The organism is Streptomyces sp. NPDC102451 (assembly GCF_044765485.1).
Taxonomy (GTDB): Bacteria; Actinomycetota; Actinomycetes; order Streptomycetales; family Streptomycetaceae; genus Streptomyces.
This window is the reverse complement of the sequence record NZ_JBIWKD010000022.1, coordinates 1-55,873: the sequence shown is the minus strand read 5'-3', so window position 1 is coordinate 55,873 and position 55,873 is coordinate 1. Positions and strand designations below refer to the sequence as shown.

Genomic DNA, 55,873 nt, shown 5'->3' with positions numbered 1-55,873 from the left:
CACCTCACCGATGACGGTGGCGATGACGTCCCACTTCTCGCAGATCTCCATGAAGCGGTCCACGTGCTGCGGCTCGACGATCGCGCACATGCGCTCCTGCGACTCGCTCATGAGGATTTCCTCGGGCGAGAGGGAGGAGTCGCGCAGCGGCACGGTGTCCAGCTCGACGCGCATCCCGCCGGAGCCCGCGGAGGCCAGCTCGCTCGTGGCGCAGGAGAGCCCGGCGCCGCCGAGGTCCTGGATGCCCGCGACGAGCTTCTCCTTGAAGATCTCCAGGGTGCACTCGATGAGGAGCTTCTCCTGGAACGGATCGCCGACCTGGACGGCGGGCCGCTTGGTGGGCTTGGTGTCGTCGAAGGTCTCCGAGGCCAGCACGGAGACGCCGCCGATGCCGTCGCCGCCGGTGCGGGCGCCGTAGAGGATCACCTTGTTGCCGGGGCCGGAGGCCTGGGCGAGGTGGATGTCCTCGTGCTTCATCACGCCGATGCAGCCGGCGTTGACGAGCGGGTTGCCCTGGTAGCAGGCGTCGAAGACGACCTCGCCGCCGATGTTCGGCAGGCCGAGACAGTTCCCGTAGCCGCCGATGCCCGCGACGATGCCCGGCAGGACCCGGCGGGTGTCGGGGTGGTCGGCCGCACCGAAGCGCAGCGGGTCGACGACCGCGATCGGGCGGGCGCCCATGGCGAGGATGTCGCGGACGATGCCGCCGACGCCGGTGGCCGCGCCCTGGTAGGGCTCGATGTACGAGGGGTGGTTGTGCGACTCGACCTTGAAGGTGACCGCGTAACCCTGGCCGACGTCGACCACACCGGCGTTCTCGCCGATGCCGACGAGCATCGCGTCGTTCGAAGGGACCTTCTCGCCGAACTGCTTGAGGTGGACCTTGCTGCTCTTGTACGAGCAGTGCTCGGACCACATCACGGAGTACATGGCGAGCTCGGCGCCGGTGGGACGGCGGCCCAGGATCTCGCGGATCCGGGCGTACTCGTCCTCCTTGAGGCCGAGCTCCTTCCAGGGCTGTCCGGCGTCCGGGGTTTCGGCCGCGTGCTTGACCGTGTCGAGGCTCATGCGGTGACCAGCTTCTTGATGATCGAGGTGAAGAAACCCAGGCCGTCGGTGCGACCGGTGCCGATCAGCGGCTCGACGGCGTGCTCCGGGTGCGGCATCAGACCGACGACGTTGCCCGCGGCGTTGGTGATGCCGGCGATGTCGCGCAGCGAGCCGTTCGGGTTGACGTCGGCGTAACGGAACGCGACGCGGCCCTCGGCCTCCAGCTCGTCGAGCGTGCGCTCGTCGGCTGTGTACCGGCCGTCCACGTTCTTCAGCGGTACGGAGATCTCCTGGCCCGCCGTGTAGTCCGAGGTCCAGGCGGTCTCCGCGTTCTCCACCCGCAGCTTCTGGTCGCGGCAGATGAAGTGGAGGTGGTTGTTGCGCAGCATCGCACCGGGCAGCAGGTGTGCCTCGGTCAGGATCTGGAAGCCGTTGCAGATGCCGAGGACCGGCAGGCCGGCCTTCGCCTGCTCGATGACGGTCTCCATCACCGGCGAGAAACGCGAGATGGCGCCGGCGCGCAGATAGTCGCCGTAACTGAATCCGCCCGCCAGGATGACCGCGTCGACCTGGTGGAGGTCCTTGTCGCGGTGCCAGAGGGATACGGGCTCCGCGCCCGCGATCCGCACGGCCCGCAGGCTGTCCTGGTCGTCGAGCGTGCCGGGAAAAGTGACGACGCCGATACGGGTGGTCACTTCTCCTCCTCCACCTTGACGGTGAAGTCCTCGATGACGGTGTTGGCGAGGAAGGTCTCGGCGATCTCGTTAATGCGGGCGAGGGCGGCATCGTCGACCGGCCCCTCGACCTCGAGCTCGAAACGCTTTCCCTGACGAACGTCCGCGATTCCGTCGAAGCCGAGACGGGGCAGTGCGCGCTGCACAGCCTGTCCCTGCGGGTCGAGGATCTCCGGCTTGAGCATGACGTCGACTACGACGCGTGCCACTGGCACTCCCGGTGGTGTGGTGCGGCTGTGTATCCGAGGGGTTCCCCAGATCCCCGCGGGTCCACTCAGCGTACCTGGCCAGAAATTCTACGCGGGTAGATATCGAGCGGACCTGATCACGGCGAGATATCGGAGGCGACAACGCCCGAGGAAAATCCTGGGAAAAAATCTTCACCCGGATTGCACGCGGGTACACGGAGGCAACACGCGGATGCAATTGGCCGGGCTTCACAATGCGGCTCCCACCGCTGTACAAATGAATACCGGGGAAAGCACGATTGACCCGGAACAGTCGACAGCCGTCGATCCGTATCCGCCCAGCCGCCGGAAGGCCGGCATCAGCGCATGTCAGGCGCGACGATGCCGCAGGAAAGGACCGATATCCGTGGCTCAGCGCGTCGTGGTTACGCTCTCGGACGACATCGACGGGGGAGAAGCGGCGGAAACGGTCACCTTCGCCCTGGACGGGAAGTCGTACGAGATCGACCTCAATCCCGCCAATGCAGAGAAACTGCGTGAGTCGCTGGCCCCGTACGTGGCGGCCGGCCGAAAGCAGACAAATACCGGCAAGCGCGGCAAGACCCCCGTGGCGTACCACCACACGTCGCTCGCACCCGACCCCGCGGCCGTGCGCGCCTGGGCCCGCTCGCACCGGATGGAGGTGCCGGCCCGCGGCCGGATCCCCAAGAAGGTCTACGAGGCGTTCGACGCTGCCAGTTGAGGGCGCCGCCCGGAATGTTCCCTTCCGGTTCAACGTCCCCCAACCCCCGGAGCGACACCTCGGGGAGCCGACTTGCACAACACCCCTGCAGGTCGGCTAGAGTCTGGAGCACGCCGAAGGGCAAGGCCGAAAAGCCGGGTCCGACGCAGCGTGCGGGTGTAGTTCAGTAGTAGAACATCCCCCTTCCAGGGGGAAGGCGCAGTGTGCAATTCCTGTCACCCGCTCTGCATCGCCTTACCGGATCACTCAGTGGATCAGGTAGAGTGGTGAGCGCTCCACCGGTGAAAGCCGAGTGGCAGCAATGCGGACGTAGCTCAGTTGGTAGAGCGCAACCTTGCCAAGGTTGAGGTCGCCAGTTCGAACCTGGTCGTCCGCTCTTGTTTCAAAGGCCCTGGTCGATTTCGACCGGGGCCTTTGGCGTTTCCGGTTATCTCCGCATGACGTTTGTCATGAGGCAGTGATGACAAGGTGCACTGCCCGGGGCCGTGTTCCGGGGGAAGCCTTGAGTCATCAGGGGGGAGAGAACCGTGTGGGTGCGGACGCAGGTGCACAGGTGGCAGAGGCGCGAGGGATTCGACAAGATCGATCTCTACACGCGCGGGACCCTGCACTCCATGGCCTGGGGAATGGTCCTGTGCGTGACGCTCCTCTCGGTGACCCGCCCCGTGCGGCACTCGGACGCGCCCGCCGCCCTGATCGCCGGCACGGTCCTCGCCACGATCGCGCAGGGCGTCTGCTCGGCCCCACTGGTCGGCCGGGCACTCGACGGTTACCTCGGCCGCGGGGCCGTCGCACGGTGGCCGATGGCTCTCGCGGCCGCCCTGTTCCTCGCGAACGCGGCGGGCCTGCTGGCGCTCGGCGGGTACGCGGGCACCGAGACCTTCCCCGAGCTGCAACTGGCCCTGGGGGCCGTGGTGTGGCCGTTCCTGACGCCGGTCGTCCTCGCCGTACCGGTGTGGGCGTCCAGTGCGTGCGTCGCGGCGATCGCGGCCGGTATGAGCGGCGGCGTCCTGCTCGCCGGGGGCACCGGGCCGTTCGCCCTCACCACCCTGGTGGGGGTGGGCTTCGGCGGTGCGCTGCTCTCCTCCACCGTGCGTCTCTCCGCCTGGACGCTCGGGATCATGCAGAAGCTCCGCGACGCCCAGGACGTGGAGACCCGGCTGGCGGTCGCCGAGGAGCGGCTGCGGTTCGGGCGGGACATGCACGACGTGCTGGGCCGGAACCTCGCGGTGATCGCGCTGAAGAGCGAGCTCGCGGTCGAGCTGGCGCAGCGCGGGAAGCCCGCGGCGACGGACCAGATGGTCGAGGTGCAGCGCATCGCACGCGCCTCCCAGCAGGAGGTCCGGGACGTCGTACGCGGATACCGGGAGGCCGATCTCCGTACGGAACTGCTGGGCGCCCAGGGGGTCTTGCGGGCGGCGGGGATCGAGTGCGCCGTCCACGGCGACGGCGGGCAGCTTCCCCCTCCCGTGCAGTCGGCGCTCGGCTGGGCCGTGCGCGAGGCGGCCACCAACGTGCTGCGGCACGGCGATCCGCAGCGGTGCGACATCCGGCTGGAGGCCGCCCGGGACGGGGTCCGGCTGGTGGTGGAGAACGACGGGGTGACGCCGGACGCGGCCGTCGTCACCGGCGGTGGCTCGGGTCTCCACGGGCTCCGGGAACGGCTGGCCTCGGTCGGTGGTTCGCTGGAGGCGGGGCCGGCGGGCGGCGGACTGTTCCGGCTGACCGCGGCCGTCCCGCTGCCCTCGCCGCCGGACACGGCGCCCGGACCGGAGACGGCACCCGGCAACACGGCGCCCGGACCGGAGACGGCACCCAGGAGCACGGCACCCCGGAAGTCCGCACCCTCCCCGCTGGAGAAGAGATGACACCCGCACCGGACGCACCGGACGCACCGGCCCCGGTCCGCGTCCTGCTCGCCGACGACGAGCACCTGATCCGGGGCGCACTGGCCGCGCTCCTCGCACTGGAGGACGACATCGTCCTGGTCGCCGAGGCGGCGACCGGGCCGGAGGCGCTCGCCATGGCCATGGCCCACCGGCCCGATGTCGCCGTCCTGGACCTGGAGATGCCGGGCGCCGACGGTGTGAAGGTCGCCACATCGCTGCGGACCGGGCTGCCCGAATGCCGGACCATGATCGTGACGAGCCACGGCCGGCCGGGGAACCTGAAGCGGGCGCTGGAAGCGGGGGTCCGCGCCTTCGTCCCGAAGACGGTCAGCGCCCGGCGGCTGGCCGAGATCATCCGTACCGTCCACGCGGGAAACCGCTATGTGGACCCGGAGTTGGCGGCCGATGCGATCTCCGCCGGGGACTCCCCGCTGACCGCGCGGGAGGCGGAGGTGCTGGAGCTGGCGGCGGACGGGGCACCGGTCGCGGAGATCGCGGAGCGGGCCTCGCTGTCGCAGGGCACCGTGCGCAACTACCTGTCGGCGGCCGTCTCCAAACTCGGGGCGGAGAACCGTCATGCGGCAGTGCGTCTCGCACGGCGAAGAGGTTGGGTATAGTAAGCATCGCGCTTCGGCGCACGCGGACGTAGCTCAGTTGGTAGAGCGCAACCTTGCCAAGGTTGAGGTCGCCAGTTCGAACCTGGTCGTCCGCTCCGCACAAGAAGGCCCCGGTCCTGGTGACCGGGGCCTTCTGCTGTCACATCCCCTGAGGCGGCCAGCTCGTGCCGGTCAGGAGCTCGTACGCGTCGAGGTACTTGGCCCGGGTCGCGTCGACGATCTCCTGCGGCAGCGGCGGGGGCGGCTGCTCGCCGTGCCGGTCCCAGCCGGAGGCCGGCGAGGTCAGCCAGTCGCGCACGAACTGCTTGTCGTACGACGGCTGCGCCTTGCCGGGCTCCCAGCTCTCGGCCGGCCAGAAACGCGAGGAGTCGGGCGTCAGCACCTCGTCCGCGAGGATCAGCTCCTCGCCGCCGTCCTCGGTGGGCGCGAAACCGAACTCGAACTTCGTGTCGGCGAGGATGATCCCGCGCTCACGGGCGATGTCCCGGGCGCGGCCGTAGACGTCCAGGGTCGTCCGGCGCAGCAGGGCCGCCGTCTCGGCGCCGACCTCGTGGGCGACCTCCTCGTACGACACGTTCTCGTCGTGATCGCCGACCGCGGCCTTGGTCGCGGGGGTGAAGATCGGCCCCGGGAGCTCGGAGCCGTCGACGAGGCCCTCGGGCAGACCGAGACCGCAGACCGTCCGGGTCGCGTCGTACTCGGTCAGGCCGGAGCCCGTCAGATAACCGCGCGCCACGCACTCGACCTGGACCATCCGCAGCGAACGGCAGATCAGGGTCCGGCCGGCCCAGTCGGCGGGTGCCCCGGCGGGGAGCTCCGCCGACAGCACATGGTTGGGGACGAGATCGGCGAGCTGGTCGAACCACCACAGCGAGAGCTGGGTGAGCACACGGCCCTTGTCCGGGATCTCGGTGGGAAGGACCCAGTCGTACGCGGAGATACGGTCGCTGGCGACCATCACGAGGTCACCCGCCTCGTTCCGGTACAGGTCGCGCACCTTGCCGGTGTGCAGGTGGGTGAGCCCCGGCACCTGCACGGGCTCGGGCTTTTCTACGAAACCGGACACGCTGCCTCCGCGTAGGTTGATCCAGGAGTCGGTCCGATTGTCCCGCATGCGGAGGAGCCGCGCCGCCAGGGGTCGCCCCGTGAACGCGGCTGTGCTCACGGGTGAGGCCGGTTCCTCAGTCCCGCTTGCAGATCCGGTCGAGCAGATTGGCCGTGGCCCGCTGGACACGGGGGTCGATATGGCCCGGACGGTCCAGGGCCGGGGACCAGGCGAAGGTGCCCGAGGCGAAGACGAGCGCGCCCGACGGGGCGCGGTACAGCGAGGTCTCCTGGTGCCGGGTCGCCCCGTCGCCGTCCGTGTACGGGGAATGCGCGAGCAGCATGCGGCTCTCGTGCTCGGGCAGCGCCGTACGCGGGAAGTAGCGGTCGGCCTCGCCGGCCACCAGCCCGTCGATCTCGTCGCCCTCGGCCGCTCCGGTGGCCTCCCAGAGCCAGTGGCTCGCGTTGCGCACGACCAGCGGGTGCGGATCGGGGACCCGGCCGGCGTACTGGATGCCGAGCAGCTGCTGCTCGGGGCGGTCGATCTCCCGCCACAGCGCGGGCTTCCCCGGGCCTCGGCGCTTGCGGCAGGTGAGCAGGCGGTCGGGGACACCGGAGGGGGACGGACCGAGGCCGACCTGCCAGTACATGGTGTTGGCCGAGAGGAACACGAGCGACGTGCCGATGTCCCGCGCCTGCTCGGCCGTACGGCGCATCGGCACCGACCAGTACTCGTCGTGGCCCGGGAAGACCAGGCCCCGGTAGCGGCTGGGGTCGACGCGGCCGGCGTGCAGGTCGCGGGCGTCGGCGTACGCGAGGTCGTAGCCGTAGCGCTCGGCCCAGCGGATGAAGTCGTAGGCGTGGCCGACGTGCAGGGGCAGACCGGCGCCCGCGTAGGGGCGGTCGAAGGAGATGGTGACCGCGGCGTCCTCCTCGCCCAGCAGCCGGCCCTGCTCGTCCCAGGCGTGGTAGAGGCTCGCGCCGGTGCGGCCGTCCTCCGGATAGAGGTTGTAGGCCTGCCAGGTGACGTCGGGGAGCAGGAGCAGCAGGTCCGCCGGGTGGTCGTCGCGGACCGTGAAGGGGACGTGCGAGCGGTGGCCGTCGGCGGTGGTCAGCACGGCGACGTACGCGCCGACCGACCAGTAGCTGGGGATCTGCAGCCGCCAGGAGAGCCACCAGTGGTGGCAGGAGACCGTCCGCTCGGCGGCCATCGGGGCCGGCTGGACGATGCCGGAGAGGCGCGGGCTGGTGGTGATCTTGGCGGCGCCGTCGCCCGCGTAGTGCCCGATGCGGTAGATGTCGACGGAGAACTGCTGGGGCGGGTCCACGGTGATGTGGAAGTCGATCGCCTCGCCCGGTGCGGCGGCGCCGGGGGACACGAACCCCTTGATCTGCTGGTGCACGTCGTCGGCCGTACGCGTGCCGCCGCCCGTCCCGCCGCGGCCGAGGGCCGGGTCCGCGTACCAGGGGACGACCTGGCCGGTGTCGTCGAAGTAGTTCTCGCTGCCGCGCAGCCAGGGCAGCGGGCCCTGCCCGAAGGGGTCGCTCACGGCATGCGCGAGGGCACCCGATTCCCATCGCCGGATCTGCTCCGCCCCCATCCGCGCCCCTCCCTCGTCCCCCGACGTGTCTGCCGCGCCGGTGCCGACGCCACCCCAAGCACATCACATTACGCACGCACCCGGTTACCGTTCGTCGCGATTCGATACGGCGGCAATCCAGCCTTCCAGGTACGGGGAGGATATCCGGGGCATTTCGCCACCTAAGTGGACGGACGGCCGTTCAACTCGCGGCTCCGCCGACCCGGACGCACCTCTCAGCCCAGGCGTACGGGTTTGTCGGTGCGCACGCCCACCGCCGTGAGCCAGGAGCGCAGCGGCTCGGCGTCCCCGTCCTCGACGAGGCTGAGCACGGGCGCGCCGAGGTCCGACCTGCGGCCGCCGTCGACCAGCAGCGCGGGGCCGTCGAGCCAGTCGAGCCCGGGTGCGGCTCCCGCCGTGTCCACGGCCGCGCAGCAGACCATCGCGACGACATGGTCGGCGAGCAGCTCCGTGCCCGTGCGCGGCGGCTGGAGGGGGAAGAGCGGGAGCGGGACGGGGCCCCAGAGGTCGAGCGGGTCGGCGCCCGCGCCGGCCGGCGTGCCGCCGCCGGTACGGGGGTCCGGGGCCGCCTTCTCCTCGTCGCGGGCGACGGCGGCACCGATCCCCGCCGCGAGGGTCTCGCTGTCGGCGCCCGGTGCGGCGAGGTGGTCGATCACCCGGGCCAGCGTGGGCACCGGGGACCCGTCGGCCGGCGTCGAGCCCGGGGCTCCCACGGAGACGCTGCCGGCCACACCCATGGCGTCGAGCACCCGGTGCAGCCGGGCGGCCTCCGTACGCCATTTACGGTCCACGACCTCGTCCGGATACTGCTGCCAGTCGACCGGCGACCAGCCCGGCCCGGGCTCCGCCGGCCCGCCGTGGAAGAGCCGGGCGGCGAGCAGCGAGGCCGCCTCGTCGGCCACTCCGGGCTCCTCGATGAGGTCGCAGGCGGGGCGCTCCCCCAGCCGCGAGGTGAAGCCCTCGGCCAGCCGGTCGCGCCGGGAGAGCTCCGTGAGCGCGGAGACGACACCGGCGTCGAGCCGGGAGGGCCAGCGACCCATCCGCCAGGCGGGCAGCGCCACCCGGGTCAGCAGCCGGTCCCAGCCCGCGTACGCCAGGCCGACCTGCTCCTGGGCGACGATCCGCAGGCTGTAGTCCACCTCCTGGGCCCGCCCCGACGCGGCGGCGGCGACGCAGCGCTCCATCTCCGCCGCGTGACCGCGACAGCCGCGCAGCAGCACCTTGGCGATCCATCCCACGAAGGCCGCGGGGATCCTGCGTACGCGCCCCTGCCCCGGCACGGCGGCGTCCGCGACCGCCGCGTCCAGGCCGCGGACGAAACGGCGGGCGGCGGCTATGTCGGGGTGCGCGGACGGCCCGGTGCCCGCGACGACCGGGGCGAGCACCGCACGCAGCTCGGCGACCCTCATCCACCACAGGAAGGGCGACCCGATCACCAGGACGGGCGCCGCGGGGCTCCGGCGGCGCCCCCTGAGGTCCTTGGCACCCGGCTGGGCGGCGGGGTGCGTACGGTCCTCCAGCCAGCTGTCGCAGTCCGGGGTCAGCGCTATGGCCGACGGCTCCGGGACGTCGAGCCGGTCGGCGAGGTCCCTGACCAGCCGGTAGAGATCGGGGGCCGCGGCCTCGGTGAGAGGCACGGTCGGGCTGACCGCGGGCCTGGCACGCGCCACCGCGACGGCGACCGCCGCGGCGAGCAGCAGGATCACGACGGCGCAGGCCGCCACCGCCCAGCTGACCGTGGACCACACGCCCGGGCCGATGCGCCCCTGGGCGACCGCGACGAGCAGCACGACGGCCGCCGCGGCCGGCAGGATCGCCAGGGCTGTGGCTCTGCTCCGGATGCGCAGCAGGGCCATTGCCCTGGCCCGCGCTGCGTGCGCACCCAGCTCCTCAACCGAACCGGTACCGGACACGGCTGGACGTCACCCCCTCTGCCCCCGCGACGGTGTTGGTCACTCCCCCACTGTGGCACCCGTCACTGACATCGCAATGCCGGTGGGCCAAGTGCCGGAACGCTTGCGCCGCACCCTAGTTGGGGCCTCGGCGGGCGTCATCCGGATGGCCGAGCCGTCACCCGATGGAATGGCTTTGGGCAAAGCTGCTGACGGGCCGGTGCTCACCCGTTCGGTGATACCGGGCCCCTCCACGCCCCGCCTGGAAGGCCCCCGGACATGCCTGCGCCCGACGCCTCCACGGAGGGCCGGGCACAGGGCACGAGCAGGGTGTCAGGCGTGCCTCAGGCCTCTTCGGCGGCCTTGCGGGCGATGTCCGTACGGTGCTGGGAACCGTCGAGGCGGATCCGGCCCACCGCGGCGTAGGCACGCTCACGGGCCTGCGTGAGGTCCTTGCCGGTCGCCGTCACGGAGAGCACGCGCCCTCCGGCGCTGACGACCGTGCCGCCTTCCTGCCGGGTACCGGCGTGCAGGACGAACGCGTGCGGCGCATCCTTGGCCACCACATCGGCGAGGCCCTCGATCGGGTCTCCCGTGCGGGGCGTTCCCGGGTAGTTGTGCGAGGCGATGACCACGGTGACGGCGGCGTCGTCGTGCCACTTCAGCGCGGGTACGGCGTCCAGGGTGCCGTTGGCCGAACCGAGCAGGAGCCCGGCGAGCGGCGTCTTCAGCCGGGCCAGGACCACCTGGGTCTCGGGGTCGCCGAAGCGGGCGTTGAACTCGATGACCCGTACGCCGCGCGAGGTGATCGCGAGGCCCGCGTACAGCAGCCCGGAGAACGGGGTGCCGCGGCGGCGGAGCTCGTCGACGGTCGGCTGCAGGACGGTCTGCATGACCTCGTCGACCAGCTTCGGGTCGGCCCACGGGAGCGGGGAGTACGCGCCCATGCCGCCGGTGTTCGGGCCCTCGTCGCCGTCCAGGGCGCGCTTGAAGTCCTGGGCCGGCTGGAGGGGCAGCACCGTGGTGCCGTCGGTGATGGCGAAGAGGCTGACCTCGGGGCCGTCGAGGAACTCCTCGATGACCACGCGGTCACAGGCCAGGGCGTGGGCACGCGCGGCCTCGACGTCGTCGGTGACGACGACGCCCTTGCCGGCCGCGAGACCGTCGTCCTTCACGACGTACGGGGCGCCGAAGGCGTCCAGCGCCTCGTCGATCTCGGCGGGCGTGGTGCAGACGTAACTGCGGGCGGTCGGGACGTTGGCTCCGGCCATGACGTCCTTGGCGAACGCCTTGGAGCCTTCCAGCCGGGCGGCTTCGCCCGAGGGGCCGAAGCAGGGGATACCGGCCGCGCGCACGGCGTCGGCGACACCGGCGACAAGCGGTGCCTCCGGGCCGACGACCACCAGCTCGGCGCCCAGCTCGGTCGCGAGGCGCGCGACGGCGTCACCGTCGAGCGCGTCGACCGGGTGCAGTTCGGCCACCTCTGCGATTCCGGCGTTGCCGGGGGCGCAGTACAGAGCGGTGACATCGGGGTCGAGGGAGAGAGAGCGGCACAGGGCGTGTTCGCGGGCGCCGCCGCCGATGACGAGGACCTTCACGGGGTGCAGCCTAGCCGCCGGGGGCCGGACGCCTCGACGGGCGCCGCTCCGTGGACAGCCGTGGACAGCCGGGGACGGCCGGGCGCCGCTCCGTGGACAGCGCCGGGGGCGACGGAGGGGCGGCTGTGCGCGTGGTCCGCGGTGGGGCCCGCTCCCGCTCTACTCGTTGGTGAATTCCTCGACGACGGTGGCGCCCAGCTCGCGGACGATCAGGTCGTGCCCGGAGAGCGCGGAGTCGACCAGGTCGGGGTCGTCCGCCTCGGCGGTGTCGTCCTCGGGCGCGACCGACCGCGGCGGCTCGGGGGCCGCACGGTCGTACGAGGACTGGTCGTACGAGGACTGCTCGGGCCGCCCGGACTGCTGCGCCGGAGGCTGCTGAGCGGGCGGTGGGGGCTGCTGCGCGGGTGCGGGGGGCCGGGACTCGTACGACGGAGCCGGCGGCGCGGGCTGCGGCTGGTACGGGGCGGCCGGAGGCCTGCCGCCCCCGCCGCCACCGGTGGGCGCGGGCTGACCGCCGCCGCCCGACGGGTCGACGACCGCGTCGACCCGCCACTTGGCGTTGAACTGCTCGGCAAGCGCCTGCTTGAGCACCTCTTCGCTGCCGCTGCTGGAGAAGGTGTCGCGGGCGCCGGCGTTGAGGAAGCCGAGCTGCAGGGTGCTGCCGTCGAAGCCGGTGACCTGGGCGTTCTGGCTGAGCAGGATCCACGTGAAGCGACGGCGGTTCTTCACCGCCTCGAGGATGTCCGGCCACATGTTCCGCACCTGGGCGGCACCCTGCGCCATGTCCTGCCCCCCGGGGGCGGGCGCCTGCGGGGCCTGCGCGGGAGCGGCCGGGGCCGGTGCCGCCGGAGCGGGCGCCTGGGGTACGCCGCCACCGGGCGCGGAGGCGGTCGGCCAGCCGCCGGGCCGGCGCGCCGGTTCCGCACCGCCGCTGCCGGCTCCGGCCGCCGCGGGCCAGGCGCCGGGGCGCTGACCGGCGGGGGCGGCGGCGGGCTGCTGCGCGGGCGGCTGCTGGGCTGCGGGTGCTTCCTGCGGCGCCGCTGCCGGCTGGGGCTGCTGGACGGCCGGAGGGGCTGCGGCCTCCGCGGCCGCGGGCGCGGCGCGGGGGGCCTCGGCGGGGGCGACGCCCGGAGCGTCGCCCCGGACAGCCGCGCGAGCCGCGGCGGGGCCTCCGCCGCCTGCCGCGGGCATACCGACACCGGGCCCATGGGCCTCAGGCCCCGGTACGTAACCCATGGCGGGCCCGGGACCGGCGGTGGCGAAGGACCCGCCGCGCTCCAGCCGGTCCAGCCGTGCCTGGAACGAACGCTCGTCGTCGAAGGCGGCGGGCAGCAGCACCCGGGCGCAGATCAGCTCCACCTGGAGCCGGGGCGACGTCGCCCCGCGCATCTCGGTGAGCCCTTCGTTGACCAGGTCGGCGGCCCGGCTCAGCTCCGCGGCGCCGAAGACGGACGCCTGCGCCTGCATCCGCTCCACCACATCGGCGGGCGCGTCGATGAGCCCCTTGTCCCCGGCGTCCGGCACGGCGGCCAGGATCACCAGGTCGCGCAGCCGCTCCAGGAGGTCCGCGACGAAGCGCCGGGGGTCGTTCCCGCCCTCGATGACCTGGTCCACGACCTCGAAGGCCGCCGCCCCGTCGCCCGCCGCGAAGGCGTCCACGATGGAGTCCAGCAGGGACCCGTCCGTATAGCCGAGGAGCGAGGTCGCCATGGCGTATGTCACACCGTCGTCGGCAGCGGAGGCCAGCAGCTGGTCCATGACGGACATCGAGTCACGCACGGATCCCGCACCGGCCCGCACCACGAGCGGCAGCACGCCGTCCTCGACCGCGCTGTTCTCCTTGCCGCACACCTCCGCGAGGTAACTGCGCAGCGTCCCGGGCGGCACCAGCCGGAAGGGGTAGTGGTGCGTACGCGACCTGATCGTGCCGATGACCTTCTCGGGCTCGGTGGTCGCGAAGATGAACTTGAGATGCTCCGGCGGCTCCTCGACCACCTTCAGCAGGGCGTTGAACCCGGCCGGGGTGACCATGTGGGCCTCGTCGATGATGTAGATCTTGTACCGGCTCGACGCGGGCCCGAAGAACGCCTTCTCCCGCAGGTCACGGGCGTCGTCCACGCCACCGTGCGACGCGGCGTCGATCTCGATGACGTCGATCGAACCGGGCCCGTTGCGCGCGAGGTCCCGGCAGGACTGGCACTCCCCGCAGGGAGTCGGGGTGGGCCCCTGTTCGCAGTTCAGACAGCGGGCCAGGATGCGCGCACTGGTCGTCTTTCCACAGCCACGCGGCCCGCTGAACAGATACGCGTGATTGACCCGGTTGTTCCTCAGGGCCTGCTGCAACGGGTCAGTGACATGCTCCTGACCGATGACCTCGGCGAAGGACTCGGGGCGATAGCGGCGGTACAGCGCAAGGGACGACACACATACGAGGTTATCGGGGCGGACCGACAACCGGCCCCGCCCCGGACCGGGCGCCCGGCGGGACACCACACCCCGGACACGCAAGGGCCCCCCACGCACCCGCCAGAGCCAACCTACCCTTGCTGCCTTCCGGCCCTGGGGGAGTTCAGTCAGATAGCGCCACGTGAGGGGCTGACGCCCACCTTAACCGATCCCAGCCCCCTGCCGTCCACCCGCTCCCCGCCCACACCCCTCCCGGAGGACGGTCCGGAACGATCTCCGGGGAACGTGTTCGCGAGCACCCTCCAACGTCTTGTATTGTTTGCCGCGGAGGATTCGCCTAGTGGCCTAGGGCGCACGCTTGGAAAGCGTGTTGGGGGCAACCCCTCACGAGTTCGAATCTCGTATCCTCCGCCATTGCTCTCACCGGGCAATACGTCGAAGGCCCCCGCAGCTTGCTGCGGGGGCCTTCGACGTTGATGGTCTCAGTTCTGGTCTCATTCATTTCCGTCATAAGAGACATTTCATTCCGCCGCCTTGCCGTCGCCGGGTCGAGTCACAGGACATCGCCTTCACTCAGAAGCGGGTTTCTGCCGACTCAGGACGCAAGCGTCCCCCGCGATCCGCCATTCTGGGTCTCGCCCATGCCATCGACGCCGGCACAGCCATCACGGTCGAGTACGTCGCCGCCTCGGGCAACCGGACCGTACGTACCCTCAGCGAGCTCGTGCTCGACCCGCCCTACTTGTATGCGTGGTGCCACCTGCGCGACGACGAACGGGTCTTCACCCTCTCCCGCATCCACGGCGTCATGCCCGGGTAGCCGGGATCCGCGTCGTGGCTCGGTGTTCGGCCGGCCACTGCGGCGATGCCCCACGACCAAGCGCTGCGACGAGCCGCCACTACGATCACCGACCATGGACTGGGTCGAGCGCACCGCACAGTTGAGGCAGTGGACGAGGAGCGGGACGCGGGCTCCGCACAAGCCGTTGCTGTTCCTGTACGCGCTCAGCCGGTTCCAGCAGGACGCCGATGACGAGCTGCGGTACAGCGCCGTGGAGGAGGACCTGCGGGGGCTGCTCGCCGAATACGGTCCTGGTAACCGGACGACGCCCGCCTATCCCTTCCATCACTTGGTGAGTGACGGCCTGTGGGAGGTGCGCACCGAGCGCGGGCCGGGCAGCCCCGGGACCGGGGTCAGGGAACTGCGCGCAACCGGCGCCGCTGGGCGGCTGACGCCGGAGCTAAGGGCGGCGCTGCGGCGGGAGCCGTCTCTTCTCGGCCGGATGACACGGGTGCTGCTCGATCTGAACTTCCCGCCCTCCCTCCACGGCGAGCTGTGCGAAGCCGTCGGCCTGGAGCTGGAGGAGGCCGAGACCGCACTGCTCTCGGCCGCGCGCAGGCAGCGGGACCGGCGGATGCGGGAGATGGTCCTTACGGCGTACGAGTACCAGTGCGCCTTCTGCGGGTACGACGGCAGGATCGGCGCGGTGCCGGTCGGGCTTGAGGCCGCCCATGTGCGCTGGTGGGCGTTCGACGGACCGGACGACGTCGAGAACGGGGTGTGCCTGTGCTCGCTGCACCACAAGCTGTTCGACAAAGGCGTACTCGGTCTCGGCGAAGGCCATGGCAAGGGCCACCGCATCCTGGTCTCGCAGAGCTTCGTCGGCCACAGCACCGCCGCCCGCGAGCACGTCATCGCGCTCGCCGGCCGTTCGCTCATCGGCCCCCAGCCGGGCGTCCGCCCCATCGCCGCCGCCCACCGTTCCTGGCACACCAGCCAGGTCTTCTACGGCAGCCCACGTCCCGCCACGACCGCCTGACCGCCGACCTGGCGGTCACGAGAATTGCACTGGTAAGGAGCGCGATACCAAGAGTATGGTCGCTTATATGGCGACGAAGAAGGTAACGGTGACGATTCCCGAGGATCTCCTGGACGAGATCCGTGCGGAGGCGGCAGAACGGGGGATGTCGGCGTACGTCGCCGAGGCGCTGCGCTTCAAGCGCGACCGGGACCGGCTGCGGGAGCTGTCGAACTGGCTGCAGGAGGAACACGGTCCTCTCACCGAGGAAGAGCGCACCACAGCGTTCGAGGAGTTGGAGGGCCTCGACGCCGAGCATGAGCGCCGGCGCGCCACCGGAACGCACGGCGCCGGAGAAGCCGCGTGAGGAAGCGGTCCGGCGAACCCGGGCAGCGGCCGCTACGCGTCTTCGTACTCGACTGCGAAGCCCTGTCCCTGGCCGTACGCGGCGACCGGAAGATGATCGCGTGGCTCGACCTCGCAGCCCGGGGTGAAGCCGAGGTGGTCACGTCTCCGATGACGCTGGTCGAGGCGTACGACGGCAGAACCACCGAGCAGCGCTGGGACTGGGTACTCTCCCGGCTCGAAGTCGCTGACATCGGGAAGGACGAGGCCCGCCAGGCCCGCCGCCTGCTGGCGGATGCCAATCTGCACGGCCACAAGTACGCGATCGACGCGATACTCGCCGTCATCGCGCGCCAGCAGAAGGGGCAGGTCACCGTCTTCACCTCGGATGTGGACGACCTGGAGAGGTTGGTTCCGGAGTCGATCGTCGTCAAGAAGGTATGACCGACCTCCGGTCTCAGTTCTGTATTGCCATCAAGGCCCGCGAAGGCGCGGGTGCGCGCTGGGCACGAGAGGGCAGGCGACGCACGCGCGGACTGTCTCCTCCTGGCGGGCCGAGGCCCGGTGGTGCATGGTCCACAGCCGGGCCTGAGTGGTACAGCTGATCGCAGCAGGTGTCCGACGGCCCATCCGTGGTCTCAGTTCTGGTCTCGTTCGCCTACGTACGGGGCCGTCCAACAGCCCATCCGTGGACCGCTCCGCCACAGGTCAGGACGCACATGACCCCCGCCGGACCCTCAAGCGAACATTTGGAAAGCGTGTTGGGGGCAACCCCTCACGAGTTCGAATCTCGTATCCTCCGCCATTGCTCTCACCGGGCAATACGTCGAAGGCCCCCGCAGCTCGCTGCGGGGGCCTTCGGCGCTCCTGTGACCTCATCTGCACCTTCGGAGCCCTCCCGCCTGCCTGCCTCGGTGTCCCGCGCCGGATCCGGCGAGGCGGCTTCAACCTGGAGCTCTTCGAGAACAAGAGGAACTACCGGCTGCGAGCGCGGCACAGTTCCTGATCGACGCCAGTTCGCTCGCCCGGTTCCTCCACAGCGACGCCGAACGGCTGCCCCGCGCACGGAGCACGTCGCTGAGTCCGGCGAGCAGCAGCCGGTCCTGGGCATCGTCGACGATGGCGCACAGCGCCGTGAGCGGCGCCCGGGAATGCGCCGTTCTTGGTATCAGTGGAGATAGTATCGCCACCGATACCATTGCCTACGGGAGGTCCGTCATGCTCCGCTTCATCGGACGGGACCACGAGCTGAACGTGCTCGGCGGCGCCCTGAAGGCGGTTGAGGATGCGGTCGGGTCGGCGAAGCCCGGGCAGTGCATCCTCATGCGCGGGCGCAGGCGGGTCGGCAAGTCCAGCCTGGTCGAGGAATTTCTCCGGCGCACCGAGGCTCCGAACCTCTTCTTCACCGCTGCGGGCGGCACCGAGGAGAGCGAGCTGGACGAGTTGCTCGACGCCGTCGCCCGATCCACGCTTCCTGAGCGGAAGCTGTTCTCGGAGGAGACCCCGGAGCAGTGGAACGCGGCATTCAGGCTGCTCGCGGAGCTCCTTCCCGATGACAGGCCGAGCGTGGTCGTCATCGATGAGGTGCCGTATCTCATGGATCGCATCGACGCCTTCGAAGGCATGCTCCAGCGGGCGTGGGACCGCCTGCTCAGCCGTAAACCCGTGCTCCTCCTCCTGGTCGGGTCCGACCTGTCGATGATGGAGGCGCTGAACAGCTACGACCGCCCGTTCCACCAGCGTGGCCGGGAGATGGTCGTGGGGCCGCTGAACCCGGCCGACATCGGCGAGATGCTCGGCCTTCCGCCTGCGGCCGCCTTCGACGCCTCCTTGATCACGGGCGGTCTCCCGTTGATCTGTGCGGAGTGGCGCCCCGGAGCGGACATCTGGGAATTCCTCCGTGACTCGCTGGACAACCCGGTCTCGGCGCTGCTGGTCTCCGCCGAGCGCTCACTGGCCTCGGAGTTCCCACCGCGGGCGATGAGCAGGGAGGTCCTGCGGGCCATCGGAAGCGGGGAGCGGACCTTCACCAACATCGCGCGTGCAGCCGGCGGCATCGCCCACACCACTCTCACCCGGGCCACGGACGTTCTGACCGAGAAGCGGGTGGTGGCAGCCGAACTGCCCCTCTCGCTGCGGCCGTCGAAAGAACGCCGCTACCGGGTCGCCGATCCCTACCTGCGGTTCTGGCTCGCGTTCCTGGATCCGCACATGGCGGAGATCGAGCGGATGCGAGGAGATCTCACGCTGAGCCGGATCAAGGAGCGGTGGACGAGCTGGCGGGGCCGTGCGATCGAGCCCTTGGTACGGGAATCCCTCGCCCGCCTCCTGCCGGACGGGCTTCTGCCCGCCGCTCCGGCGATCGGCGGCCACTGGACCCGCAGCAACGACATCGAGATCGACCTGGTGGGCGCCGACCGGCAGCCGGTGGCGCGGCAGCTGCTCTTCCTGGGCTCGGTCAAGTGGCTGGAGAATTCCGCGTTCGACGACCACGACCTCGCCGCACTGCAGAAGCACCGTGCGGCGATCACCGATGAGCCGGTCCCGCTCGTGGCGGTCTCGCGCAACGGAACCAGCTGCAAGGGGCTTCATGCGGCGTACGGACCCGACGTACTGCTCGGAGCATGGCGCAGGGCGTAAGAGGCCACGACACACCGGTGGCCTCCGCGATGAGTTTTCGCTGCCCGTGCAGTCTCATTGCTGACATCCGGATCAGGAGGAGAACACGTGGAACAGCTGCTGAAAGTCCAGAACTTCACCGTGTCCAGCGACGGGTTCGGCACCGGTGAGCACCAGAGTCTGGAGAGGCCGTTCGGGGACGCCGATCCCGGGGCCCTGATGTCCTGGGCCGGTGCCACGGCGAGCTGGCCCAATCGCACCGATCCCGGGGGGAGCCGTGGTCTCGACGACTACTTCACACGGGACTTCACACACAACATCGGCGCGGAGATCATGGGCCGCAACAAGTTCGGGCCCTACCGCGGGCCCTGGGAGAACGAGGAGTGGCGTGGCTGGTGGGGCGACGAACCCCCCTTCCACACCCCGGTGTTCGTCCTGACCCACCATGAGCGCCCCTCGTTCACCCTCTCCGACACCACGTTCCACTTCGTCGGCGGCGACCCCGCCCACGTCCTCGAAAAGGCGCGGGAGGCGGCGCAGGGCAAGGACGTACGGCTCGGGGGCGGGCCCTCCACCGTCCGGCAGTTCCTCGACGCCGGCCTCGTCGACACCCTGCACATCGTGGTCGCGCCGGTGAAGATCGGAGCCGGGGTACGGCTCTGGGAGTCGCCCGACGAGTTGCTCGACCGGTACCACCTGGAGGTCGTGCCCAGCCCCAGCGGCGTGACGCACCACCTCTTCTGGCGCAGGTGACACGAGGGCGTCCCCCGGGGCGGCGATGCTGTTCGGCAACTGCCTTGCGGTAGGCGGGAGTCCGGTCCGCCGGTGCTTCGCTCACCCGGAGCGCCGACCGGTGACTGGCACCTACAACCATCGGTCCCGGCCGTGAGTCTGGCCCCGTAGCGGGCCGGTCGTACGCCTCGTACGACCCCCGGGATGCCTTCTCACCGCAAAGGAACGCTCACTGATGCTTGCACGGCACCTCATGCGCACGGCGGCCGTCTCATTGGCTCTGGCCTCCACCCTGCTCACCGCCGGCGGGGCGGGAGCGGCCGAGGTCTCCGGCTGGGAGGTGTCCCTCTCCGGGGACAGCCCCGCCGGTTCCCTGATGTCCGTGTCCTCCGTCGACGACGATCTCGCGTGGGCCGTCGGCCGCAAGGCCAGCCAGGGCGTCATCATGCGCTGGGACGGCGAGCAGTGGAGCGAGGACACCGCTCCGGGGCTACCCGACGTCTGGCAGTGGTCGGCGGTCAGCGCCGTGGCCGCCGACGACGTCTGGGCCTACGGGACACTGGTCAGGGACCAGGTGCTCGCCCACTACGACGGCGAACGCTGGAGCCGCGTCGCCACCACCGGTCCCTCCGACGACTCCTGGCCCGAGGTGCCGATCGACGCCGTCCCCGGACGGCTCTTCAAGGGCGGCAACGCGCTCTACACCTACTCCGGCGGTACGTGGAAGACCTTCGCGCTGCCCCGGCTCGTCGACATCAGGGACATCGACGCGATCTCGGCGGACGACGCCTACGCCACGGGCATGAAGTACCCGGTGAACGGCGGCCACCCGGTGACGTACCACTGGGACGGCAACACCTGGACGCTGATGGATGAGCCGCCCGTGCCCGCTGGTACGGACACCGCCAAGATCGCGGCCGTGGCGCCGGACAGCGTCTACGTCGCCGGATGGGCCACCGGACCCGATGCCGACCCGCCCGTGCCGAGCGTCACGCACTGGGACGGCACGGCCTGGGAGGACATCACGGGGGAGCTCTCCGACCTGTACCTCCACGCGATCGCTCCCGACGGACGGGGCGGGCTCTGGGTGACAGGCAACGACCAGGCCGAACCCGCCCACTCCGAGGCGGTCCTCTGGCACTTCGACGGCACCACCTGGACCAAGGAGGCAGGGGCACCGGCTCCCGACGGCGACACCCGGTGGCCCTCGTACACCTTCTACGACCTGGCACCGGCCGGCGGATCCGGCGCATTCTGGGCCGTCGGTGACTACTCCACACCCATGGACGCGCAGGGCGACCAGACGGTCAACGGCCTGATCGAGCGGTCCACGGCGTCCACCGTCACGGCACCCACCGGGACCGTCGCCGGCCACTGAGCACACGGACCACCGCGCCCTGCGCCCCGGCGGTCACCGCCGGGGCGCAGGGCTCAGCGCACTTCCTGGATGCGGATCTGGTTGCCCGCCGGGTCGCGGAAGGCGCAGTCGCGGACGCCGTACGGCTGCTCGGTCGGCTCCTGGATGACATCGGCGTCGCCGGCCTGCAGCTTCTCGAAGGTGGCGTCCAGGTCCCCGGTGGCCAGGAGGATCCAGCCGTACGTTCCCTTCGCCATCATCTCGACGACGGTACGGCGCTCCTCCTCGGTGATGCCCGGGTCGGCGGCCGGGGGTGCCAGCAGGATGGAGGTGCCGGGTTGGCCGACGGGGCCGACCGTGATCCAGCGCATCGTGCCGCTTCCGACGTCGCTGCGGACCTCGAAGCCGAGGGTGTCGCGGTAGAAGGCGAGGGACGCGTCCGGGTCGTCGTGCGGGAGGACGCTCGTGTGAATGGTGATGTCCATGGCGCTCACGCTAGCGGCGGCTCGGGGGTGCGGGCTTCTCTGTTCCTGATCGGTCGGGTCACCTGTTTCGCCACGCACGGCGGCACCCCCGCCGCGCCGCCCGCCGCCCGGCGTCGGTAGGTGCTGGGCGGCATGCCGACCAGCTCGGTGAACCGGGTGCTGAAGGTGCCCAGCGAGGAGCAGCCGACCTCGAAGCAGACCTCCGTGACACTGAGGTCCCCCCGGCGCAGCAGCGCCATCGCGCGTTCGATGCGCCGGGTCATCAGATAGCCGTACAGGGATTCGCCGTAGGCGAGCCGGAACTGGCGGCTGAGGTGTCCGGCCGACATGTTCACGCCCCGGGCGAGCGCCTCGACGTCCAGCGGTCGCGCGTACTCCCGGTCCATCCGGTCACGGACGCGGCGCAGCAGGGCCAGGTCGCGCAGGCGCTGGGCCTCGGTGGGTCTGCTCGTCACGTGCCCGATCGTGCCACGCCGGGGTGGAGCGGCTCAGCGGTTCGGATCGACGGGGCGTGTGCCGCGCCGGGCGCGCCTCAGTGCGTGGCCTTCTCCCACTCGAAACCGTCCGGGTCGGTGAAGGGCCCGATGTCGCTGCCGAGCGCGATCCGGTGCGACCCGGTGCCGTCCGGCGGCACCCCGGCGTCCTTGGCCAGGGCGCGACGGCCGTAGAGCGCCAGGGTGACGGGGCTCGACGCCGTGTCGAACTCGACGTACTTGCGGCCGAAGCTCTTTGCGACGGTGAGCCCCTGGCCGACGTAGAACCGTTTGCTCGCGAGTACGTCCTCTGCTCCCAGCAGGAGCACGAAGCGGTCGATCTGCCGGGTGGCGGGGCCCTTGTCCTTCTTCGCCGAGGTGGCAATCTTCCAGAGCGTCCCGTCGGGGGCCCGTACGACGCCGCCGTACCCCCAGAGCGACTTCGTGGCCGCCTTCACCGTCGAGGCGCCGGCGTCCAGGGCGGCGTCGATGAGGCCGTCGACGGTGGACGGCTGGGAGACCGTGAGCGACAGCGTGAAACCGCGGAAGCCGGTGGTCGGCGCCTGAGAATCCCGTACGCGCAGCTCGGGGCCCAGGCCGAAGGCGGTGGCGTAGAAGTGTTCGGCGGCGGTGGGGTCGGCCACCTCGAGGGTGACGGATGCGATGGAAGCCATGGAACGAAGCTATGGCGGCTCCGCGCCGCGCGCTTCTCGAATCCTGACCGCTTCGGGTCCGGTCGGCTGCCGGCCCGGACGCATGAGAAATTCCCGGATCGTCACCATCGATGGCAGCTACTGACATCGACAGTAACAGCCGACGACAGTCACTGCCATCGCGTAGGATCGCCCCATGGGTAGATGGGAGCCGAACGCACGGGGGCGCCTGGCGGAAGCGGCGTTGGAGCTCTACAGCGAGCGTGGCTTCGAGCAGACCACCGTGGCGGAGATCGCCAAGCGGGCCGGGCTCACGGAGCGGACCTACTTCAGGCACTACGCCGACAAGCGCGAGGTGCTGTTCGGGGGCTCCGAACTGCAGGACCTGCTGGTCGGGGTCGTCGCCGGCGTACCGGAGTCCACGGCGCCGATCGACGCGCTGGCGGTGGGCCTGGACGCGCTCTCCGAGATGTTCGACGACCGCCGTGAGTACGCGCGCAAGCGGCAGGCCGTGATCGCGGCGAACCCGGAGCTCCAGGAGCGCGAGCTGATCAAGCTCGCCTCGCTGTCGGCCGCGCTGGCCGGCACCCTGCGCCTGCGGGGTGTCCCGGAGCCGGCCGCGAGTCTGACCGCCGAGGCGGGGATCGCCGTCTTCAAGGTCGGATTCGAGCGGTGGATCGCGGAGTCCGAGGACCGCGCGATGGCGCCGGTCATGCGGGAACTGCTGGATGAGCTCAAGGCCGTGACGGCGGGCGGGCACGGCTCGTAGGAAGCCCGGCGGATCTCAGCTGCCGAAGGAGAGGTCCCTCGTCACACGGTCCGCCGACGCCAGCAGGTTCGCGCGGACCTGGCTGGTGCGGTACATCCGGTCCGCCCGGAAGGAGACGCCGAGCGACCCCAGCGTGCCGCCCCGGTACACGGGCACCGCGATGCACACCGTGCCGAGGTCGTACTCCTCCCGGTCCATCATCACCGGTGCCGGGAGAGATTCGAGCTGCTGGATCAGCTCCTCGCGGTGCGTGATCGTACGGGGGGTGAGGTCGGCGAGGGTGTGCCGCGAGAGGTACTCGCCACGCGCCTCCTCGTCCATCTCCCGCAGGACGCACTTGCCGAGCGCCGTGGCGTGCCCGGCGTCCTGGAATCCCACCCAGAGGTCGACCCGGGGCGTCTGCGGGCTGTCGACGATCTCGGCGATCCTGATCTCGCCCTCCTCGTAGAAGGTGAGGTAGGCGGCGGCCGACAGATCGTCCCGCAGTGCGGCGAGGGCCGGGCGGGCCAGCCCGGCCAGTCCCTGGGCGGCGTGGTTGCCGTGCGGCACGTCGCCCAGGACGAAGCCGCCGTCGTCGAGCCTGCGGAGATAGCCGTCCCTCGTGAGGGCCCGCAGCACCTCCAGGGCGGTGTCCTGAGGCAGCCCCGCCCGGCGCGCCAGCTCGTTCGCGGGCGCGCCGCTCGCATGCGCGGCCACAGCCTCCATCAGGCGGAACGCGTGCTGGACAGCATCGATCGGAGTGTGGCCCGCTCGGTCACCCATGCCACAAGCTTGGACCCGCGGCCGGGAGGCAGCAAGGCAGGGACCGTGGCGACCACGGCCGGGACCCCTGCCCGGCCGTCGTCCCGCTCAGTCCTCGCCCTCCAGATCGCCCTCGGTCTCCAGGAACACCTGGCGCAGCGCTTCGAGCACCGCCGGGTCGGGCTTCGCCCACATCCCCCGGGACTCCGCCTCCAGGAGGCGCTCCGCGATGCCGTGGAGGGCCCACGGGTTGGCCTGCTGGAGGAACTCGCGGTTCGCCGGGTCCAGGACGTACGTCTCGGTCAGCTTGTCGTACATCCAGTCCGCGACCACGCCCGTCGTGGCGTCGTACCCGAAGAGGTAGTCGACCGTCGCGGCGAGCTCGAAGGCGCCCTTGTAGCCGTGGCGGCGCATCGCCTCGATCCACTTCGGGTTGACCACCCGGGCGCGGAACACCCGGGACGTCTCCTCGACCAGGGTGCGGGTGCGGACCGTCTCGGGGCGGGTCGAGTCGCCGATGTACGCCTCGGGGGCGGTGCCCTTCAGCGCGCGTACGGTCGCGACCATGCCGCCGTGGTACTGGAAGTAGTCGTCGGAGTCCGCGATGTCGTGCTCACGGGTGTCGGTGTTCTTCGCGGCCACCGCGATCCGCTTGTACGCGGTCTCCATCTCGTCCCGGGCGGGACGTCCGTCCAGCTCACGGCCGTAGGCGTAGCCGCCCCACACCGTGTACACCTCGGCGAGGTCGGCGTCCGTACGCCAGTCGCGTGAATCGATGAGCTGGAGCAGCCCCGCCCCGTACGTCCCCGGGCGCGAGCCGAAGATGCGGGTGGTGGCCCGCCGCTCGTCCCCGTGCTCGGCCAGGTCGGCCTGGGTGTGGGCGCGTACGAAGTTCTGCTCGGCGGGCTCGTCGAGGGAGGCCGCCAGGCGTACGGCGTCGTCGAGCAGGCCGATGGTGTGCGGGAACGCGTCGCGGAAGAAACCGGAGATGCGCAGCGTGACGTCGATACGGGGACGCCCCAGCTCCTCGTACGGGATCGGCTCCAGGCCGGTGACACGGCGCGAGGCGTCGTCCCAGACGGGGCGGACGCCGAGCAGGGCGAAAGCCTCGGCGATGTCGTCGCCTGCGGTGCGCATCGCGCTGGTGCCCCACAGGGACAGGCCGACGGAGGTGGGCCAGTCGCCGTTGTCCGCACGGTAGCGCTCCAGGAGCGAGTCGGCGAGCGCCTGACCGGTCTCCCAGGCGAGGCGGGAGGGGACGGCCTTCGGGTCGACGGAGTAGAAGTTACGGCCGGTCGGCAGGACGTTGACCAGGCCGCGCAGCGGGGAGCCGGACGGGCCGGCCGGGACGAAGCCGCCGTTCAGGGCGTGGACGCAGTGGTCCAGTTCGTCTGTGGTCCTGGCCAGGCGGGGGGCGACCTCCTGGGCCGCGAAGTTGAGGATCGCCGCCACGTCGGGGGTCAGGTCGTGGAGCGGTGTGCGGGTCGTCTGCTCGGGGCTCTGCCCCGGACCCCGCTGCTCAATCGCCGCAGGGGCTTGATCTGGCTGCTCGGTTGCCGAAACGATCTGATCCAGCGGGGCCCAGCCCGCGTCGTCCATCGCTTGCACCAAGGCGCGGGCCTGTTCCTCCACCGCGTCCGCGTCCGCGCGGGTCGCTGCCGACTCGTCCAGTCCCAACGCCTCGCGCAGGCCCGGCAGGGACGTGGTACCGCCCCAGATCTGCCGGGCCCGCAGGATCGCGAGGATCAGGTTGACGCGGGCCGTTCCGGTGGGCGCGGCGCCCAGGACGTGCAGGCCGTCGCGGATCTGGACGTCCTTGATCTCACAGAGCCAGCCGTCGAGGTGCATGATGAACTCGTCGAAGCCCTCGTCTTCGGGCCGGTCCTCCAGGCCCAGGTCGTGGTCGAGCTTCGCGGCCTGGATGAGGGTCCAGATCTGGGCGCGGACGGCCGGCAGCTTGGCCGGGTCCATCGCGGCGATCTGGGCGTGCTCGTCCAGGAGTTGTTCGAGGCGGGCGATGTCGCCGTAGCTGTCGGCGCGCGCCATCGGCGGCACCAGGTGGTCGACCAGGGTGGCGTGCACACGGCGCTTGGCCTGGGTGCCCTCGCCGGGGTCGTTGACCAGGAACGGGTAGACCAGCGGCAGATCACCCAGCGCGGCGTCGGGGCCGCAGGCGGCGGAGAGGCCCGCGTTCTTGCCGGGCAGCCACTCCAGGTTGCCGTGCTTGCCGAGGTGGATCATCGCGTCGGCGCCGAAGCCGTTGTCGTCGGCGGACGCGGCGATCCAGCGGTAGGCGGCCAGATAGTGGTGCGAGGGCGGCAGATCGGGGTCGTGGTAGATCGCGATCGGGTTCTCGCCGAAGCCGCGCGGCGGCTGGATGAGGATCAGCAATTTGCCGCGGCGCAGCGCGGCGAGCACGATGTCGCCCTCGGGGTTGCGGGACCGGTCGACGAACATCTCGCCGGGCGCCGGGCCCCAGTGCTCCTCCACGGCCTCGCGCAGCTCGGCAGGCAGCGTGGCGAACCAGCGGCGGTAGTCGGCGGCCGGGATCCGGACCGGGTTGCGGGCCAGCTGCTCCTCGGTGAGCCACTCCTGGTCGTGGCCGCCGGCCTCGATCAGCGCGTAGATCAGCTCGTCGCCGTCGCCGGAGACCAGGCCCGGGATCTCCTCCTCGGGCCCGAAGTCGTAGCCCTCGGCGCGCAGTCGGCGCAGCAGGGCGACGGCGCTGGCGGGGGTGTCGAGGCCGACCGCGTTGCCGATGCGGGAGTGCTTGGTGGGGTACGCGGACAGGACGAGCGCGATCCGCTTCTCGGCGGCCGGGATGTGCCGGAGCCTGGCGTGCCGTACGGCGATCCCGGCGACCCGGGCGGCCCGCTCGGGGTCGGCGACGTACGCGGGCAGGCCGTCCTCGTCGATCTCCTTGAAGGAGAAGGGGACAGTGATCAGGCGGCCGTCGAACTCGGGCACGGCGATCTGGGTGGCGGCGTCCAGCGGGGAGACGCCCTCGTCGTTCTCTTCCCACGCGGCGCGCGGGCTGGTCAGGCAGAGCGCCTGGAGGACGGGCACGTCGAGGCCGGTGAGGGCGCCCGCGTCCCAGGACTCGTCGTCGCCGCCGGCCGACGCGGTGGCCGGCTTGGTGCCGCCCGCCGCGAGGACGGTGGTCACGATGGCGTCGGCGGCCCGGAGTTCATCGATGAGCTCGGGCTCGGGGGTGCGCAGCGAGGCGACGTACAGCGGGAGGGGGCGGGCGCCCGCGTCCTCCACGGCGGTGCAGAGCGCCTCGACGAAGTCGGTGTTCCCGCTCATGTGGTGGGCGCGGTAGTAGAGCACCGCGACGGTCGGGCCTGTGACGTCCCGGGCGGTCCGCTCCAGCGGGCCCCACGCGGGGGCCGGGGCGGGCGGCTCGAAGCCGTGGCCGGTGAGCAGCACCGTGTCGGAGAGGAACCGGGCCAGCTGCTCCAGGTTGGCGGGGCCGCCGTGCGCGAGATAGGCGTGCGCCTCTGCGGCGATGCCGATCGGCACGGTGGAGGCGGCCATCAGCTGGGCGTCGGGGGCCTGTTCACCGGTGAGTACGACGACGGGGCGGCCGGTGGCGAGCACCTGGTCGAGCCCCTCCTGCCAGGCACGGACACCACCGAGGAGGCGTACGACGACGAGGTCCGTGCCGTCCAGGAGCTGCGGCAGGTCGTCCAGGGAGAGCCGGGAAGGGTTGGCGTAGCGGTAGCTGACCGGGCCCTGGGAAGCGCGGGCGCTCAGCAGGTCGGTGTCGGACGTCGACAGGAGCAGGATCATGCGGCGTCAGCCCTTCCTCGGGGTATCCACGCCCCGGGCAGTTGTCGGACGGCTGGAGTTCCTGACTCGCACGGCCTCAGGGGGCCGGGCTCACAGTGGCGGGACCGCGCCGGAATCTCACCGGGCTTCCTCCGTGTCGCCGTCTGGCGATGGCGGGCCGAACGGACCGCCGCTAGGCATAGTAGGCGGCGGGTGGGGGGTCCTGACCAGACGGCCCCCGCCCTGACCGGCGGCGGAGCGGTGTCCCGTACGTCACAGTGACCGTAGGGGCCCGCCACGGTCACGGTCGGTATGCTCGCCGCCATGTCCGCCTCCCCCCTGACGCCCTCGTCTCCGGGCGATGCGTGTGCCCGGAGCAGCGGTGACGCCTGCCCCGGAGCGCTGCGTCTGCACCGGGCGGACGACGGTGCGCTGGCGCGGATCCGCATACCCGGCGGGGTGCTGACACCCCGCCAGGCAGGGGCGCTGGGGCAGGCCGCCGAGCGCTTCGGTGACGGTGAGTTGCATCTCACCTCCCGGGGCAATGTGCAGCTGCGCGGGCTTTCCCCGGGCTGCGGTGGCGAGCTGGCCGGGCTGCTGGACGAGGCCGGGCTGCTGCCCTCCGCACGGCACGAACGTGTACGCAACGTGGTCGCGTCCCCGCTCTCCGGGCTCGACGGCCTCGGGTCCGTCGACATCCGCCCCTGGCTGACCGGACTCGACCGCCTTCTCTGCGGAAGCGACGGCGCGACGGCGCTCTCCGGACGTTTCCTGTTCGCCCTCGACGACGGCCGCGGCGACGTGGACGCGCTCGGCGCCGACCTCACCCTCCTCGGCCACGACGACGACGCCCTGCTGCGCGTCGGGGACGGTGACGCCGTCCTCCGCGTCCCCTCCGCCGACGCCCCCCGCGCCGCCCTGACCGCCGCCGAGGCCTTCCTCGACTCCGCCCGGGACAGCGGCGCCTGGCGGGTGAAGGACCTGCCGGACGCCACGGCGGCCGCGCTTCCCGCCGAGGTCGTACGACGGTTGCGGGAGGCCGGCATCCTCGCGGTCCCGGGCCGCCGTCCCCGCCCTTCCGAAGCCCTGCCCCCGGCCCCCGGTCCCGTCCCGGTCGGCCGTGGAGAGGCCGCGCTGTCCGTCGGCGTACCGCTGGGGCGGCTGGACCTGACGCAGTGGCGGCTGCTGTCGAGCGCCGGGGAACTGCGTCTCACCCCGTGGCGCGGGGCCGTCGTCACCGGGATCCCGACCGACCGCGCGGACGGCCTGCTCGACGGCCTCTCCGGGGCCGGTCTGATCACCGGGCCCGGTTCGCCGTGGGCCGGTGTGGGCGCCTGCATCGGGCGGCCCGGCTGCGCGAAGTCGCTGGCCGACGTACGGGCCGAGGCGGGGGCCGCCGTCGGACCCGTCGGACGGCTCCCTGTGTACTGGTCCGGCTGCGAACGCCGCTGCGGCCATCCGCACGGGGAGTGGATCGACGTCGTCGCCACCCCCGGCGGACACCGGATCTCGCACGTACGAGGGGACCGGGCCACCGAGGCGGCCACGGTCCGGGACGACCCGGCCGCGCTCGCCGCCGCCGTGGCGGCGGCACGGGGCACGCGCACCTGACCACCACGCACCACCACCCCCTGTTCGACCTGTTCGATCTGCTCGATCTGCTCGATGAAGAAAGCGACAGCACTGTGCACCAGTACGAGAAGGACGGACCGGCGATCTACCGCCAGTCCTTCGCCACCATCCGCGCGGAGGCGGATCTGGCAGAGCTGCCCGCCGACGTGAGCCAGGTCGCCGTCCGCATGATCCACGCCTGCGGCATGGTCGACCTCGTACGCGATCTCGCCTTCTCGCCGAACGCGGTGGCCGACGCCCGTGCGGCGCTGCGCTCCGGCGCACCGATCCTGTGCGACGTCGCCATGGTCGCCAGCGGTGTCACGCGCAGGCGGCTGCCCGCGGACAACGAGGTGATCTGCACCCTGTCCGACCCCGGCGTCCCCGAGCTGGCCGCGAAGCTCGGCACCACGCGCAGCGCCGCCGCCCTGGAGCTGTGGCGGGACCGGATGGAGGGCGCGGTCGTCGCCGTCGGCAACGCGCCCACCGCGCTCTTCCGGCTGCTGGAGATGATCGAGGAGGGCGCCCCGCGCCCCGCCGCCGTCATCGGTGTGCCCGTCGGTTTCATCGGGGCCGCCGAGTCCAAGGAGGCCTTGGCCGCCCACCCTTCGGGTCTTGAGCACCTCGTCGTGCGGGGCAGGCGGGGTGGCAGCGCCATCGCCGCCGCCGCCCTCAACGCGATCGCCAGCGAGGAGGAGTGAGCATGCCCGAGCAGCAGCACACCGGCGGCACGGGACGGCTGTACGGGGTCGGGCTCGGCCCGGGCGATCCGGCGCTGATGACCGTACGGGCCGTGCAGATCATCGGTGAGGCCGATGTCATCGCCTACCACTCCGCCCGGCACGGACGCTCCATCGCCCGCTCGATCGCGGCGCAGTACATCCGCGCCGACCACATCGAGGAGGCGCTGGTCTACCCCGTCACGACGGAGACCACGGACCACCCGGGCGGTTACCGGGGCGCGCTGGACGAGTTCTACGCCGAGGCCGCGGCCCGCCTCGCGGTGCACCTCGACGCCGGGCGCACCGTCGCCGTGCTCGCCGAGGGCGACCCGCTCTTCTACGGCTCGTACCAGCACATGCACAAGCGGCTCGCGGACCGGTACGACACCGAGGTCATCCCCGGTGTCACCTCGGTCAGCGCCGCCGCCGCCCGTCTCGGCACCCCGCTCGTCGAGGCCGAGGAGGTGCTGACGATCCTGCCCGGCACCCTGCCGGAGGAGGAGCTGACGGCACGTCTGGCGGCCACGGACTCCGCCGTGGTGATGAAGCTGGGACGGACGTTCCCCGCCGTGCGCCGCGCGTTCGAGGCGTCCGGCCGGCTGCCCGAGGCGCGGTACGTCGAGCGCGCCACCATGGCAGGGGAGCGGACCGGCGACCTGGCGGACACCGACCCGGACTCCGTGCCGTACTTCGCGGTCGCCGTGCTGCCCAGCCGGATCGACGCCCCCCGGCCCTCCCCCGCCGCCGGCCCGGGGACCGGCGAGGTCGTCGTGGTCGGCACCGGACCGGCCGGACCGCTCTGGCTGACGCCCGAGACGCGCGGGGCGCTGGCCGCCGCCGACGACCTGGTCGGCTACACGACGTATCTGGACCGGGTGCCGGTGCGGCCGGGCCAGCAGCGGCACGGATCCGACAACAAGGTCGAGTCCGAACGGGCCGAATTCGCCCTGGACCTGGCCCGCCGGGGGCGCCGCGTGGCCGTGGTGTCCGGGGGCGACCCGGGGGTCTTCGCGATGGCGACCGCCGTCCTGGAGGTGGCCTCGCAGGACGCGTACGCGGACATCGCGGTGCGGGTGCTGCCCGGGGTGACCGCGGCCAACGCCGCCGCTGCCAGGGCCGGTGCGCCGCTGGGCCACGACTACGCCACCATCTCGCTCTCGGACCGGCTCAAGCCGTGGGAGGTCATCGCCGGACGGCTCCGCGCGGCGGCCACCGCCGACCTCGTGATGGCGCTGTACAACCCCGGCTCCCGCAGCCGGACCTGGCAGGTCGGCAAGGCCCGTGACCTGCTGCTGGAGCACCGCTCCCCGGACACCCCGGTGGTGCTCGGCCGCGATGTCGGAGGGCCGGCGGAGAGCGTACGGACCGTGCGGCTGGCCGATCTGGACCCGGACGAGGTGGACATGCGGACGATCCTCATCGTCGGGTCCTCGCAGACGCGGTGGGTGCGGCGGGGCGACGGGCGGCAGATCGTCTGGACACCGCGCCGCTACCCGGAGGAGTGACCGGGGGGGCGTCGCCCGGGACCGTGTCCGGCGGCGGCCCGGCCCGTTGTCGGACCCCCGTGCCACGATGGCGATCATGAGCGATCCCGTACGCCACATGCCTCCCCTGGACGCCGACGAGCGGACCTCCCTGGAGAGCTGGCTCGACTTCTACCGCGTCACGCTCGCCCAGAAGTGCGAGGGCCTGACGGAGGACCAGCTCCGCGAACCGGCCGCCACCCCGTCGCAGCTCACCCTGCTGGGGCTCGTCCAGCACGCGGCGGAGGTCGAGCGGAACTGGTTCCGCCGGGTCCTCGCCCAGGAGGACGCGCCGCCGATCCACGACCCCGGGGCCGACCCGGAGGGCAGGGACGGCGGGTTCGACCTGGCGGAGGACGCGACGTACGAGCAGGCCCGCGCCGTGTGGCAGGCGGAGATGGACCGGGCCAGGGAGAACTGCGCGGCCCGCGCGCTCGACGACACCGTGCCGTTCGGCGGCGGCGGCCGGGTCACCCTGCGCTGGATCTACACGCACATGATCGGCGAGTACGCACGCCACTGCGGCCACGCCGACCTCGTACGGGAAAGGATCGACGGCCGTACGGGCGTCTGACCCCGCCGGCCCTACGGGATCACGCGCCCGTGAGCTGGTGCAGCAGGGCGCGTGCCTCCTCCGGCGTCCCCGCGACCGGCACCCCCGGGGGGACCGGCGGCCGTCCGACCACCACCACCGGGATGCCGGCCTCGCGGGCGGCGGCGAGCTTGGGGGCGGTCGCGTCACCGCCGCTGTCCTTCGTGACGAGGACGTCGATGCGATGGCGCCGGATCAGCTCCCGCTCGCCCTCCAGGGAGAACGGCCCCCGGTCCAGCAGCACCTCCATCCGCGCCGGGTACGGGACGTCGGGGGCGTCCACCGAGCGCATCAGGAACCAGAGCGCGTCCAGACCGGCGAACGCCGCGAGGCCCATGCGCCCCGTGGTGAGGAAGACGCGCGACCCGAGCTCCGGCAGCAGATCCGCGGCGCCCGCGAGGGAGTCGGTGAGGTGCCACCGGTCGCCCTCGACCGGCACCCAGCCGGGCCGACGGAGGGCCAGCAGGGGAACATGGACAGCGGCGGCGGCCGAGGCCGCGTGGAAACTGATCGTTCCGGCGAAGGGATGGGTGGCGTCGATGACCGCATCCACATGGTGTGCGCGGATCCACTCCGCCATGCCCTCGGCTCCGCCGAAGCCGCCGACGCGCACCTCGCCGGGCGGCAGCTTCGGGTGTGCGACGCGCCCCGCGAGTGAGCTGGTCACCCGGATCCCGTCCGCTGCCACCAGGGACTCCGCGAGCCGACGGGCCTCCGTCGTGCCGCCGAGGACGAGTACGTGCAAGGGCATCGGATCGGTCCGTCCATGAGCAGTGAGGCGCACGCCATTCATGAGCAGTGAGGCGCAGGGCGGGCGCACCGCCCAACTCAAGCACACCGGTCTCCGGCCGGGATGGACCACCGGGGCCTGCGCGACGGCGGCGACCACGGCCGCGTACACCGCCCTGCTGACCGGCGAGTTCCCCGACCCGGTGACCATCACCCTGCCCAGGGGCCAGACCCCCGCCTTCGCGCTCGCGGTGGAGGAGCTCGCCGAAGGGCGGGCCACCGCGGGCGTGGTCAAGGACGCGGGCGACGACCCCGACGTCACGCACGGAGCGCTGGTGCGGTCCACCGTGCGGCTGCTGCCGGCGGGGTCCGGAGTGGTGTTCCGGGCCGGACCCGGCGTGGGGACGGTGACCCTCCCCGGGCTGCCGCTCGATGTTGGGGAGCCCGCGATCAACCCCGTGCCCCGTCAGATGATGCGGGACCACATCGCGCGGGTGGCGGCGGAGCACGGCGGCACCGGCGACGTCGAGATCACGGTCTCGGTGGACGACGGCGAGGAGATCGCACGTTTCACGTGGAACATTCGCCTGGGCATCCTGGGCGGGATCTCGATCCTGGGCACGACCGGCATCGTGGTGCCGTACTCCTGCTCGGCCTGGATCGACTCGATCCGCCGGGGGGTGGACGTGGCGCTCGCGGCCGGGCACCGGCATGTCGCGGGGTGCACGGGGTCGACCTCGGAGAAGACGGTGGTCGCCGAGTACGGACTGCCGGAGATCGCCCTGCTGGACATGGGGGACTTCGCCGGCGCGGTACTGAAGTACGTACGCCGGCATCCCGTGGAGCGGCTGACCATCTGCGGCGGGTTCGCCAAGCTGTCCAAGCTGGCCGCCGGGCACCTGGACCTGCACTCGGGCCGCTCCCAGGTCGACAAGCCGTTCCTGGCGCGGCTGGCGCGGCAGGGCGGCGCGAGCGAGGCGCTGGCGGCGGAGATCGAGGTCGCCAACACCGGGCTCGCGGCGCTCCAGCTGTGCACGGCGGCCGGGGTGCCGCTGGGCGACCTGGTCGCGGTGGCCGCCCGCGACGAGGCACTGTCGGTGCTGCGGGGCGCGCCGGTGGCGGTCGATGTGATCTGCATCGACCGGGCGGGCGCCGTCGTGGGGCGCAGCGAGACGCGGTGAGCGAAGGCGGGACGGCGTCGCTTCAGCAGGTGTGACGGTCCCGCGCCGGGGAGTACAGATGGCTGTCGCGGAACTGCTCGGCGCCCAGCGTCCGGCCGACCATGATCACGGCGGTACGGACCACTCCGGCCTCCTTCACCTGCTCCGCGATGGAGCCCAGCGTGGCGCGCAGGACGATCTCGTCCGGACGCGACGCCATGGCGACCACGGCGGCGGGGCAGTCCGCGCCGTAGTGCGGCAGCAGCTCGTCGACCACCCGGTCCACGTACCGCGCGGCCAGGTGCAGCACGATCAGCGCGCCGCTGCGGCCCAGCGTGGCCAGGTCCTCGCCCTCGGGCATGGCGGTGGCCTGCTGGGCGATCCGCGTCAGGATCACGGTCTGGCCGACCGTGGGCACGGTCAGTTCCCGCTTGAGCGCCGCCGCGGCCGCGGCGAACGCGGGCACCCCGGGCACCACCTCGTACGGCACGCCCGCCTCGTCGAGCCGCCGCATCTGTTCGTTGACGGCGCTGAAGACCGACGGGTCGCCCGAGTGCAGCCGGGCCACGTCGTGGCCGTCCTGGTGGGCCCGCACCAGCTCGGCGGCGATCTGGTCGATGTCGAGCAGGGCGGTGTCCACGAGCCGGGCGTCCGGCGGGCATTCGGCGAGCAGTTCGCGCGGCACGAGGCTGCCCGCGTACAGGCAGACCGGACTGGCGGCGAGCACACGGGCGCCGCGCACCGTGATCAGGTCGGCGGCGCCGGGGCCCGCGCCGATGAAGTACACGGTCATCTGTCGTCTCCTGGAGCGTGCGGGGTCTTCTGTACGGACCACTGGGTGACGGGCATGGCCTGACGCCAGCCGGTGAACCCGCCGACGGGTACGGCATGGGCCACCGCGAGCCGGACCAGGTCGCCGCCGAGCCGTCGGTACCACTCGGCGAGCAGCGCCTCCGACTCCATCGTCACCGTGTTGGCGACCAGCCGGCCGCCCGGGGGCAGCGCGTCCCAGCAGGCGTCGAGCAGCCCCGGAGCGGTCAGCCCGCCGCCGATGAACACGGCGTCGGGTACGGGCAGTCCGGCCAGGGCGTCCGGTGCGCGGCCGGTGACCACGCGCAGCGAGGGGACGCCGAGCCGGTCGGCGTTACGGGCGATGCGTGCCGCCCGTACCGGGTCGCGTTCCACGGTGACGGCGCGGCAGGACGGATGGGTCCGCATCCACTCCGCCGCGATCGATCCGGAGCCGCCGCCGATGTCCCACAGGAGCTCACCGGGGGCGGGCGCGAGCACGCCGAGCGTGGCGGCCCGGACATGGCGCTTGGTGAGCTGGCCGTCGTGCTCGTACGCCTCGTCGGGAAGCCCGGGAACGGCTCCGAGACGCAGGGCGTCCGGGGTGCTCCGGCAGTCCACCGCGATGACGTTGAGCGGGTCCCCGGGCGGGTGCTCCCAGGAGTCGGGGGTGCCGTCCAGGCAGTCCTCGGCCGGGGAGCCGAGCTGTTCGAGCACCCGCATCCGGCTGGGCCCGAAGCCGTGCTCCCGCAGCAGGGCGGCCACCGCGGCGGGTGTGCCGGCGTCGGCGGAGAGCACCAGCAGCCGCCGCCCGTCGTGGAGCGCGCCGGCCAGCCGGGCCGGTGGACGGCCGACGAGCGTGACCGTCTCGGTGTCCTCAACCGGCCAGCCGAGCCGGGCGCAGGCGTACGACACGGAGGACGGGTGCGGCAGCACACGGAGCGCCCCGGCGCCCAGCTCCTCGGTGAGGGCCCGGCCGATGCCGTAGAACATGGGGTCGCCGCTGGCGAGCACGGCGGTCCTGCTCCCCGCGTGCGCGGCGAGCAGTCCGCGCACGGCGGGCCGCAGAGGTGAGGGCCAGAGCACCCGCAGGCCCCCGCACCCCGGCGGGAGCAGCCCCAGCTGGCGCTCACCGCCGATCAGGACCTCCGCGTCCAGGAGCACCGCGCGGGCGCTCTCCGGCAGGCCCGCCCAGCCGTCGGCACCGATGCCCACGACGCTCACGGCGGAAGCGGGCGCCGGGACGGCGGGCGGGGGTGACACGGGTGACACAGCCGGTACCTCGGGGTTGGCGGGACGACGCAGCCGAACTCTACGGGGGCGGCTTCCGGACCCGTGCGGCGGAGTGATTCCGGAAAACCTCCCGCGTGGTGTCGAGAACCGGTCACCGGCTTCGACGTCCCCTGTGGGAGTCGCCCACGAGGGGCGGCCACCGAGAACCGAGGAGCGACACCATGAAGTACCTCGTGATGGTTCTGGCCTCGCAGGCCGACTACGACGCCATGAACGGCAAGCCCTCGCCCGGGAGCCCCGCCTGGAACGAGAAGGACATGCGGGCGATGTTCACCTTCATGGAAGGGATCAACAACGATCTGGCCGAGTCCGGCGAGATGATCGACGCGCAGGGCCTGGCCGATCCCGCCAGGACACGCGCGGTACTGCCGGGTGCGGACGGCAGGCCGGTCGTGACGGACGGCCCGTACGGGGAGACCAAGGAGCAGCTCGCCGGGTTCTGGGTGCTCGACTGCGAGAGCCTGGAGAGGGTCACCGAGATCGCCGCACGCATCGGACTGTGCCCGCAGCCCGAGGGCGCGCCCGTCTACCCGGTGCTGATCCGGCCGATGGACGCGGTGAGCGACCCGCAGGGGGGCACCTGCTGAGAGGAGCCGTGTGAACGCCGGACCGACCGGGATCGAGAACCTGCTGCGCCACCACGCGCCGCAGGTCCTCGGCGCGCTCGTCCGCCGCTACGGCCACTTCGACACGGCGGAGGACGCCGTGCAGGAGGCAATGCTCGCCGCGTACCGGCAGTGGCCGGCCGAGGGGCTGCCCGGGAATCCGCGCGGCTGGCTCATCAGGACCGCGTCCAGGCGGCTGACGGACCAGCTGCGCCACGACTCCGCGCGGCGGCGGCGCGAGGAGAAGGCCGCCGCGCTCACGCCCCGCGACGCGTTCACGGCCCCGCCGCCCGGGGAGAGCCGGGCGCCCTCCGCCGACGACACCCTCACCCTGCTCTTCCTCTGCTGCCACCCCGAGCTGACCCCCGCCGGCCGGATCGCGCTGACCCTGCGCGCGGTCGGCGGCCTGACGACGGCCGAGATCGCCCGGGCCCACCTGGTGCCCGAGGCGACGATGGCGCAGAAGATCAGCCGGGCCAAACGGAAGGTGCGGGGTGTGCCGTTCCGGCAGCCGGGGCCCGACGACCGCGACGTACGGCTCGCGGCGGTGCTCCAGGTGCTCTACCTGATCTTCAACGAGGGGTACACGGCGTCGTCCGGCAGCGATCTGCACCGCGCCGACCTGGCCCGGGAGGCGATCCGGCTGACCCGCGCCGTGCGCGGGCTGCTGCCCCGGGACGGGCGGGTGACCGGACTGCTGGCCCTCATGCTCCTCACCGAGGCCCGCAGCGCCGCCCGCACCGGACCGCACGGCGAGCTGGTCCCGCTCGACGAGCAGGACCGCACCCTCTGGGACGGGGCCGCCATCGGCGAGGGCACCGCCCTGGTGGAGGAGGCACTCTCCGAGGGCCCGGCCGGGGCGTACCAGCTCCAGGCGGCGATCGCGGCGCTGCACGACGAGGCGGATCGTGCCGAGGACACCGACTGGCCGCAGATCCTCGCCCTGTACGACCTCCTCGTGCACCGCACCCCCGAGCCGATGGCGGAGCTGAGCCGGGCGGTGGCGCTCGCCATGGTCCAGGGGCCCCGGGCAGGACTGGCGGCCGTGGCGGCGCTGGAGGACCGGCTGGCGGGCCACCACCGGCTCGACGCCGTACGGGCCCATCTGCTGGAGAAGGCCGGGGACCGCGAGGCGGCACGCGACGCCTACCGGCGGGCGGCCGGCCACACGCTCAGCACACCCGAGGCGCGCTATCTGGGGCTGCGGGCGTCCCGGCTGCTGCCGCCCGACGGCGGCGACACGGCCTGACGAGGCCCCACCGCGGCCACGCACCGAGTCGCCGATCCCGCTCTCCCTCGCGATCATCGAATACATGACCAAGAGCGACAACGGCAAGGCCCGCACCGTGCGGATCGCCCAGGAGCCCGAGGCGGACGAACTGCTGGGCCGCAGTCCGCTGGCCGCCCTCGTCGGCATGCTGCTGGACCAGCAGGTACCGATGGAATGGGCGTTCACCGGCCCGTTCACGCTCGCCCGGCGCATGGGGTCGGACGATCTGGACGCCCGGGAGATCGCCGCGTACGACCCGGACGCCTTCACCGAACTGTTCACCACGAAACCGGCCCTGCACCGGTATCCGGGTTCCATGGCCAAGCGGGTGCAGCAGCTCTGCCAGTACCTGGTGGCCGAGTACGACGGGAAGGCCGAAGCGGTCTGGGCGGACGCCGCCACCGGGGCCGAGCTGCTGAAACGGCTCAACGCGCTGCCCGGGTTCGGCACCCAGAAGGCCCAGATCTTCCTGGCGCTGCTGGGCAAGCAGTTCGACGTACGTCCGACGGGCTGGCGGGAGGCCGCCGGGGCGTACGGCGACGAGGGCTCGCACCGCTCGGTGGCCGACATCACCGGGCCCGAATCGCTCGCCGAGGTGCGGGCGTACAAGCAGCAGGCGAAGGCGGCGGCCAGGGCGGGCCGGTCCGTGTGACCCCGGACGGCTCCGCGCCCCGCGGGAACGAACCACAGAGCCACTCCAGGGCGGCCGCCTCAGCCGCCCTCCCCACGACCGTTCACACCGGAAGGACTCCCGTGCACGCAACACGTCGCAGAGCCGGGGCGGTTGTCGCCGCCGCCGCCCTGGCCACCCCGCTCCTCCTCGCCGCGTCACCGGGCCACGGAAACGCGTCACCGGGCCACGGGATCGCGTCACCGCACCACGCCTCCGCGTCCCCCGATCCCGCCGGCGACGCCGCCGAGCTCTCACGGCAGCTGGTCGGACGCGCGTCCGCCGAGGGCGCGTACCGGCACCTGGAACGGTTCCAGGACATCGCCGGATCGGCGGACGGCCACCGCGCGGCCGGCTCGGCCGGGTACGACGCCTCCGCCGCCTACGTCCACCAGCTGCTCCGGAAGGCCGGTTACCGGGTCGGCTACCAGGCGTTCGACTTCGTCTACACGGAGACGCTCGCCGAGAAGCTCTCCGTCGTCTCCCCCACGCCCCGTGACCTCTCGGTCAGGGCGATGACGTACACCGCATCCACCGAGGAGGGCGGCATCACGGCGGACCTCGCCGCCGTCCCCGCCGACGACACCACCGGCTGCGAGGCGTCCGACTACGCGTCGGCCGGATTCACCGGCAGGATCGCGCTCATCAAGCGGGGCGGCTGCACCTTCGCGGAGAAGCAGGCGGCAGCCGCGAAGGCGGGCGCGGCCGGTGCGGTGATCTACAACAACACCGAGGGGGCCCTCTCCGGCACCCTGGGCGACGCGGAGTCGGGGAAGATCCCCACCGGCGGGCTCACCCAGGACGAGGGGGAGAAGCTCGTCGCGGACCTTGCGAAGGGCGCGGTGAAGGTCTCCTTCGAGATCCGTGAGTTCCGCGAGGACCGCGTCACCCGCAACGTCGTCGCCGAAACCCCCGGCGGGAACGCCGCGAAGACGGTCATGCTCGGCGCGCACCTCGACTCGGTCACCGACGGCCCCGGCATCAACGACAACGCGTCCGGCTCGGCGGGCCTCCTCGAAGTCGCCCTGGAACTGGCCCGGTCGCACCGGGCGCCCGCCAACAAGGTGCGGTTCGCCTGGTGGTCGGCGGAGGAGAGCGGGCTGCTGGGCTCGGAGGCGTACGTCGCGAAGCTCTCCGATGCGCAGCGCGAACAGATCGCGCTCTACCTCAACTTCGACATGATCGCCTCCCCGAACGGCGCACAGTTCGTCTTCGACGGCGACGACTCCGACGGCGTGGGCGCCGGCCCCGGCCCTGAGGGGTCCGCCCAACTGGAGCGTGACATCACCGCGTTCCTGGACCGTGAGGGCGAACCGCACACGGGGACGGACTTCAGCGGGCGCTCCGACTACGGGCCGTTCGTCGAGGTCGGCATCCCGTCCGGCGGTACGGACACGGGCGCCGAGGGCATCAAGACGGCCGCCCAGGCCAAGACGTACGGCGGGACGGCGGGCGTCGCGTACGACCCCTGCTACCACGCGGCCTGCGACGACCTGGACAACATCGACATGGACCGCTTCGAGACCAACATCGATGTGATCGCCCACGCCGTGGGCACCTACGCCCATGATCTGGGATCCCTCGCCCGCCCGGTGCCCGCCGCGTCCGCCACCGGAGAAGCACGCGTCGGCGGGGGCCTGCGCGCCGGTCACACCCACGGCGTCACCGAGTAGCACCCCGCGCCCCCGCGGGCGCCGGGGCCACGCTCCCGCCCGCGGGTGGCCCACCGGGGGTCACCCGGCCGTCACCGCACGGTCGCCGTGCGATCACCGGAGCACGCGCACGAACAGCCCTCACAAACATCACAGACAGTGCGCCGATTTCGCCCGTCCCGTCCCGATTCGACCGGCATTGCAGTCGTGTTCCCTGGCTGCGCCCGGAGGCCCTCGCCCGGTAGGCTTTCCGTGTGATCTTCAAGCGCATCGGAAATGGGCGGCCATATCCCGACCACGGCCGGGAAACTACCCGACAGTGGGCGGATGTAGCGCCGCGTCCGGTCCGCCTGGACCAGTTGGTGACCACCAAGGGCCAGCTGGACCTCGAGACCCTGCTCGCCGAGGACTCCACGTTCTACGGCGACCTGTTCGCCCACGTCGTGAAGTGGCAGGGCGACCTCTACCTCGAGGACGGGCTGCACCGTGCCGTACGCGCCGCTCTGCAGCAGCGCCAGGTGCTGCACGCACGCGTGCTCGAAATGGGCTGAACGCGCCACTCCCACCCATGGAGCATTTCGGGCCTTTCGGGTGCTTTTATGCTCGTACGGGTGCCATAGGTTGATCGTTTAGTAGGCATCATCACCAGGTCGCACTACGCTGCGGCCATGAGCATGCTGACCCCTCCCGGCATGGGCGGAAAGTACCGCATCACGGGTAACACCTACCCCCGCATGCGCCGCCCCCGTCATCGCCGCAAACTGGTCCTTTCGGTGGCCGCCGCCGTGGTGGCCCTCGGCCTGGCCGGTTGGGGCACGCTCCAGATCGTCGACGTCTTCACCGGCGGCGACGAACAGGCCAGCGCCGCCGACCGCCCGAAGGCCTGCCCCTCGCCGAGCGCCTCGGCGCCCGCGAAGGTGCTCCCGAAGCCGGCCGCCATCAAGGTCAACATCTACAACGCGACGCCCCGCAGCGGGCTGGCCAAGGCCGCGGCGGACGAGCTCAAGAAGCGCGGCTTCGCCATCGGCAAGGTGGACAACGCCCCGGCCGCCTACGACAAGAAGGTGCCCGGCACCGGAATGCTGCTCGGCGGCCCGACGGCCATGAACGGCTCGTTCCCCGTGCTCGCCACACAGCTGCCGGGGGCCGCGCAGAAGACCGACACCCGCAGGACGGCGGACGTCGATCTGATCATCGGTACGAAGTTCAAGGCGTTCAGCACACCCGCGGCGGCGGCGACGGCCCTCACGGCGCTGACCGAGCCGTCCCCGGCGCCGTCCTCCTGCTGAGGCCCGAGGCGGCCGGGCCGGACCGGCCCGGCCGTGCGGCTCAGTCGACGGTGCCGTACATCCGGTCACCCGCGTCGCCGAGCCCCGGCACGATGTAGCCGTTCTCGTTGAGCCGCTCGTCGACCGAGGCGGTGACCACGGTGACCGGCGTGCCGGCCAGCTCGCGCTCCATCACCTCGACGCCCTCGGGCGCCGCGAGCAGCACGACCGCGGTGACATCGTCCGCACCGCGCTTGATCAGCTCCCGGATGGCCGCGACGAGCGTGCCGCCGGTGGCCAGCATCGGGTCCAGGACGTAGACCTGACGGCCGGAGAGGTCCTCGGGCATCCGCGTGGCGTACGTCTCCGCCTGGAGCGTCTCCTCGTTGCGGATCATGCCCAGGAAGCCGACCTCGGCGGTCGGGAGCAGCCGCACCATGCCGTCCAGCATGCCGAGGCCGGCCCGCAGGATCGGGACGACCAGGGGGCGCGGGTACGACAGCTTCACACCCGTCGTGGGCGTCACCGGGGTCTCGATGTCGACCTGCTCGGTCCGCACATCCCTGGTGGCCTCGTAGGCGAGGAGGGTGACCAGCTCGTCGGCGAGCCGCCGGAAGGTCGGGGAGTCGGTGCGCTTGTCGCGCAGCGTGGTGAGTTTGTGCGCCACCAGCGGGTGGTCGACGACGTGGATCCGCATGCCGTCAACAGTAACCGGGCCCCGGACGAGCCTCTCGCCGGTCTGCACTGGCATCAAGCACCTGTTCGGAGGGAAGGTGGTGGGCATACGGACCCAGGCTTGGGGTGGTGTGTCGATTGCCCGACGGGGAGCAGCGGGATCAGCGGCAGGCAGGACGCGACGCGCGCGACCTGCCCGACGCGCCGGAGAACGTGCCGGACGCGCAGGAGAGTGACGCGGCACGCCGGAGGCGCAGGGCGCAGTTCCTCCGCGAGCTCCACGAGGCGAAGCAGCTGCGCGACCGGGTCCAGCCGCGCCGCGCCCGCGCGGCCCGTATGCGCCAACAGATGCGGATGCGTACGTTCCGCTGGTGAGAGCGTTCTCCGGGGCGGCCGGACCGCCCCGGAGGAGTCGCCGGATCACCGCCGGCGGATGCGCACTCCGCATAACTGATGGCCGACGCAACGGTCGAAGAGGTCTCGCATCGCGCTCGTTTCTGCCACGATGCCGATTGGGCGGGGCCCAGAGCAGCCGGATGACCGTCTGCCCTCCCGTCGGACCGATTCGCCTATGACCAGTGGGAGAGTCACGGTGTACTTCGCCGCACTGCTCGCGCGCACCGAAGACGGGTGGGAAGCGAGCGATACAGAGCTCGACGATGTGGAAACCCTGTCCGATCTGACGGATCTGGCCCGTGAGGCCTCGGTGGACGAGGACACGGTCCTGGTCTACATCGAGCAGGAGGACGCCTGGTTCGGCGTCGTCCGGGTGGACGGTGAGGAGGACCCCCGTATCTACATCTCGGACGCGTCGTCCGCCGCCCGCTCCTCGTACGGGGAGATCCTGCTCACCGATGAACTGCTCGGCCGCGAACCAGGGGCCGAGGACGAGATCGCCGCACTCGAGGAGCTCGTGGACCTCGACGGTACGGAGGACGGCGACCCGGAGGAACCCCGGTCCGGTGACGGCGATGCCGGCACCGCCGTCACCGAACCCGACCTGGATCACGACCCCGACGCCGTACCGGCGGGGCCGCTGGGCGATCTCGGGATCCTGGCCGACCTCGGTCTGTCCGAGAAGGATCTGCTGACCCTGCGCACCGACGCACTGGTGGAGATCGCGGACGCGCTGGGAGCGGCCGAGGTCCTGGAGGCCGTCCGTTAGGGTCCGCGGGTGAACGCACCACCACCCACACCCTCCTCACCGCCTCCCCCCGATCCCGTACGGGACCCGTGGCAGGCACCCATGCGCCAGGCCCTGGACGAGGCCGCGCAGGCGGCGTCGGCCGGCGATGTGCCGGTCGGCGCCGTTGTCCTGGGACCGGACGGCGCCCTGCTCGCCACCGGCCACAACGAACGCGAGGCGGCCGGCGACCCGACGGCGCACGCCGAGGTGCTCGCACTGCGCCGCGCCGCCGCCGCACTCGGCTCCTGGCGGCTGACCGGCTGCACGCTGGTCGTCACCCTGGAGCCCTGCACGATGTGCGCGGGCGCACTCGTGCAGTCCCGGGTCGCCCGGGTGGTCTACGGGGCTCGGGACGAGAAGGCCGGAGCCGCGGGCTCGCTCTGGGACGTCGTACGCGACCGCCGGCTCAACCATCGCCCCGAGGTGATCCACGGCGTCCTGGAGAACCGCTGCGCGGGCCTGCTGACGGCGTTCTTCCGGGAGCGCTGAGCCCACGCGCCGCGCACCCGGGCCCTTCCGCGGGAATCGGATTTCTGACCAGGGCCCGGCATGGTCTAAGCTCTCTCTCGGTAGCGTGTCCGAGCGGCCGAAGGAGCTCGCCTCGAAAGCGAGTGTGGGGAAACTCACCGTGGGTTCAAATCCCACCGCTACCGCAGATGGATGAAGGGGCTGACCCGTTGGGGTCAGCCCCTTCTCTGCGTTCTGCTCCCCGCGTCCCGCGGACGGCACGAAGGGCCCGGCGCGGTGCGCCGGGCCCTTCGGAGATCAGGTCGGGGGAAGCGGCATCGGGGGGACAAGCCACTTCCCCCGATGAGAACGGGGACCGTAGGCCCTCGCCGCGGTCGGGGGGGAAGTCACGCGGTGGGGACCTCGTGGAGGTCCCGTTCCTCGGCCCGCGCATTCCTGCCTGTGCTGCGGACCCGCTGACCATCCTCCTCCCTGCCGTAAGCCGCGCCCGCCGACAAAGGGCCCGAATCGACGGGTCCTTCGACCCTAAAAGCCGCATCGGTGATCGGAAACGGCCCTCGGATACGGCCATACGTGCGGCTAGAATCACCCGACTGCACAGGTGATCGAAGGGGAGGGACGGGGCTGTGGTGCAAGCGAGGAAGATCGCGCTCTACATGATTGTGGTCTTCGTGCTGTACACGATCATCACCTCTCCCGAGCGGAGCGCCGACCTCGTTCAAATAGGGTTCGAGGGTGTTTCGAGCGCCGCGCAGGGCGTCGGAGACTTCATGTCCGAGCTCGTGAAGTAGGAGACCCCCATGATCCGCCACTTGGTCCTGTTCAAGCTGAACGACGGCGTCGAGCGGGACGATCCGCGGGTCGTCGCGGGCGCCGAGGCCTTCCGGGAGCTCGGCGGGAAGCTCCCCGAGCTGCAGTTCTGGGAGTGCGCCTGGAACATCACCGACCGGCCGATCGCGTACGACTTCGCCATCAACTCGGCGGTCGCCGACGAGGACGCGCTCAAGCGGTACGTCGAGCACCCCGAGCACCAGGCCGCGGCCGGCCAGTGGCGCGAATTCGCCACTTGGGTGATCGCCGACTACCCCTTCTGACCCTTTCGGATCTCCCGTCCCGCAGGCCCCTCCCCTACAGGAGAGGGGCTTTTCGGCATGTTTAAACCAAAACGCCCTCAACACGACTCTATGCGGTGCTTGCACACAGTGGACATGTCTTGTGATGCTATGACCGCTTTTGACGGATGAGTTGACCGTAGTTGACCGCAAAGGGGTGGCGACACCGTGCCGGCCAGTACAGCGCCTCAAGTCCCGCCCCAGAACGTCCAGACGGACGACATCCAGACCGAGACGCCCGACCCCACCACACCCGGCAGGGCCCGGGGCGCGGACACCAGGGCGCTGACCCAGGTGCTGTTCGCGCGGCTCAAGGACCTCGAAGCGGGCACCCCGGAGCACCACAGGGTGCGCACCGCGCTGATCGAGGCGAACCTGCCGCTGGTGCGGTACGCGGCGGCGCGCTTCCGCAGCCGCAACGAGCCGATGGAGGACGTCGTCCAGGTCGGCACCATCGGCCTGATCAACGCCATCGACCGCTTCGACCCGGAACGCGGCGTCCAGTTCCCCACGTTCGCCATGCCCACCGTGGTCGGCGAGATCAAGCGCTACTTCCGGGACAACGTGCGGACCGTGCACGTGCCGCGGCGGCTGCACGAGCTCTGGGTCCAGGTCACCGGCGCCACGGAGGACCTGACGACCGCTCACGGCCGCTCACCGACCACCGCCGAGATCGCCGAACGCCTGAAGATCTCCGAGGACGAGGTACTGGCCTGCATCGAGGCGGGCCGCTCGTACCACGCGACGTCCCTGGAGGCGGCCCAGGAAGGTGACGGGCTGCCGGGGCTCCTGGACCGGCTCGGGTACGAGGACCCGGCGCTGGCCGGGGTCGAACACCGCGACCTGGTCCGGCATCTGCTCGTACAGCTGCCCGAGCGGGAGCAGCGGATCCTGCTGCTGCGCTACTACAACAACCTGACGCAGTCACAGATCAGCGCCGAACTGGGTGTCTCCCAGATGCATGTGTCAAGGCTTCTGGCCAGAAGTTTCGCCCGACTTCGATCCGCAAACAGGATCGAAGCGTAACCGGAACGGGTAGACCCCGTGAGGGCCGGATCCTGGGGCGTAAAAGCCGCACACCCCCTGTTTCCTGCGCGCTTCCGGCGCTGACTTGTCGACAAGTCACTACAGCGTGTTGCCGACATGTGACATTCTGCTGGAACCGCGTTTGCCGCAGCCCTACCTCCGGTATTCAGGTGGAGGCTGCGTTCCTCCGATGGTCGTGGCCACCGCGACCGTCCGCGACCTCAAGGGGGTGGCATGTCCGCAGAACAGGGCAGCTCGAAGGTGCTCACGCTCACGAAGAGCGTGCCGGCACCTGCCGTGCTCACCAGCTCGCCGGAAGCCATCGACACCCGCACCCTGTCCCGCTCCCTGTTCCTGCGGCTCGCCGCGCTGGGTCCCGCCTCGGGCCCCGACGGAACGGACAGCCCGGAGCGGGCCTATGTGCGGGACACACTCATCGAGCTCAACCTCCCGCTGGTGCGGTACGCGGCGGCACGGTTCCGGAGCCGCAACGAACCCATGGAGGACATCGTCCAGGTCGGGACGATCGGCCTGATCAAGGCGATCGACCGCTTCGACTGCGAACGGGGCGTGGAATTCCCCACGTTCGCGATGCCGACCGTCGTCGGGGAGATCAAGCGCTTCTTCCGCGACACCTCGTGGTCGGTGCGGGTGCCGCGCCGGCTCCAGGAGCTGCGGCTCGCCCTCACCAAGACCAGCGACGAGCTCGCCCAGAAGCTCGACCGCTCGCCGACGGTGCCGGAGCTGGCCAAGGCGCTCGGGGTCTCCGAGGAGGACGTGGTCGACGGCCTGGCCGTGGGCAACGCCTACACGGCCTCCTCCCTGGACTCACCGTCCCCCGAGGACGACGGCGGCGAGGGCTCGCTGGCTGACCGTCTGGGGTACGAGGACACGGCGCTGGAAGGCGTCGAGTACCGCGAGTCCCTGAAGCCGCTGCTGGCGAAGCTCGCCCCGCGCGAGCGGCAGATCATCATGCTGCGCTTCTTCGCCAACATGACGCAGTCGCAGATCGGCGAGGAGGTCGGCATCTCCCAGATGCACGTCTCCCGGCTGCTGACCCGGACCCTCACCCAGCTCAGAGAGGGACTCATCGCCGACTGACCCGTGACGGGTCCGTAGGAAACGGCTCACGAGGCCGCCGGGGCACAGGAGCGTCACCCCGGCGGCCTCGCCGCGTCCGGGGGCCCCGCCGCATCCGGGGGCTTCGGCAGCGGGCGGCGGGCAACGCAGACGCTCCCGCGCCGTCGGGCGGTGCGGGAGCGGTGCGGAAGGGCGGCGTACACGCTCACATGGACGCCTGGCAGGCCTTGGACCCCGGAGAGGGGCGGCGGGCCGGCCTGGTAGGAACGGGCGGTGGTCAGCCGAGCGCGAGCCAGGCGACCGCGCCGAGGACGATGATGACCGCGACGACGGCCACGATCACCCCGGTCTTCGAGCTCGACGAGGTCGCGGCGGGCTGCTGCCTGCGCTGCGGCTCGCCCTCGTCGACAAACGCGCGGAACATCTGCGTGCTGCCCGCCGGGTCGTGAGTGCCCTCGGGGCCCGGCTGCGGGGCGTGGGGGTTGTGTGCCATGGCCCAGGACCCTAGCGAACGCAGGCGTTCCGCCCAACCCCCGGGGCCACGGGGGCCGATGCCCCTCCCCCGCGCACACGGCCTCTTCACGCTCCCGCCGGAGCACTTCGCACCTCCTCCACGAGCCCCCGCACGCCCCTGACCTGTGGCGAGGAACACATCCGCCGGGGCTCACCCCCTGTGCGCTGCACGCTTGACCGGGCACCTACACAGGCTTTTGCGTTCCTTTACTTCTGCAAGGGCCATTTCGTTTGCCTGCGGCAACCAACCGCTTCTATCGTTGCCCTAAGCAACAAGATGACCTCGCGAGACGTCTGGAGGGCCAGTGGCGGCACGGAGCCAGTACGAAGAACTGGCCCGGCAGCTCAGCGCCGTCGGGGCCGTCAAGCGGGGGCTCGTCCGCATCCTGCCCTCCGAGTGCCCGGGTGGCACTGCCGGCGTGCTCACGCTGCTGGCCAAGTACGGCGAGATGCGGATCACCCGGCTTGCCGAACTCCTGGCCGTGAACATGTCGGTGACCAGCCGACATGTGACTCACGCGGTGGAGAACGGCTGGATCGAAAGGTCTCCGGACCCGGCGGACAAGCGGTCCCGCATCCTGCGGCTGACCCCCGCGGGCGAGGACCTGCTCGACGAGCTGACCCGGCGGACCACGGAGATGTTCGCCCACAACCTCAACGACTGGTCCGACGAAGAAGTCGGACAACTCAACACGTTGTTGTCCCGGCTGCGCGACAGCTTCTCCTGCCGCGGCTCCGGAGGGTGTACCCCCGGAAAGCACAGCGGCGACTGCCGCGCCGGGCACTTCGACGACCCTCACACCCGTACACCCGTGTAACAGAAGCAAAGAGAAGGAATTTAATGGCTACGACCACACCATCCGGTGTGCGGGGCGGCCACGCCAAGCACGGGGCTCCCGAAGCCCTCGCAGGCACGCCGATGACACACCGGCAGATCATGGAAGCGCTGACCGGGCTGCTGCTCGGCATGTTCGTCGCGATCCTGTCGTCGACGGTCGTCTCCAACGCGCTGCCGGAGATCATCTCCGACCTCGGCGGCGGCCAGAGCGCCTACACCTGGGTCGTCACGGCCTCGCTGCTGGCCATGACTGCCACCACCCCGCTGTGGGGCAAGCTCGCCGACCTGTTCAGCAAGAAGCTGCTGGTCCAGATCGCCCTGATCATCTACGTGGCCGGCTCCATAGTCGCCGGCCTGTCGACCAGCAGCGGCATGCTCATCGCCTGCCGTGTGGTGCAGGGCATCGGCGTCGGCGGTCTCTCCGCCCTCGCCCAGATCGTGATGGCCGCGATGATCTCCCCGCGTGAGCGTGGGCGCTACAGCGGTTACCTCGGCGCGGTCTTCGCCGTCGCCACCGTGGGCGGCCCGCTCCTCGGCGGTGTCATCACCGACACCAGCTGGATGGGCTGGCGCTGGTGCTTCTACGTGGGTGTGCCGTTCGCGATCATCGCCCTGATCGTGCTCCAGAAGACCCTGAAGCTCCCCGTGATCAAGCGCGAGGGCGTCAAGATCGACTGGTCCGGCGCGTTCTTCATCAGCGCCGCGGTCTCGCTGCTGCTGCTCTGGGTGACCTTCGCGGGCGACAAGTACGACTGGGTCTCCTGGCAGACGTACACGATGCTGGGCGGCACCGTCGTCCTCATCGCGCTGTTCCTGTTCATCGAGTCCAAGGCCCGCGAGCCGATCATCCCGCTGCGCCTCTTCCGTAACCGCACCATCACGCTGGCCTCCGCGGCCTCGCTGTTCGTCGGTATCGGGATGTTCGCGGGCACCGTCTTCTTCAGCCAGTACTTCCAGCTGGCGCGGGACAAGTCGCCGACGATGTCCGGCGTCATGACGATCCCGATGATCGCCGGTCTGTTCCTCTCCTCGACGATCTCCGGCCAGATCATCACCAAGACGGGGCGCTGGAAGGCCTGGCTGGTCAGCGGTGGCTTCCTGCTCACCGCCGGCCTCGGGCTGCTGGGCACCATCCGGTACGACACCGAGTACTGGCACATCGCGATCTTCATGCTCGTCATGGGCCTCGGCATCGGCATGATGATGCAGAACCTGGTCCTCGCCACGCAGAACCAGGTCGCGCCCTCCGACCTCGGCGCGGCCAGCTCCGTCGTCACGTTCTTCCGTTCGCTCGGTGGTGCGATCGGCGTCTCGGCGCTGGGCGCCGTCCTGGGCAACCGTGTCACCCACTACGTCAAGGACGGCCTCGCCGACCTCGGCCCCGAGGGTGCGGCGTTCGGCCACGGCGGAACCGGTGGCGGGGGCATCCCCGACCTGGACTCGCTGCCCGCTCCGCTGCGCACAGTCATGGAGGTCGCCTACGGCCACGGTGTCGCCGACGTCTTCCTGTACGCCGCTCCTGCCGCGCTGGTCGCCTTCCTCCTGACGATCTTCATCAAGGAGGTCGCCCTGAAGACGAAGGCGGGCAACGACAACTCCCCCGCCGAGGTGTCCGCCACGGCACAGTCCGTCGAGGCCACCACCGGCACCGCGCCGGTCGCCGAGGGCACGGCCGGGTTCACCTCGGTCGAGGCCCCGGAGGAGACTGCCGCCACGAAGGAGCTCACCATCCAGGGAACGCCCGTACGCGGTGTGGTGCGGGGCGCCGAGGGCGCACCCGTCGCCCGCGCCGCCGTCACACTGATCTCGCTGGGCGGCCGGCAGCTGGGGCGCTCCGTCGCCCAGGCCGACGGGGGCTACGTACTGGACGCTCCGGGCTCCGGCAGTTACGTCCTGATCGCGTCCGCCGACGGCTTCCAGCCGCAGGCCTCCACCGTGGTCGTCGGCGACGAGCCGCTGGCCTTCGACATCCTGCTCGCCGGTACGAGCGGTCTCTCCGGGACCGTACGGACCGCCGAGGGCAGCACCCCGGTCCAGGGCGCCATGGTCGTCGTGACCGATGTGCGCGGCGACGTGCTGGCCACGGGTGTCTCGGGCGACGCGGGTGAGTTCACCTTCGGTGAGCTGATCCCCGGCTCGGTGACCGTCGCCGTCACGGCCGCGGGCTTCCGTCCGCTGGCCCTGCCGGTGGAGGTCGGCGGCCAGGGTGTCACCCGGGTCGAGGTGGCCCTGCGGTCCGGCGCGCTGGTGCGCGGCACCGTCTGGGCCGGCTCCGGCCGGGCACCGCTGAACGACGCCCGGGTCACGCTGATCGACGCGGCCGGCAACGTGGTCGCCTCGTCGACGACCGGGGAGGACGGCGTGTACGCCTTCCCCGACCTGGACGCCGGTGAGTACTCCGTGATCGCGACCGGCTACCCGCCGGTGGCCGGCTCGCTGACCGTGAGCGGCAGCGGAGTCGACGGTCACGACATCGAGCTCGCCCACCCGGGCGAGTAAGGACCGGAAGGTCCGCACAGACCCCTGGCGGAACAGCACTTCGAGCGGAGAGGCTGTCGCTGCCGGTGGAAATGGGCCCCGTGGCGGGAACGGCAGGCAGGGGACGGCCTGCCGACCCCGCCCCGGGGCCCGACTCATTGCGACCGCGGTCCGGGTCGCTGCTTCACGAGTGATTTGAGCAAGGAGAGAACACGGGATGGGACTTCGCGCACAGGTACGTACGCGGGACGGCTGGGCGGTCCAGCACGCGGTCGTCACGGTGACCGACATGACGGGCACCCAGGTGCTCCGGGCCGCCGCCGACGAGGACGGGGCCGTCCGCACCGACGACCGCCTGCAGGCCGGCGCGTACACGGTGATCGTCACGGCGGTGGGTTACGCCCCCGCCGCGTCCACCGCGCTCGTCACGGCCAGCGGCCGCGTCGAGGCCGGGACCGTGGTGCTGGCCCGGCAGGGCGGCGTGGAACTGCCCCCTCCGGGCACCTGGTCACTGGACCCGGTGCACTCCTCGGTGGCCGCGGTCGCCCAGCACCTGGGGATCTCCAGCGTGCACGGCCGGTTCACCGAGTTCGGCGGCCGCATCGAGATCTCCGAGGACGTACAGAACTCCCGGGTGGAAGCCTTCATCGCCTCCACGAGCATCGACACGGGCAACGCCATGCGGGACAAGCACCTGCGCTCGGCGGACTTCCTTGACGTGGAGGCGTACCCGGAGATCACCTACCGCTCCCGTGCGCTGACCCCGGCCGGGCCCGACCGCTGGACGGTGCACGGCCTGCTCACGATGCACGGCGTCGCGCGCGACGTGGACCTCGACCTCAGCTACCTGGGCACCGGCCCCGACCCGTGGGGCGGGGTGCGGGCGGCCTTCCACGCCACGGCGGAACTGCGCCGCGACGACTTCGCCATGAACTACAACCAGGTGCTGCAGGCGGGTATCTCGGCGATCGGCACGACCCTGCGCGTGGAGCTCGACATCCAGGCGGTCCAGGGCGACTCCGTCCAGGGATAGGGACGCAGGGAAGGCCCTGGCGCCGGACCGGGGTCCAGGGCCTCGCGTGACGAAAGACCCTAGGCTGGGCCGCATGGCACCCAACATCGCGACCAATACCGCCGTGGAACGCGCGGAACTGCTGGACTTCGTGCGGCCCAGGCACCGGGCGATCCTGCTGACCACCCGGTCCGACGGCCGCCCCCAGGGCTCCCCGCTCACCTGTGGGGTCGACGACGCGGGCCGGATCGTCGTCTCGACGTACCCCGAACGGGCCAAGACCCGTAACGCCAAGCGGGACGAGCGGGTCAGCGTGATCGTCCTGTCGGACGAGTGGAACGGGCCGTGGGTCCAGATCGACGGCTCGGCCGAGGTGATCGACTCACCGGATTCGGTCGAGCCCCTCGTCGAGTACTTCCGCAACATCTCCGGCGAGCACCCCGACTGGGACGAGTACCGGGCGGCGATGATCAAGCAGGGCAAGTCCATCATCCGGATCACCCCGGAGCGCTGGGGCCCGGTCGCCACCGGCGGCTTCCCCGCCCACCTGACCGGCGGCGGCTGACCGTACCGATGAAGCCGCCCCTCCCGGGCCCGCTCGCACGGGCCCGGCTGCTGACCTCCCCGTCCGTCGCACCGGCCGTCGTCCATGAGCTGGAACGGATCACCGGGCGCCCGGCCGGACCGGAGCACCCCACCGCACCCGACGGCCCGTTCGTCTACGTGGGGGACGTGCTGCCCGAAGCGCTGCGGACCCCCGGCCTGTTGTGGTTCCACAGCGTCAACGCCGGTACGGACGCGCTGCTCGCCGCCGGGCCCTGGCCCGAGGGCGCCCTGCTGACCCGGACCGTGGGGCGGATGGGCGAGCGGATCGCCCAGTACACGCTGGCCTGGGTCCTCGCCGAGTGCCAGTCCGTGCCGGAGCACACCGCACAGCACTCCAGGTCCGAGTGGCGCCGTCTGCCGTCCGAACTCGCCGCCGGGCGGACCGCCGTCGTCCACGGCACCGGGCGCATCGGCGCCGCGGTCGGCTCCCTGCTGCGGGCCTGCTCCGTTCGCACGGTCGGCGTGGGCCGCACGCCCCGTGCCGTGCCCGCGGGCTTCGACCGGGTCGTCCTGGCCGGCTCGGACGAGGAGACCGCGGCGCTGGCGGAGGCCCGGTGGGTGGTCTCCGCCCTGCCCCTGACCGGTGCCACGGAGCGCTTCTTCGACGCCGCCAGATTCGCCGCGATGGAGGGCGCCACCTTCATCAACGTGGGCCGGGGCGCGACGGTGGACATGGCGGCGCTGGAGGCCGCGCTGCACAGCGGCGCCGTCCGCCGGGCGGTGCTCGACGTGCTGCCCGACGAGCCCGCGGAGCCCGGCGACCCGGTCTGGCGGCTGCCGCGCACGGTGATCACGTCGCACTCGGCGGGCATCACGGCCGACGAGGACGTCGTCGCCGACTTCGAGGCCTGCTGGGAGGCGGTCGGCGAGGGGCGTACGCCCGCGCTGGCCGTGGACACCGGGCGCGGCTACTGAGCATCGGAGGCTTAGGGCAGGCGCGCCGCGCGTTCGCAGGTCGCCTCGATGCCCGCGATCAGGAGGTCGAGCGCGAACGTGAAGTCCCGCTCGCGCATCTCCTCCACCGTCTCCCCGCCCCGCGCGTCCATCAGGTCCTCCGAGGGCCGCATGGCGCGGTGCAGCTCCGGGTCCGCGCGGATCGTGCCCATCGCCCTCGCGAAGTACTCGTCCTGGGTGAGCCCGGCCTCCGCGGTGCGCTGCACGAAGTGGCCCTCGGTCGTGCCGAATCCGTAGACGAACTGGAAGACGGCCGCCATCGCACCCGTCCGCCGCTCCAGCGGCAGTCCGGTGGCCCGGATGACGTCCTGGACGGCGTACGAGAACAGCATCGAGTGCGGTCCGATGTTCAGGAAGCTGCCGACCAGGCCCGACGCCCAGGGGTGGCGGACGAACATCTTCCGGTAGCTGGTGGCCAGTTCGCGCAGGCGGTCGCGCCAGTCGGCGTCCTCCGGGGTGGCCGGGATCTCCTCGTAGAGCGTGTCCAGGGCGAGTTCCAGCAGGTCGTCCTTGGTGTCGACGTACCAGTAGAGGGACATGGCCGTGACGTCGAGCTCGGCGGCGAGACGTCGCATGGAGAACTTCGCGAGGCCGTCGGCGTCCAGCAGCCGGACGCTCGCCGCCGTGATCCTGTCCCGGTCGAGTCCGGCCGGCTGATCCGCCTTACGGGTGCGCGAGGGGGTCCGCCGGTCCAGCCACACACTGACCCGGGAAGGGTTCTTCACACCGTCTGCCGCGGACCCCATGGCGCACGCTCCTTGTCTTGCGGTGGTACTCCTGCGTACCGGCTGCCCCCTCCCGATGCTATGCCCGCGCCCCGGAGCTCTCGGTCCGCTCCGCCCGCCTCAGCAGGACCGCGGCCAGCAGTCCGCCGGCCAGGACCGCTGCCGCGCCGACCAGTTGGCTGGTCTCCAGGCCCGAGGCGAAGGCGTCCGTGACGCGCTCGCGGTCCGCCGCACCGTCGGCGGCGGCGAGCGCGGCGGGCAGGGAGGACGCACCCACGACACCCGGCACGAGCGCGGCGAACCGGGAGTTGAGCACGGCTCCGAGCACGGCGACCCCGAGGCCGTTGCCGAACTCGGCGAGCGTGCCGTTCACCCCGGCGCCCACGCCCGCCTTCTCCGGCGGGATGGCGCTCATGATCGCGTTGGCCATCGCGGGCATGGCGAGCGCGACGCCCGCCCCCATGACGACCAGGCCGAGCAGCATGCCGCCGTAGTCCCGCCCGCCCAGCAGCGCGATCGCCACGAGCCCGGCGGCCAGCAGGCTCATCCCAGCGGCGATGACGGCGGGCGTCCCCAGCTTCATCACGAGCCGGGCGCCGAGCCCCGTGAGGTTGAGCGCGACGACGGTGAGGGCGAGCGGAGCCGTACGCAGCCCGGCTTCGAGCGGCTCGTAAGCGAGGACGAACTGGAGGTGCTGGGTGAGCAGGAACAGCGACCCCGTCATCCCGAACGCGACGAGGATCGCGCCGGCGACCGCACCGGTGAACCTCTGGTTGCGGAAGAAGTGCATGTCCAGCATCGGGTACGGGACATGGAGCTCCCACAGGACGAATCCGGTGAGGACGGCGACCCCGCCGAAGGCCGTCAGCAGGACCGGTCCGGAGCCCCAGCCGTGTTCGGGGCCGGAGATGATCGCGTACACGACGGACGCCATGCCGAGGGTGGAGAGCAGTGCTCCGACCAGGTCGGGGCGGTCGCCCTGGGGGTTCCTGGACTCCGGGACGAGCCGGACGACCGCGATCAGGCCGATGACCGCCACGGGGATGTTGACCAGGAAGATCGCGCCCCACCAGAAGTGGTCGAGCATCACCCCGCCGATCAGCGGACCGGCGGCGAACCCCAGCGAGCTGACGGTGGACCAGATGCCGATCGCCTTGACGCGCTCGGTGTCGTCGAAGATCTGCATCACCACGGCGAGGGTGGTCGTCATCAGCAGCGCGCCTCCGACGCCCATCCCCGCACGGGCGGCGATCAGCTGCCCGGAGGACTGCGCGAGCCCCGCCGCCAGCGAGCCGACGCCGAACAGGGCGAGCCCCGCGACCAGCATCTTCTTGCGGCCGTAGCGGTCGGCGGAGCTGCCCGCTGTGAGCACGAGCCCTGACTGGACGAGCGCGTAGGCGTTGATCATCCACTGCACATCGGCGGTGGAGGCGTGGAGGTCGGCGGTGAGCGAGGGGATCGCGACGTTCAGGACGGTGTTGTCGAGCAGCACGGTGAGCTGGGCGAGGCAGATGACTCCGAGGATCACCCAGCGCCGGGCATGGCCGCTCCGGGGGGCGAGGTCGTTCTGCTCGGCGGCGGTCGCCGTCATACGGGCTCCTGGTTCCGGTGTACTCGTACGGTGTATGGGAAGGCGTGCTTGTACACCGTATGGCATCTCCTGTACGCCGTACAACACATAGCCGTGCAACAACCACAGGGCGGTGGGGGGGGGGGGGGGGGGGGGGGGGGGCGCCCCGCGGCGGGGGGGGGCGCCCCCCCGCCCCCCGCCCCCCCCGCCCCCGGGGCGGGGGGCGGGGGGGGCCGGCGCC

General features: G+C 71.6%; 54 protein-coding genes, 5 tRNA genes, 1 other RNA gene and 1 riboswitch (1 of these 61 cut by a window edge). Of the genes, 39 read left to right on the top strand and 21 right to left on the bottom strand.

Features of this window, described 5'->3' with window-relative positions; genetic code table 11:
• The 3 genes in view from purL to purS are tightly spaced (each overlapping or abutting the next) and all read right to left on the bottom strand, a layout consistent with a single transcriptional unit that may run on beyond the window.
• Positions 1-1,068 carry the 5' end (the start) of a phosphoribosylformylglycinamidine synthase subunit PurL gene (gene purL, locus ACIRD8_RS33100; protein WP_403999930.1) on the bottom strand. The gene continues 1,182 nt to the left of window position 1, outside the view, so only the first 1,068 of its 2,250 coding nucleotides appear in the window; the start codon lies at positions 1,066-1,068; its stop codon lies beyond the left edge, outside the window.
• A complete protein-coding gene (purQ, locus tag ACIRD8_RS33095; RefSeq protein WP_202074867.1) occupies positions 1,065-1,745 on the bottom strand; it encodes a phosphoribosylformylglycinamidine synthase subunit PurQ in 681 nt (226 codons plus the stop codon). Before purQ ends, purL begins: the two co-directional genes overlap by 4 nt.
• Positions 1,742-1,993 carry a phosphoribosylformylglycinamidine synthase subunit PurS gene (gene purS / locus ACIRD8_RS33090; RefSeq protein ID WP_099173088.1) on the bottom strand — a complete coding sequence of 84 codons (252 nt, stop codon included), beginning with the start codon at positions 1,991-1,993 and terminating at the stop codon, positions 1,742-1,744. Before purS ends, purQ begins: the two co-directional genes overlap by 4 nt.
• A gap of 385 nt (positions 1,994-2,378) precedes the next feature.
• Here purS and ACIRD8_RS33085 point away from each other — a divergent pair, with 385 nt between their 5' ends.
• From ACIRD8_RS33085 to ACIRD8_RS33060, 6 genes are all read left to right on the top strand, one after another.
• Positions 2,379-2,714, top strand: coding sequence for an Lsr2 family protein (locus tag ACIRD8_RS33085; protein WP_403999927.1), 336 nt, complete (start codon positions 2,379-2,381; stop codon positions 2,712-2,714).
• Positions 2,715-2,866: 152 nt separating this feature from the next.
• Positions 2,867-2,938 (top strand) — tRNA-Gly (locus ACIRD8_RS33080).
• A gap of 79 nt (positions 2,939-3,017) precedes the next feature.
• Positions 3,018-3,090: transfer RNA gene (locus ACIRD8_RS33075), tRNA-Gly, on the top strand.
• 151 nt (positions 3,091-3,241) lie between these two features.
• The gene (locus ACIRD8_RS33070; RefSeq protein ID WP_403999924.1) at positions 3,242-4,582 is read left to right on the top strand and encodes a sensor histidine kinase; all 1,341 of its coding nucleotides are present in this window, start codon (positions 3,242-3,244) and stop codon (positions 4,580-4,582) included.
• Positions 4,579-5,220 carry a response regulator gene (locus ACIRD8_RS33065; protein WP_403999921.1) on the top strand — a complete coding sequence of 214 codons (642 nt, stop codon included), beginning with the start codon at positions 4,579-4,581 and terminating at the stop codon, positions 5,218-5,220. The genes ACIRD8_RS33070 and ACIRD8_RS33065 overlap by 4 nt, the downstream gene beginning before the upstream one ends.
• Positions 5,221-5,242: 22 nt before the next feature.
• Positions 5,243-5,315, top strand: a tRNA-Gly gene (locus ACIRD8_RS33060).
• Between the two features lie 44 nt (positions 5,316-5,359).
• Here the strand turns inward: ACIRD8_RS33060 and ACIRD8_RS33055 are convergent.
• From ACIRD8_RS33055 to ffs, 6 genes are all read right to left on the bottom strand, one after another.
• Positions 5,360-6,286 (bottom strand): phosphoribosylaminoimidazolesuccinocarboxamide synthase, encoded by a 927-nt coding sequence (locus tag ACIRD8_RS33055; protein ID WP_403999918.1) that lies wholly within the window; start codon positions 6,284-6,286, stop codon positions 5,360-5,362.
• A gap of 115 nt (positions 6,287-6,401) precedes the next feature.
• Entirely contained in the window at positions 6,402-7,865 is a 1,464-nt protein-coding gene (locus ACIRD8_RS33050; protein ID WP_403999915.1) for a N,N-dimethylformamidase beta subunit family domain-containing protein, read from the bottom strand.
• Between the two features lie 215 nt (positions 7,866-8,080).
• Entirely contained in the window at positions 8,081-9,778 is a 1,698-nt protein-coding gene (locus tag ACIRD8_RS33045; RefSeq protein ID WP_403999912.1) for a hypothetical protein, read from the bottom strand.
• 323 nt (positions 9,779-10,101) lie between these two features.
• The gene (gene purD / locus ACIRD8_RS33040) at positions 10,102-11,355 is read right to left on the bottom strand and encodes a phosphoribosylamine--glycine ligase (RefSeq protein ID WP_403999909.1); all 1,254 of its coding nucleotides are present in this window, start codon (positions 11,353-11,355) and stop codon (positions 10,102-10,104) included.
• A 159-nt stretch (positions 11,356-11,514) separates the two neighbouring features.
• Positions 11,515-13,779 carry a DNA polymerase III subunit gamma and tau gene (locus tag ACIRD8_RS33035; protein ID WP_403999906.1) on the bottom strand — a complete coding sequence of 755 codons (2,265 nt, stop codon included), beginning with the start codon at positions 13,777-13,779 and terminating at the stop codon, positions 11,515-11,517.
• Positions 13,780-13,858: 79 nt separating this feature from the next.
• Positions 13,859-13,955: signal recognition particle sRNA small type (gene ffs / locus ACIRD8_RS33030), an RNA gene on the bottom strand.
• 132 nt (positions 13,956-14,087) lie between these two features.
• Here ffs and ACIRD8_RS33025 point away from each other — a divergent pair.
• From ACIRD8_RS33025 to ACIRD8_RS32990, 8 genes are all read left to right on the top strand, one after another.
• Positions 14,088-14,175 (top strand) — tRNA-Ser (locus ACIRD8_RS33025).
• A complete protein-coding gene (locus ACIRD8_RS33020) occupies positions 14,129-14,581 on the top strand; it encodes a WYL domain-containing protein (RefSeq protein ID WP_404000065.1) in 453 nt (150 codons plus the stop codon). Before ACIRD8_RS33025 ends, ACIRD8_RS33020 begins: the two co-directional genes overlap by 47 nt.
• A 94-nt stretch (positions 14,582-14,675) precedes the next feature.
• Positions 14,676-15,581, top strand: a complete 906-nt coding sequence (locus ACIRD8_RS33015) for a phosphorothioated DNA-binding restriction endonuclease (RefSeq protein WP_403999903.1) — start codon at positions 14,676-14,678, stop codon at positions 15,579-15,581.
• Positions 15,582-15,648: 67 nt separating this feature from the next.
• Entirely contained in the window at positions 15,649-15,927 is a 279-nt protein-coding gene (locus tag ACIRD8_RS33010) for a CopG family transcriptional regulator (protein ID WP_356319189.1), read from the top strand.
• Positions 15,924-16,349: a PIN domain-containing protein gene (locus tag ACIRD8_RS33005; protein WP_173314242.1), complete on the top strand. Its 426-nt coding sequence runs from the start codon at positions 15,924-15,926 to the stop codon at positions 16,347-16,349. Before ACIRD8_RS33010 ends, ACIRD8_RS33005 begins: the two co-directional genes overlap by 4 nt.
• A 774-nt stretch (positions 16,350-17,123) precedes the next feature.
• Complete coding sequence (locus tag ACIRD8_RS33000; protein ID WP_403999898.1) at positions 17,124-18,545, top strand: ATP-binding protein; 1,422 nt, start codon at positions 17,124-17,126, stop codon at positions 18,543-18,545.
• Between the two features lie 87 nt (positions 18,546-18,632).
• Positions 18,633-19,277: a dihydrofolate reductase family protein gene (locus tag ACIRD8_RS32995; RefSeq protein WP_403999894.1), complete on the top strand. Its 645-nt coding sequence runs from the start codon at positions 18,633-18,635 to the stop codon at positions 19,275-19,277.
• Between the two features lie 214 nt (positions 19,278-19,491).
• The gene (locus tag ACIRD8_RS32990) at positions 19,492-20,634 is read left to right on the top strand and encodes a hypothetical protein (RefSeq protein WP_403999891.1); all 1,143 of its coding nucleotides are present in this window, start codon (positions 19,492-19,494) and stop codon (positions 20,632-20,634) included.
• A 53-nt stretch (positions 20,635-20,687) separates the two neighbouring features.
• Here the strand turns inward: ACIRD8_RS32990 and ACIRD8_RS32985 are convergent, their stop codons facing one another.
• The 3 genes from ACIRD8_RS32985 to ACIRD8_RS32975 all read right to left on the bottom strand — a co-directional run bounded on the left by ACIRD8_RS32985 (position 20,688) and on the right by ACIRD8_RS32975 (position 22,245).
• A complete protein-coding gene (locus tag ACIRD8_RS32985; protein ID WP_403999888.1) occupies positions 20,688-21,098 on the bottom strand; it encodes a VOC family protein in 411 nt (136 codons plus the stop codon).
• A 5-nt stretch (positions 21,099-21,103) separates the two neighbouring features.
• Entirely contained in the window at positions 21,104-21,553 is a 450-nt protein-coding gene (locus ACIRD8_RS32980; protein WP_403999885.1) for a helix-turn-helix transcriptional regulator, read from the bottom strand.
• 77 nt (positions 21,554-21,630) lie between these two features.
• Positions 21,631-22,245 (bottom strand): glyoxalase, encoded by a 615-nt coding sequence (locus ACIRD8_RS32975; RefSeq protein ID WP_403999878.1) that lies wholly within the window; start codon positions 22,243-22,245, stop codon positions 21,631-21,633.
• Positions 22,246-22,420: 175 nt separating this feature from the next.
• On the opposite strand from ACIRD8_RS32975, the gene ACIRD8_RS32970 reads away from it, so the two are divergent.
• Positions 22,421-22,993, top strand: a complete 573-nt coding sequence (locus ACIRD8_RS32970) for a TetR/AcrR family transcriptional regulator (RefSeq protein WP_403999875.1) — start codon at positions 22,421-22,423, stop codon at positions 22,991-22,993.
• A 15-nt stretch (positions 22,994-23,008) separates the two neighbouring features.
• Here ACIRD8_RS32970 and ACIRD8_RS32965 read toward each other — a convergent pair whose 3' ends face one another.
• The gene (locus ACIRD8_RS32965; protein WP_403999872.1) at positions 23,009-23,755 is read right to left on the bottom strand and encodes an IclR family transcriptional regulator; all 747 of its coding nucleotides are present in this window, start codon (positions 23,753-23,755) and stop codon (positions 23,009-23,011) included.
• Positions 23,756-23,842: 87 nt separating this feature from the next.
• Positions 23,843-27,526, bottom strand: a complete 3,684-nt coding sequence (cobN, locus tag ACIRD8_RS32960; RefSeq protein ID WP_403999869.1) for a cobaltochelatase subunit CobN — start codon at positions 27,524-27,526, stop codon at positions 23,843-23,845.
• Between the two features lie 32 nt (positions 27,527-27,558).
• Positions 27,559-27,712, bottom strand: a riboswitch (cobalamin riboswitch).
• Between the two features lie 105 nt (positions 27,713-27,817).
• Here cobN and cobG point away from each other — a divergent pair.
• The 4 genes from cobG to ACIRD8_RS32940 all read left to right on the top strand — a co-directional run bounded on the left by cobG (position 27,818) and on the right by ACIRD8_RS32940 (position 31,935).
• Positions 27,818-29,116 carry a precorrin-3B synthase gene (gene cobG / locus ACIRD8_RS32955; RefSeq protein ID WP_403999866.1) on the top strand — a complete coding sequence of 433 codons (1,299 nt, stop codon included), beginning with the start codon at positions 27,818-27,820 and terminating at the stop codon, positions 29,114-29,116.
• Positions 29,117-29,190: 74 nt separating this feature from the next.
• Positions 29,191-29,817 carry a precorrin-8X methylmutase gene (locus tag ACIRD8_RS32950; RefSeq protein WP_403999863.1) on the top strand — a complete coding sequence of 209 codons (627 nt, stop codon included), beginning with the start codon at positions 29,191-29,193 and terminating at the stop codon, positions 29,815-29,817.
• 2 nt (positions 29,818-29,819) lie between these two features.
• Positions 29,820-31,343 (top strand): precorrin-3B C(17)-methyltransferase, encoded by a 1,524-nt coding sequence (gene cobJ / locus ACIRD8_RS32945; RefSeq protein ID WP_403999860.1) that lies wholly within the window; start codon positions 29,820-29,822, stop codon positions 31,341-31,343.
• Positions 31,344-31,419: 76 nt separating this feature from the next.
• Positions 31,420-31,935: a DinB family protein gene (locus ACIRD8_RS32940; protein WP_403999857.1), complete on the top strand. Its 516-nt coding sequence runs from the start codon at positions 31,420-31,422 to the stop codon at positions 31,933-31,935.
• Positions 31,936-31,954: 19 nt separating this feature from the next.
• Here the strand turns inward: ACIRD8_RS32940 and ACIRD8_RS32935 are convergent, their stop codons facing one another.
• On the bottom strand, positions 31,955-32,704 hold the full coding sequence (locus ACIRD8_RS32935; protein ID WP_403999854.1) for a cobalt-precorrin-6A reductase: 750 nt from the start codon (positions 32,702-32,704) through the stop codon (positions 31,955-31,957).
• A gap of 40 nt (positions 32,705-32,744) precedes the next feature.
• Between ACIRD8_RS32935 and ACIRD8_RS32930 the strand changes: the two genes are divergently transcribed.
• A complete protein-coding gene (locus tag ACIRD8_RS32930; RefSeq protein WP_403999851.1) occupies positions 32,745-33,863 on the top strand; it encodes a cobalt-precorrin-5B (C(1))-methyltransferase in 1,119 nt (372 codons plus the stop codon).
• A gap of 22 nt (positions 33,864-33,885) precedes the next feature.
• Here ACIRD8_RS32930 and cobM read toward each other — a convergent pair whose 3' ends face one another.
• Both cobM and cbiE read right to left on the bottom strand, forming a co-directional pair.
• Positions 33,886-34,635 (bottom strand): precorrin-4 C(11)-methyltransferase, encoded by a 750-nt coding sequence (gene cobM / locus ACIRD8_RS32925; RefSeq protein ID WP_403999848.1) that lies wholly within the window; start codon positions 34,633-34,635, stop codon positions 33,886-33,888.
• Complete coding sequence (gene cbiE, locus ACIRD8_RS32920; protein WP_403999845.1) at positions 34,632-35,903, bottom strand: precorrin-6y C5,15-methyltransferase (decarboxylating) subunit CbiE; 1,272 nt, start codon at positions 35,901-35,903, stop codon at positions 34,632-34,634. Before cbiE ends, cobM begins: the two co-directional genes overlap by 4 nt.
• Before the next feature lie 182 nt (positions 35,904-36,085).
• On the opposite strand from cbiE, the gene ACIRD8_RS32915 reads away from it, so the two are divergent.
• From ACIRD8_RS32915 to ACIRD8_RS32890, 6 genes are all read left to right on the top strand, one after another.
• Positions 36,086-36,511: a YciI family protein gene (locus tag ACIRD8_RS32915; protein ID WP_403999842.1), complete on the top strand. Its 426-nt coding sequence runs from the start codon at positions 36,086-36,088 to the stop codon at positions 36,509-36,511.
• A gap of 10 nt (positions 36,512-36,521) precedes the next feature.
• Positions 36,522-37,778 carry an RNA polymerase sigma factor gene (locus ACIRD8_RS32910; RefSeq protein ID WP_403999839.1) on the top strand — a complete coding sequence of 419 codons (1,257 nt, stop codon included), beginning with the start codon at positions 36,522-36,524 and terminating at the stop codon, positions 37,776-37,778.
• A 64-nt stretch (positions 37,779-37,842) separates the two neighbouring features.
• Positions 37,843-38,451: an HhH-GPD-type base excision DNA repair protein gene (locus tag ACIRD8_RS32905; protein WP_403999836.1), complete on the top strand. Its 609-nt coding sequence runs from the start codon at positions 37,843-37,845 to the stop codon at positions 38,449-38,451.
• Between the two features lie 101 nt (positions 38,452-38,552).
• Positions 38,553-40,142 carry a M28 family metallopeptidase gene (locus tag ACIRD8_RS32900; protein WP_403999833.1) on the top strand — a complete coding sequence of 530 codons (1,590 nt, stop codon included), beginning with the start codon at positions 38,553-38,555 and terminating at the stop codon, positions 40,140-40,142.
• A gap of 233 nt (positions 40,143-40,375) precedes the next feature.
• Positions 40,376-40,672, top strand: coding sequence for a type II toxin-antitoxin system VapB family antitoxin (locus ACIRD8_RS32895; protein WP_365924426.1), 297 nt, complete (start codon positions 40,376-40,378; stop codon positions 40,670-40,672).
• A 141-nt stretch (positions 40,673-40,813) separates the two neighbouring features.
• Positions 40,814-41,410, top strand: a complete 597-nt coding sequence (locus ACIRD8_RS32890; protein WP_404000063.1) for a LytR C-terminal domain-containing protein — start codon at positions 40,814-40,816, stop codon at positions 41,408-41,410.
• Between the two features lie 40 nt (positions 41,411-41,450).
• Here the strand turns inward: ACIRD8_RS32890 and upp are convergent, their stop codons facing one another.
• Positions 41,451-42,086 carry a uracil phosphoribosyltransferase gene (gene upp, locus ACIRD8_RS32885; protein ID WP_056793563.1) on the bottom strand — a complete coding sequence of 212 codons (636 nt, stop codon included), beginning with the start codon at positions 42,084-42,086 and terminating at the stop codon, positions 41,451-41,453.
• Positions 42,087-42,202: 116 nt separating this feature from the next.
• On the opposite strand from upp, the gene ACIRD8_RS32880 reads away from it, so the two are divergent.
• The 8 genes from ACIRD8_RS32880 (at position 42,203) to ACIRD8_RS32845 (ending at position 46,957) form a co-directional block, all read left to right on the top strand.
• On the top strand, positions 42,203-42,439 hold the full coding sequence (locus tag ACIRD8_RS32880) for a hypothetical protein (RefSeq protein WP_403999828.1): 237 nt from the start codon (positions 42,203-42,205) through the stop codon (positions 42,437-42,439).
• 217 nt (positions 42,440-42,656) lie between these two features.
• Positions 42,657-43,229: a hypothetical protein gene (locus ACIRD8_RS32875; RefSeq protein WP_404000060.1), complete on the top strand. Its 573-nt coding sequence runs from the start codon at positions 42,657-42,659 to the stop codon at positions 43,227-43,229.
• A gap of 81 nt (positions 43,230-43,310) precedes the next feature.
• Positions 43,311-43,739 carry a tRNA adenosine(34) deaminase TadA gene (tadA, locus tag ACIRD8_RS32870; protein ID WP_404000057.1) on the top strand — a complete coding sequence of 143 codons (429 nt, stop codon included), beginning with the start codon at positions 43,311-43,313 and terminating at the stop codon, positions 43,737-43,739.
• A gap of 79 nt (positions 43,740-43,818) precedes the next feature.
• Positions 43,819-43,903 (top strand) — tRNA-Ser (locus ACIRD8_RS32865).
• A gap of 441 nt (positions 43,904-44,344) precedes the next feature.
• Positions 44,345-44,509 (top strand): hypothetical protein, encoded by a 165-nt coding sequence (locus tag ACIRD8_RS32860; protein WP_014155101.1) that lies wholly within the window; start codon positions 44,345-44,347, stop codon positions 44,507-44,509.
• Positions 44,510-44,518: 9 nt separating this feature from the next.
• Positions 44,519-44,812 (top strand): Dabb family protein, encoded by a 294-nt coding sequence (locus tag ACIRD8_RS32855; RefSeq protein ID WP_403999825.1) that lies wholly within the window; start codon positions 44,519-44,521, stop codon positions 44,810-44,812.
• 186 nt (positions 44,813-44,998) lie between these two features.
• Entirely contained in the window at positions 44,999-45,856 is an 858-nt protein-coding gene (locus ACIRD8_RS32850) for an RNA polymerase sigma factor SigF (protein ID WP_403999822.1), read from the top strand.
• A 234-nt stretch (positions 45,857-46,090) separates the two neighbouring features.
• A complete protein-coding gene (locus tag ACIRD8_RS32845; protein ID WP_267074625.1) occupies positions 46,091-46,957 on the top strand; it encodes an RNA polymerase sigma factor SigF in 867 nt (288 codons plus the stop codon).
• Positions 46,958-47,213: 256 nt separating this feature from the next.
• Here the strand turns inward: ACIRD8_RS32845 and ACIRD8_RS32840 are convergent, their stop codons facing one another.
• Complete coding sequence (locus tag ACIRD8_RS32840; protein WP_403999819.1) at positions 47,214-47,429, bottom strand: hypothetical protein; 216 nt, start codon at positions 47,427-47,429, stop codon at positions 47,214-47,216.
• Between the two features lie 325 nt (positions 47,430-47,754).
• Here ACIRD8_RS32840 and ACIRD8_RS32835 point away from each other — a divergent pair, with 325 nt between their 5' ends.
• From ACIRD8_RS32835 to ACIRD8_RS32815, 5 genes are all read left to right on the top strand, one after another.
• Entirely contained in the window at positions 47,755-48,267 is a 513-nt protein-coding gene (locus tag ACIRD8_RS32835; RefSeq protein ID WP_403999816.1) for a MarR family winged helix-turn-helix transcriptional regulator, read from the top strand.
• Between the two features lie 23 nt (positions 48,268-48,290).
• Complete coding sequence (locus ACIRD8_RS32830) at positions 48,291-50,786, top strand: MFS transporter (RefSeq protein ID WP_403999813.1); 2,496 nt, start codon at positions 48,291-48,293, stop codon at positions 50,784-50,786.
• Positions 50,787-50,982: 196 nt separating this feature from the next.
• Positions 50,983-51,798 carry a YceI family protein gene (locus ACIRD8_RS32825; RefSeq protein ID WP_403999810.1) on the top strand — a complete coding sequence of 272 codons (816 nt, stop codon included), beginning with the start codon at positions 50,983-50,985 and terminating at the stop codon, positions 51,796-51,798.
• A gap of 73 nt (positions 51,799-51,871) precedes the next feature.
• Complete coding sequence (locus ACIRD8_RS32820) at positions 51,872-52,342, top strand: PPOX class F420-dependent oxidoreductase (RefSeq protein WP_403999807.1); 471 nt, start codon at positions 51,872-51,874, stop codon at positions 52,340-52,342.
• A gap of 8 nt (positions 52,343-52,350) precedes the next feature.
• The gene (locus ACIRD8_RS32815) at positions 52,351-53,298 is read left to right on the top strand and encodes an NAD(P)-dependent oxidoreductase (protein WP_403999804.1); all 948 of its coding nucleotides are present in this window, start codon (positions 52,351-52,353) and stop codon (positions 53,296-53,298) included.
• Positions 53,299-53,309: 11 nt separating this feature from the next.
• Here ACIRD8_RS32815 and ACIRD8_RS32810 read toward each other — a convergent pair whose 3' ends face one another.
• Together ACIRD8_RS32810 and ACIRD8_RS32805 are read right to left on the bottom strand one after the other, a co-directional pair.
• Positions 53,310-54,083, bottom strand: a complete 774-nt coding sequence (locus ACIRD8_RS32810) for a TetR/AcrR family transcriptional regulator (protein ID WP_403999801.1) — start codon at positions 54,081-54,083, stop codon at positions 53,310-53,312.
• A gap of 58 nt (positions 54,084-54,141) precedes the next feature.
• Positions 54,142-55,653, bottom strand: coding sequence for an MFS transporter (locus ACIRD8_RS32805; protein WP_403999798.1), 1,512 nt, complete (start codon positions 55,651-55,653; stop codon positions 54,142-54,144).
• Positions 55,654-55,873: the final 220 nt, after the last annotated feature.

What these genes read in the sequence shown, in the direction of transcription:
- ACIRD8_RS33065 (WP_403999921.1), top strand. Translation starts at nt 4,579, where the DNA reads ATGACACCCGCACCGGACGCACCGGACGCACCGGCCCCGGTCCGCGTC.
- ACIRD8_RS33050 (WP_403999915.1), bottom strand. Translation starts at nt 7,865, where the DNA reads ATGGGGGCGGAGCAGATCCGGCGATGGGAATCGGGTGCCCTCGCGCAT.
- ACIRD8_RS33015 (WP_403999903.1), top strand. Translation starts at nt 14,676, where the DNA reads ATGGACTGGGTCGAGCGCACCGCACAGTTGAGGCAGTGGACGAGGAGC.
- ACIRD8_RS33010 (WP_356319189.1), top strand. Translation starts at nt 15,649, where the DNA reads ATGGCGACGAAGAAGGTAACGGTGACGATTCCCGAGGATCTCCTGGAC.
- ACIRD8_RS33000 (WP_403999898.1), top strand. Translation starts at nt 17,124, where the DNA reads ATGCTCCGCTTCATCGGACGGGACCACGAGCTGAACGTGCTCGGCGGC.
- ACIRD8_RS32990 (WP_403999891.1), top strand. Translation starts at nt 19,492, where the DNA reads ATGCTTGCACGGCACCTCATGCGCACGGCGGCCGTCTCATTGGCTCTG.
- ACIRD8_RS32985 (WP_403999888.1), bottom strand. Translation starts at nt 21,098, where the DNA reads ATGGACATCACCATTCACACGAGCGTCCTCCCGCACGACGACCCGGAC.
- ACIRD8_RS32975 (WP_403999878.1), bottom strand. Translation starts at nt 22,245, where the DNA reads ATGGCTTCCATCGCATCCGTCACCCTCGAGGTGGCCGACCCCACCGCC.
- ACIRD8_RS32970 (WP_403999875.1), top strand. Translation starts at nt 22,421, where the DNA reads ATGGGTAGATGGGAGCCGAACGCACGGGGGCGCCTGGCGGAAGCGGCG.
- ACIRD8_RS32965 (WP_403999872.1), bottom strand. Translation starts at nt 23,755, where the DNA reads ATGGGTGACCGAGCGGGCCACACTCCGATCGATGCTGTCCAGCACGCG.
- cobN (WP_403999869.1), bottom strand. Translation starts at nt 27,526, where the DNA reads ATGATCCTGCTCCTGTCGACGTCCGACACCGACCTGCTGAGCGCCCGC.
- cobG (WP_403999866.1), top strand. Translation starts at nt 27,818, where the DNA reads ATGCTCGCCGCCATGTCCGCCTCCCCCCTGACGCCCTCGTCTCCGGGC.
- cobJ (WP_403999860.1), top strand. Translation starts at nt 29,820, where the DNA reads ATGCCCGAGCAGCAGCACACCGGCGGCACGGGACGGCTGTACGGGGTC.
- ACIRD8_RS32940 (WP_403999857.1), top strand. Translation starts at nt 31,420, where the DNA reads ATGAGCGATCCCGTACGCCACATGCCTCCCCTGGACGCCGACGAGCGG.
- ACIRD8_RS32935 (WP_403999854.1), bottom strand. Translation starts at nt 32,704, where the DNA reads ATGCCCTTGCACGTACTCGTCCTCGGCGGCACGACGGAGGCCCGTCGG.
- ACIRD8_RS32930 (WP_403999851.1), top strand. Translation starts at nt 32,745, where the DNA reads ATGAGCAGTGAGGCGCAGGGCGGGCGCACCGCCCAACTCAAGCACACC.
- cobM (WP_403999848.1), bottom strand. Translation starts at nt 34,635, where the DNA reads ATGACCGTGTACTTCATCGGCGCGGGCCCCGGCGCCGCCGACCTGATC.
- ACIRD8_RS32915 (WP_403999842.1), top strand. Translation starts at nt 36,086, where the DNA reads ATGAAGTACCTCGTGATGGTTCTGGCCTCGCAGGCCGACTACGACGCC.
- ACIRD8_RS32905 (WP_403999836.1), top strand. Translation starts at nt 37,843, where the DNA reads ATGACCAAGAGCGACAACGGCAAGGCCCGCACCGTGCGGATCGCCCAG.
- ACIRD8_RS32890 (WP_404000063.1), top strand. Translation starts at nt 40,814, where the DNA reads ATGGGCGGAAAGTACCGCATCACGGGTAACACCTACCCCCGCATGCGC.
- upp (WP_056793563.1), bottom strand. Translation starts at nt 42,086, where the DNA reads ATGCGGATCCACGTCGTCGACCACCCGCTGGTGGCGCACAAACTCACC.
- tadA (WP_404000057.1), top strand. Translation starts at nt 43,311, where the DNA reads ATGCGCCAGGCCCTGGACGAGGCCGCGCAGGCGGCGTCGGCCGGCGAT.
- ACIRD8_RS32855 (WP_403999825.1), top strand. Translation starts at nt 44,519, where the DNA reads ATGATCCGCCACTTGGTCCTGTTCAAGCTGAACGACGGCGTCGAGCGG.
- ACIRD8_RS32845 (WP_267074625.1), top strand. Translation starts at nt 46,091, where the DNA reads ATGTCCGCAGAACAGGGCAGCTCGAAGGTGCTCACGCTCACGAAGAGC.
- ACIRD8_RS32840 (WP_403999819.1), bottom strand. Translation starts at nt 47,429, where the DNA reads ATGGCACACAACCCCCACGCCCCGCAGCCGGGCCCCGAGGGCACTCAC.
- ACIRD8_RS32830 (WP_403999813.1), top strand. Translation starts at nt 48,291, where the DNA reads ATGGCTACGACCACACCATCCGGTGTGCGGGGCGGCCACGCCAAGCAC.
- ACIRD8_RS32825 (WP_403999810.1), top strand. Translation starts at nt 50,983, where the DNA reads ATGGGACTTCGCGCACAGGTACGTACGCGGGACGGCTGGGCGGTCCAG.
- ACIRD8_RS32820 (WP_403999807.1), top strand. Translation starts at nt 51,872, where the DNA reads ATGGCACCCAACATCGCGACCAATACCGCCGTGGAACGCGCGGAACTG.
- ACIRD8_RS32815 (WP_403999804.1), top strand. Translation starts at nt 52,351, where the DNA reads ATGAAGCCGCCCCTCCCGGGCCCGCTCGCACGGGCCCGGCTGCTGACC.
- ACIRD8_RS32810 (WP_403999801.1), bottom strand. Translation starts at nt 54,083, where the DNA reads ATGGGGTCCGCGGCAGACGGTGTGAAGAACCCTTCCCGGGTCAGTGTG.
- ACIRD8_RS32805 (WP_403999798.1), bottom strand. Translation starts at nt 55,653, where the DNA reads ATGACGGCGACCGCCGCCGAGCAGAACGACCTCGCCCCCCGGAGCGGC.